Origin of the sequence: Streptomyces luteolus, from assembly GCF_029968015.1 — a bacterium.
In the GTDB taxonomy this organism is placed as follows: Bacteria; Actinomycetota; Actinomycetes; order Streptomycetales; family Streptomycetaceae; genus Streptomyces; species Streptomyces luteolus.
This window is the reverse complement of record NZ_JASCIS010000019.1, coordinates 57,672-115,342: the sequence shown is the minus strand read 5'-3', so window position 1 is coordinate 115,342 and position 57,671 is coordinate 57,672. Positions and strand designations below refer to the sequence as shown.

Annotated in this window: 46 protein-coding genes and 3 pseudogenes (2 of these 49 cut by a window edge); 33 read left to right on the top strand and 16 right to left on the bottom strand. The window is 71.9% G+C overall.

The genetic code is table 11. From position 1 onward, the window contains the following. Positions 1–4: the 5' end (the start) of an Lrp/AsnC family transcriptional regulator gene (locus tag QIT00_RS20055; RefSeq protein WP_282536694.1), read on the bottom strand. The gene continues 488 nt to the left of window position 1, outside the view; 4 of the gene's 492 nt are visible here — the first part of the coding sequence; it begins with the start codon at positions 2–4; its stop codon lies off the left edge, out of view. A gap of 230 nt (positions 5–234) precedes the next feature. Here QIT00_RS20055 and QIT00_RS20050 point away from each other — a divergent pair, with 230 nt between their 5' ends. Beyond that, positions 235–1,671: a gamma-aminobutyraldehyde dehydrogenase gene (locus QIT00_RS20050; RefSeq protein ID WP_282536693.1), complete on the top strand. Its 1,437-nt coding sequence runs from the start codon at positions 235–237 to the stop codon at positions 1,669–1,671. A gap of 89 nt (positions 1,672–1,760) precedes the next feature. Further along, positions 1,761–2,933, top strand: coding sequence for an ABC transporter substrate-binding protein (locus QIT00_RS20045; protein ID WP_282536692.1), 1,173 nt, complete (start codon positions 1,761–1,763; stop codon positions 2,931–2,933). 7 nt (positions 2,934–2,940) lie between these two features. Here the strand turns inward: QIT00_RS20045 and QIT00_RS20040 are convergent, their stop codons facing one another. Continuing rightward, positions 2,941–3,855, bottom strand: coding sequence for an ADP-ribosylglycohydrolase family protein (locus QIT00_RS20040; RefSeq protein ID WP_282536691.1), 915 nt, complete (start codon positions 3,853–3,855; stop codon positions 2,941–2,943). On the opposite strand from QIT00_RS20040, the pseudogene QIT00_RS20035 reads away from it, so the two are divergent. Further along, positions 3,767–5,092, top strand: a pseudogene (locus QIT00_RS20035) (RNA-guided endonuclease InsQ/TnpB family protein); the annotation flags it as partial. The gene QIT00_RS20040 and the pseudogene QIT00_RS20035 sit on opposite strands and share 89 nt — an antisense overlap. A 318-nt stretch (positions 5,093–5,410) precedes the next feature. On the opposite strand, the gene QIT00_RS20030 reads toward QIT00_RS20035, so the two are convergent. Together QIT00_RS20030 and QIT00_RS20025 are read right to left on the bottom strand one after the other, a co-directional pair. Further along, positions 5,411–6,103, bottom strand: coding sequence for a glycerophosphodiester phosphodiesterase (locus tag QIT00_RS20030; RefSeq protein ID WP_282536690.1), 693 nt, complete (start codon positions 6,101–6,103; stop codon positions 5,411–5,413). A 65-nt stretch (positions 6,104–6,168) separates the two neighbouring features. Continuing rightward, a pseudogene (locus QIT00_RS20025) lies at positions 6,169–7,246 on the bottom strand (adenosine deaminase). Between the two features lie 96 nt (positions 7,247–7,342). Between QIT00_RS20025 and QIT00_RS20020 the strand changes: the two are divergent. Beyond that, complete coding sequence (locus tag QIT00_RS20020; protein WP_282536688.1) at positions 7,343–8,248, top strand: DUF4190 domain-containing protein; 906 nt, start codon at positions 7,343–7,345, stop codon at positions 8,246–8,248. Positions 8,249–8,311: 63 nt separating this feature from the next. Here the strand turns inward: QIT00_RS20020 and QIT00_RS20015 are convergent, their stop codons facing one another. The 3 genes from QIT00_RS20015 to QIT00_RS20005 form a co-directional block, all read right to left on the bottom strand. After that, positions 8,312–8,437, bottom strand: coding sequence for a hypothetical protein (locus QIT00_RS20015; RefSeq protein WP_282536687.1), 126 nt, complete (start codon positions 8,435–8,437; stop codon positions 8,312–8,314). After that, complete coding sequence (locus QIT00_RS20010; RefSeq protein ID WP_282536686.1) at positions 8,434–8,694, bottom strand: type II toxin-antitoxin system Phd/YefM family antitoxin; 261 nt, start codon at positions 8,692–8,694, stop codon at positions 8,434–8,436. Before QIT00_RS20010 ends, QIT00_RS20015 begins: the two co-directional genes overlap by 4 nt. Positions 8,695–8,879: 185 nt before the next feature. Then, the gene (locus QIT00_RS20005) at positions 8,880–9,440 is read right to left on the bottom strand and encodes an NADAR family protein (RefSeq protein WP_282536685.1); all 561 of its coding nucleotides are present in this window, start codon (positions 9,438–9,440) and stop codon (positions 8,880–8,882) included. A 178-nt stretch (positions 9,441–9,618) separates the two neighbouring features. Here QIT00_RS20005 and QIT00_RS20000 point away from each other — a divergent pair, with 178 nt between their 5' ends. From QIT00_RS20000 to QIT00_RS19965, 8 genes are all read left to right on the top strand, one after another. Continuing rightward, positions 9,619–11,202 carry a gamma-aminobutyraldehyde dehydrogenase gene (locus QIT00_RS20000; protein ID WP_282536684.1) on the top strand — a complete coding sequence of 528 codons (1,584 nt, stop codon included), beginning with the start codon at positions 9,619–9,621 and terminating at the stop codon, positions 11,200–11,202. Between the two features lie 86 nt (positions 11,203–11,288). After that, a complete protein-coding gene (locus tag QIT00_RS19995) occupies positions 11,289–12,539 on the top strand; it encodes a polyamine ABC transporter substrate-binding protein (protein WP_282536683.1) in 1,251 nt (416 codons plus the stop codon). A 45-nt stretch (positions 12,540–12,584) separates the two neighbouring features. Next, positions 12,585–13,754, top strand: coding sequence for an ABC transporter ATP-binding protein (locus QIT00_RS19990; RefSeq protein ID WP_282536682.1), 1,170 nt, complete (start codon positions 12,585–12,587; stop codon positions 13,752–13,754). After that, positions 13,751–14,674 carry an ABC transporter permease gene (locus tag QIT00_RS19985; protein ID WP_282536681.1) on the top strand — a complete coding sequence of 308 codons (924 nt, stop codon included), beginning with the start codon at positions 13,751–13,753 and terminating at the stop codon, positions 14,672–14,674. Before QIT00_RS19990 ends, QIT00_RS19985 begins: the two co-directional genes overlap by 4 nt. Continuing rightward, the gene (locus QIT00_RS19980; protein ID WP_282536680.1) at positions 14,674–15,474 is read left to right on the top strand and encodes an ABC transporter permease; all 801 of its coding nucleotides are present in this window, start codon (positions 14,674–14,676) and stop codon (positions 15,472–15,474) included. The genes QIT00_RS19985 and QIT00_RS19980 overlap by 1 nt, the downstream gene beginning before the upstream one ends. Before the next feature lie 30 nt (positions 15,475–15,504). Then, positions 15,505–16,929, top strand: coding sequence for an NAD(P)/FAD-dependent oxidoreductase (locus tag QIT00_RS19975; RefSeq protein ID WP_282536679.1), 1,425 nt, complete (start codon positions 15,505–15,507; stop codon positions 16,927–16,929). A 115-nt stretch (positions 16,930–17,044) separates the two neighbouring features. Further along, positions 17,045–17,548, top strand: coding sequence for a hypothetical protein (locus tag QIT00_RS19970; RefSeq protein ID WP_282536678.1), 504 nt, complete (start codon positions 17,045–17,047; stop codon positions 17,546–17,548). Beyond that, entirely contained in the window at positions 17,548–18,069 is a 522-nt protein-coding gene (locus QIT00_RS19965) for an RNA-guided endonuclease InsQ/TnpB family protein (RefSeq protein WP_349017193.1), read from the top strand. The genes QIT00_RS19970 and QIT00_RS19965 overlap by 1 nt, the downstream gene beginning before the upstream one ends. Before the next feature lie 7 nt (positions 18,070–18,076). Here the strand turns inward: QIT00_RS19965 and QIT00_RS19960 are convergent, their stop codons facing one another. Beyond that, positions 18,077–18,688, bottom strand: coding sequence for a phosphatase PAP2 family protein (locus QIT00_RS19960; RefSeq protein ID WP_349017192.1), 612 nt, complete (start codon positions 18,686–18,688; stop codon positions 18,077–18,079). A gap of 362 nt (positions 18,689–19,050) precedes the next feature. Further along, positions 19,051–20,385 carry a 4-aminobutyrate--2-oxoglutarate transaminase gene (gene gabT / locus QIT00_RS19955; protein WP_282536676.1) on the bottom strand — a complete coding sequence of 445 codons (1,335 nt, stop codon included), beginning with the start codon at positions 20,383–20,385 and terminating at the stop codon, positions 19,051–19,053. A gap of 353 nt (positions 20,386–20,738) precedes the next feature. Here gabT and QIT00_RS19950 point away from each other — a divergent pair, with 353 nt between their 5' ends. From QIT00_RS19950 to QIT00_RS19905, 10 genes are all read left to right on the top strand, one after another. Next, complete coding sequence (locus tag QIT00_RS19950; protein WP_282536675.1) at positions 20,739–23,111, top strand: ATP/GTP-binding protein; 2,373 nt, start codon at positions 20,739–20,741, stop codon at positions 23,109–23,111. A 182-nt stretch (positions 23,112–23,293) separates the two neighbouring features. Then, positions 23,294–24,904, top strand: coding sequence for a PucR family transcriptional regulator (locus tag QIT00_RS19945; RefSeq protein WP_282536674.1), 1,611 nt, complete (start codon positions 23,294–23,296; stop codon positions 24,902–24,904). Positions 24,905–25,292: 388 nt separating this feature from the next. Continuing rightward, the gene (locus QIT00_RS19940; RefSeq protein WP_282536673.1) at positions 25,293–26,738 is read left to right on the top strand and encodes an aldehyde dehydrogenase family protein; all 1,446 of its coding nucleotides are present in this window, start codon (positions 25,293–25,295) and stop codon (positions 26,736–26,738) included. 202 nt (positions 26,739–26,940) lie between these two features. After that, on the top strand, positions 26,941–28,884 hold the full coding sequence (locus QIT00_RS19935; protein WP_282536672.1) for an acyl-CoA dehydrogenase family protein: 1,944 nt from the start codon (positions 26,941–26,943) through the stop codon (positions 28,882–28,884). A 300-nt stretch (positions 28,885–29,184) separates the two neighbouring features. Then, positions 29,185–30,444: a 1-deoxy-D-xylulose-5-phosphate reductoisomerase gene (gene dxr, locus QIT00_RS19930; protein WP_282536671.1), complete on the top strand. Its 1,260-nt coding sequence runs from the start codon at positions 29,185–29,187 to the stop codon at positions 30,442–30,444. Further along, the gene (locus QIT00_RS19925) at positions 30,441–31,742 is read left to right on the top strand and encodes a M50 family metallopeptidase (protein WP_282536670.1); all 1,302 of its coding nucleotides are present in this window, start codon (positions 30,441–30,443) and stop codon (positions 31,740–31,742) included. The genes dxr and QIT00_RS19925 overlap by 4 nt, the downstream gene beginning before the upstream one ends. 184 nt (positions 31,743–31,926) lie before the next feature. Next, complete coding sequence (gene ispG, locus QIT00_RS19920; RefSeq protein ID WP_282536669.1) at positions 31,927–33,084, top strand: flavodoxin-dependent (E)-4-hydroxy-3-methylbut-2-enyl-diphosphate synthase; 1,158 nt, start codon at positions 31,927–31,929, stop codon at positions 33,082–33,084. A 120-nt stretch (positions 33,085–33,204) separates the two neighbouring features. Then, entirely contained in the window at positions 33,205–34,056 is an 852-nt protein-coding gene (locus tag QIT00_RS19915) for a GNAT family N-acetyltransferase (RefSeq protein WP_282536668.1), read from the top strand. A gap of 40 nt (positions 34,057–34,096) precedes the next feature. After that, positions 34,097–34,636, top strand: a complete 540-nt coding sequence (locus tag QIT00_RS19910) for a GNAT family N-acetyltransferase (RefSeq protein ID WP_282536667.1) — start codon at positions 34,097–34,099, stop codon at positions 34,634–34,636. Between the two features lie 98 nt (positions 34,637–34,734). Continuing rightward, entirely contained in the window at positions 34,735–36,432 is a 1,698-nt protein-coding gene (locus tag QIT00_RS19905) for a proline--tRNA ligase (RefSeq protein ID WP_282536666.1), read from the top strand. A 164-nt stretch (positions 36,433–36,596) separates the two neighbouring features. On the opposite strand, the gene QIT00_RS19900 is transcribed toward QIT00_RS19905, so the two are convergent. From QIT00_RS19900 to QIT00_RS19890, 3 genes are read right to left on the bottom strand one after another with little or no spacing between them, the layout of a single operon-like run. Next, positions 36,597–37,502, bottom strand: a complete 906-nt coding sequence (locus QIT00_RS19900; protein WP_282536734.1) for an aminoglycoside phosphotransferase family protein — start codon at positions 37,500–37,502, stop codon at positions 36,597–36,599. Between the two features lie 56 nt (positions 37,503–37,558). After that, on the bottom strand, positions 37,559–38,029 hold the full coding sequence (locus tag QIT00_RS19895) for a ferritin-like domain-containing protein (RefSeq protein ID WP_282536665.1): 471 nt from the start codon (positions 38,027–38,029) through the stop codon (positions 37,559–37,561). Next, a complete protein-coding gene (locus QIT00_RS19890; protein ID WP_282536664.1) occupies positions 38,026–38,550 on the bottom strand; it encodes a hypothetical protein in 525 nt (174 codons plus the stop codon). Before QIT00_RS19890 ends, QIT00_RS19895 begins: the two co-directional genes overlap by 4 nt. Positions 38,551–38,739: 189 nt before the next feature. On the opposite strand from QIT00_RS19890, the gene rimP reads away from it, so the two are divergent. From rimP to QIT00_RS19835, 11 genes are all read left to right on the top strand, one after another. Further along, positions 38,740–39,264 carry a ribosome maturation factor RimP gene (rimP, locus tag QIT00_RS19885; protein WP_282536663.1) on the top strand — a complete coding sequence of 175 codons (525 nt, stop codon included), beginning with the start codon at positions 38,740–38,742 and terminating at the stop codon, positions 39,262–39,264. Positions 39,265–39,266: 2 nt separating this feature from the next. Further along, on the top strand, positions 39,267–40,262 hold the full coding sequence (gene nusA, locus QIT00_RS19880) for a transcription termination factor NusA (protein WP_282536662.1): 996 nt from the start codon (positions 39,267–39,269) through the stop codon (positions 40,260–40,262). Between the two features lie 130 nt (positions 40,263–40,392). Next, positions 40,393–40,701 (top strand): YlxR family protein, encoded by a 309-nt coding sequence (locus QIT00_RS19875; protein WP_282536661.1) that lies wholly within the window; start codon positions 40,393–40,395, stop codon positions 40,699–40,701. Between the two features lie 149 nt (positions 40,702–40,850). Then, complete coding sequence (gene infB / locus QIT00_RS19870) at positions 40,851–43,916, top strand: translation initiation factor IF-2 (RefSeq protein WP_282536660.1); 3,066 nt, start codon at positions 40,851–40,853, stop codon at positions 43,914–43,916. A 135-nt stretch (positions 43,917–44,051) separates the two neighbouring features. Beyond that, positions 44,052–44,345: a DUF503 domain-containing protein gene (locus QIT00_RS19865; protein ID WP_282514792.1), complete on the top strand. Its 294-nt coding sequence runs from the start codon at positions 44,052–44,054 to the stop codon at positions 44,343–44,345. 53 nt (positions 44,346–44,398) lie between these two features. Then, positions 44,399–44,875 carry a 30S ribosome-binding factor RbfA gene (gene rbfA / locus QIT00_RS19860; protein WP_282536659.1) on the top strand — a complete coding sequence of 159 codons (477 nt, stop codon included), beginning with the start codon at positions 44,399–44,401 and terminating at the stop codon, positions 44,873–44,875. Then, positions 44,872–45,795, top strand: a complete 924-nt coding sequence (truB, locus tag QIT00_RS19855; RefSeq protein WP_282536658.1) for a tRNA pseudouridine(55) synthase TruB — start codon at positions 44,872–44,874, stop codon at positions 45,793–45,795. Before rbfA ends, truB begins: the two co-directional genes overlap by 4 nt. A 245-nt stretch (positions 45,796–46,040) precedes the next feature. Then, positions 46,041–49,388, top strand: coding sequence for a trypsin-like peptidase domain-containing protein (locus QIT00_RS19850; RefSeq protein ID WP_282536657.1), 3,348 nt, complete (start codon positions 46,041–46,043; stop codon positions 49,386–49,388). A 297-nt stretch (positions 49,389–49,685) separates the two neighbouring features. Then, complete coding sequence (locus QIT00_RS19845) at positions 49,686–50,630, top strand: bifunctional riboflavin kinase/FAD synthetase (RefSeq protein ID WP_282536656.1); 945 nt, start codon at positions 49,686–49,688, stop codon at positions 50,628–50,630. Positions 50,631–50,780: 150 nt separating this feature from the next. Beyond that, positions 50,781–52,835, top strand: coding sequence for a hypothetical protein (locus tag QIT00_RS19840; RefSeq protein ID WP_282536655.1), 2,055 nt, complete (start codon positions 50,781–50,783; stop codon positions 52,833–52,835). Then, entirely contained in the window at positions 52,832–54,466 is a 1,635-nt protein-coding gene (locus QIT00_RS19835; protein ID WP_282536654.1) for an ABC transporter substrate-binding protein, read from the top strand. Before QIT00_RS19840 ends, QIT00_RS19835 begins: the two co-directional genes overlap by 4 nt. Here the strand turns inward: QIT00_RS19835 and QIT00_RS19830 are convergent. From QIT00_RS19830 to QIT00_RS19815, 4 genes and pseudogenes are all read right to left on the bottom strand, one after another. Continuing rightward, the gene (locus QIT00_RS19830; protein ID WP_282536653.1) at positions 54,429–55,442 is read right to left on the bottom strand and encodes an ABC transporter ATP-binding protein; all 1,014 of its coding nucleotides are present in this window, start codon (positions 55,440–55,442) and stop codon (positions 54,429–54,431) included. The two genes, QIT00_RS19835 and QIT00_RS19830, sit on opposite strands and share 38 nt — an antisense overlap. 10 nt (positions 55,443–55,452) lie before the next feature. Then, positions 55,453–56,548 (bottom strand): annotated as a pseudogene (locus QIT00_RS19825) (ABC transporter ATP-binding protein). Then, positions 56,494–57,432: an ABC transporter permease gene (locus QIT00_RS19820; RefSeq protein WP_282536651.1), complete on the bottom strand. Its 939-nt coding sequence runs from the start codon at positions 57,430–57,432 to the stop codon at positions 56,494–56,496. The pseudogene QIT00_RS19825 and the gene QIT00_RS19820 overlap by 55 nt, the downstream one beginning before the upstream one ends. Then, positions 57,429–57,671: the end of an ABC transporter permease gene (locus QIT00_RS19815; protein ID WP_282536650.1), read on the bottom strand. Its footprint extends 831 nt past the window's final position; only the last 243 of its 1,074 coding nucleotides appear in the window; its start codon lies beyond the right edge, outside the window — the gene reads right to left on this strand; its stop codon occupies positions 57,429–57,431. The genes QIT00_RS19820 and QIT00_RS19815 overlap by 4 nt, the downstream gene beginning before the upstream one ends.

The following is a 57,671-nucleotide window of genomic DNA, read 5'->3' as shown; positions in this document are numbered from 1 at the left end:
CCACGCCCTCACTGTGCACGACGGGTCGTCTGTCCCGCAAGTCCAAACCGATGAAATTCGTTGTCCTTGGACTCTCAGCCCACTGATTTCGTAGTTGTGGGGCGTTGGGTATGTCGAAAGCGGCGGTGGGGACGTTAGGGTAGGCCTGGGTGTCTCACCCACCGGACATAGGATCCGCTGGGGCCGCTCAAGTCCGAAAGATCCGCTCAAGACCAACCCTCTGAGGAGGCCGCAGTGACCACCGAGCTGCGTCGTCTGCGCAACTACATCGACGGAGAGTTCCGGGACGCCGCGGACGGGCGGACCACCGAGGTGGTCAACCCGGCTACCGGCGAGCCGTACGCCACCGCTCCGCTGTCCGGCCAGGCCGACGTCGATGCCGCCATGGCCGCCGCCGAGAAGGCCTTCCCGGCCTGGCGCGACCTCGTACCCGCCGAGCGCCAGAAGGCGCTGCTGAAGATCGCCGACGCGTTCGAGGAGCGCGCCGAGGACCTGATCGCGGCCGAGTCGGAGAACTGCGGCAAGCCCCTCGGGCTGACCCGCACCGAGGAGATCCCGGCGATGATCGACCAGATCCGGTTCTTCGCGGGCGCCGCCCGGATGCTGGAGGGCCGCTCCGCCGGTGAGTACATGGAGGGCCTGACCTCCATCATCCGCCGCGAGCCGATCGGCGTCTGCGCGCAGGTCGCGCCGTGGAACTACCCGATGATGATGGCCGTCTGGAAGTTCGCCCCGGCGCTCGCCGCGGGCAACACCGTGGTCCTCAAGCCCTCCGACACGACGCCCGCGTCCACGGCCCTGATGGCCGAGATCATCGGCTCGATCGTGCCGAAGGGCGTCTTCAACGTCGTCACCGGCGACCGTGACACCGGCCGCATGATGGTCGAGCACAACACCCCGGCGATGGCCTCCATCACCGGCTCCGTGCGGGCCGGCATGCAGGTCGCCGAGTCCGCGTCCAAGGACCTCAAGCGGGTCCACCTGGAGCTCGGCGGCAAGGCGCCCGTCGTGGTCTTCGAGGACGCCGACATCGCCGCGGCCGTCTCCGGCATCTCCGAGGCGGGCTTCTTCAACGCCGGCCAGGACTGCACCGCCGCCACCCGCGTCCTCGTCCACGAGTCCGTCCACGACGAGTTCGTGACCGCCCTCGCCAAGGCCGCCGCCGACACCAAGACCGGCATGCCCGACGACGAGGACGTCGCGTTCGGCCCGCTCAACAACCCGAACCAGCTCAAGCAGGTCGAGGGCTTCATCGACCGGCTGCCCGCGCACGCCAAGGTCGAGGCGGGCGGCCAGCGCGTCGGCGACAAGGGCTTCTTCTACGCCGCGACGGTGGTCTCCGGCCTCAAGCAGGACGACGAGATCATCCAGAACGAGGTCTTCGGCCCGGTCATCACCGTCCAGTCGTTCCGCGACGAGGACCAGGCCGTGGAGTACGCGAACGGCGTGGAGTACGCCCTCGCCTCCTCGGTGTGGACCAAGGACCACGGGCGCGCCATGCGCATGTCCAAGGTCCTCGACTTCGGCTGCGTCTGGATCAACACCCACATCCCGCTGGTCGCGGAGATGCCGCACGGCGGCTTCAAGAAGTCCGGCTACGGCAAGGACCTCTCGGCGTACGGCTTCGACGACTACACGCGCGTCAAGCACGTGATGACGTCTCTGGGCTGAGCACCGCCGACGATGTGAACCATGGATGCGGCGGGCAGTGGACAAGGTGTCCATTGCCCGCCGCGTCCGCGTCAAGTGAAGCTGTCCGCATGGCTGTTCACTCGCGTCGTACGTTGCTCAAGGGACTCGGCGGCACCGCAGCTCTCGCCGCGCTCAGCGGATGCGGGGTGCCGTCCGCCCGGATCTCCGCCGACCGGCGGGCCGCGCCCGACCGCTCCGCCCGCGACAAGGCGCTGACCTTCGCCAACTGGCCCCTCTACATCGACACCGACGACGACAACGCTTCGCGCCGGCCCACCCTGGACGCGTTCCGGGAACGCACCGGGATCTCCGTCACGTACACCGAGGAGATCAACGACAACGACGAGTTCTTCGGGAAGATCAGCCCCTCCCTGATGAACCACCAGGACACCGGCCGCGACCTCATCGTCATCAGCGACTGGATGTGCGCCCGCTTCGTACGGCTCGGCTGGGTGCAGGAGATGGACCGCTCGCGCCAGCCGAACGTCGACCGGCACCTGGACCCGCTCCTGCGCAACCCGCACTTCGACAAGGGCCGCCGTTCCACCGTGCCCTGGCAGTCCGGGATCACCGGCATCGCGTACAACCGCGAGCAACTCGGCCGTGAGATACGGCGGGTGAGCGATCTGTGGGCGGACGACCTGAAGGGGCGGGTCACCCTGCTCTCCGGGCTCGACGAGGCGTTCGCGCTGCTGATGCAGGGCGACGGCGTCGACATCACACGCTGGACGAACGACGACTTCCACCGGGTCTGCGACCGCGTGGAGAAGCTCGTGAACAGCCGGCACATCCGCCGCTTCACCGGCAACGACTACATCAAGGACCTGGCGAGCGGCGACGTCCTCGCCTGCCAGGCCTACTCCGGGGACGTCATCCAGCTCCAGGCCGACAAGCCGGAGATCGAGTTCGTCGTACCCGAGGAGGGCGCCGAGCTCTGGTCCGAGTCCCTGATGATCCCCAACCTCGCCCGGCACAAGGCCAACGCCGAGAAGCTGGTCGACTACTACTACGAGCCCGAGGTCGCCGCCGAACTCGCCGCCTGGGTCAACTACGTCTGCCCCGTCCCCGCCGCCCGCGACGTCCTCGCCTCCGCCAAGGACGAGGAGACCGCCGCACTCGCCGAGGACCCGCTGATCTTCCCGGACGACGCGATGCGCGCCCGCCTCGCGATCGCCCGCGACATCACGTCCAGGGAACGCCCGGAGCTGGCGAAGCGGTGGAACGGGGTGGCGGGGTTGTGAGCCCGTGTCACCGTCTCACCGGGGGCAGCGGTTCGCGGGCCGCGTGCCAGGTGGGCGGGAGGGCGGTGACGCCCGTGCGGGCCGCGATGACCCCACCCGCGATGGCGCAGGTGGTGTCGATGTCGCCGCGCCCGGCCACGGTGCACCACAGGCCCTCGTGCAGATCGTCGAGGTGCGTGGCCGCACACCACAGGGCGTACGGGACGGTGTCGGGCCCCGACATCCGGTAGCCGGAGCCCAGCACCTCCGCCGCGTGGCGGACCGAGGTGTGCTCCGGCATCCGGGCCGCGATCCGCAGCCCCGACCTGACGTCTCCGACGGGGAGCCGTTCGGCGACGGCCCGCAGGAAGTCGGGGCGCGCCGGGGCCGTACCGCCCCGGCTGCGGGCGGCGAGCGCCGCGGCCACGGCGACCGCCACCGCCCCGGCGACCGCTTCCGGGTGACGGTGCGAGACCGCGCTCTGCCGGGCGGCCTGCTCGGCGACGGCGTCGAGGTCACCGGCGAGCCAGGCACCGAGCGGGGCCACCCGCATGGCCGCGCCGTTGCCCCAGGAACCCTGGCCGCCGAACTGCTCCGCCACCACCTCGCGCCATGACTCGCCCGCACCGATCCGGCGGAGCACGTCGTGCATCGAGGCACCATAGCCCCGGTGCGGGTCGTCGGCGTAGGACTCGGCGAGGTGCCGGGCGAAGCGGTCCTGGTCGATGGTGCCGCCGCTCTCGGCGAGTTCCCGGATGAGCACGAGCGCCTGGGCCGTGTCGTCGCTCCACCGCCACAGCGGCTCCGGGGGCGGGATCCGCGCCTCCAGAGCCGCCGGGCCCTCGCGGCGCAGGATGCCGAACCAGCGGTCGCCGAAGGCGTCGCCGTGGGCGAGACCGGCGAGCGAATCGAGTGCGGGGGCGGGGGCGGGCGAGTCGACCATCGGAGCAGTATCACCGGGCGGTGGCGGACCCGGCACGGAGATTTCGGCCCACCGGCCCCCGTGCCGCGTGGATCAGCGGTTGAACGCCGGAAACGCGAACCGTTGGCCGAGGCTCAGGCCGCTGCCCTTCGCGTACGGGGCCGGGCCCTCGGGGAAGGAGGTGGGTCTCGGCGTTCGGCAGCCGGTATCAGAAGTACCGGTTATCGTGCGTATCGTGAAACTGGTAGCACAGGTCAAGCTGAAGCCAACGCCCATGCAGGCGGCGGCACTTGAGGCGACCTTGCGTTCCTGCAATGGGGCCGCGAACTGGGTGAGCGCGGTCGCCTTCGAGGAGGACACCAGACGTCCGTACGACCTGCGAAAGTTCACCTACGCCGAAATCCGCTCGCGGTGGGGCTTGGGTGCGCAGGCGGCCCAGCATGTCATCAAGAAGACCTGCGATGCGTACGCGGTGCTCAAGGCCAACCTGAAGGCCGGCAATCTTGGCAAGTCGGGTTCGAGGCGCTACTTGAAGGCGGTCGGTAAGCCGATCGCCTTCCGCCCTGAGAGCGCGCAGCCCTATGACGACCGGATGCTGTCCTGGCAGACAGACCAGCAGCGTGTCTCGATCTGGACCGTCCACGGGCGGATCAAGGATGTGGCGTTCACCAGCGGGGCGGAGCAGCTGGCCACCCTCGCGAAGTACCGCAAGGGCGAATCCGACCTGCTGCACCGGGACGGCATGTGGTTCCTGCAGGCCACCTGCGAAATCCCCGAACAGGCCCTCAACGCCGAGGTGGACGACTTCCTCGCCCTGGACCTGGGCATCGTCAACATCGCCACCACCTCTGACGGCGAGATCATGGCTGGGCGGCAGCTCAATAGGGCCCGCGAGCGTGAACGTGCACTGCGGACCAAGCTGCAGAGGAAGAACACTCCGTCGGCCAAGCGCCGGTTGAAGAAGCGCCGCCGCAAGGAGCAACGGCGGGCACGGGACATCAACCACAAGATCGCGAAGCATGTGGTGGCCGAGGCAGAACGCACCGGACGCGGCATCACCCTTGAGGACCTCACGGGCATCCGCGAACGGGTACGGCTGAAAAAGCCCCAACGGGCCACCCTGCACTCCTGGGCGTTCGCCCAACTGGACAACTTCATCGCATACAAGGCCCGCCGTGCAGGCGTACCGGTGGTGCACGTCGATCCGGCGTACACCCCCCGCACCTGCGCCGAATGCGGGCACATGGACAGAGCAAACCGGGTCTCCCAGGCCCGCTTTGTATGTCGGTCCTGCGGATTCGTTGATCACGCAGACCGATGGGGGCACCTCCCGCTCGAGCGAAGCCGAGAGTGGGGGAGGCTCCCGCAACATCCGTGCCAGAGCGTGCGCGATGTGGCGGCGACGCGGGGCGACGTCAACGGCCCCTGTCCCGCAACCGAGAACCGGTCGCGGGACTGGACGCAAGCGCACCGCCACAGCCAGTGGCGCCCGCTGTGCAAGCCCCTCGCCTTAGCGAGGGGTGGTGACCAACTGCCGTACGCCGAGAGGGCCAAGGCGGGAAGGCCTCCGGCGGGATCAGGCGCGGGCAGCCGGGGCGCGCAGGGCGTTCAGGACGTCCACCCGGTTCGTGGTGATCGCGTCCACGCCGAGGTCGAGCAGCCGGCGCATCGAGCGGCGGGTGTCCGGGGTCCAGGCGGAGACGAGCAGGCCGTCCATGTGGATGCGGGCGACCAGGTCCCGACTCAGCAGCCCGAAGCGGTAGTTGAGCCAGCGCGGCCGCAACTCGTAGATGACCGCCGGGCGGACCGGGGCGAGCGTGGTCCAGGTCAGCGCGATCTCCGCCTCCGCGTCGGTCTCGCGCACCCGCGCCATCGTCCACGCGCCCGCGCAGTAGGCGACGCGCTCGGCCGCGCCGCAGTCGTGGACGGTGCCGACGACCGTGCGGACCGCCTGCGCCGAGGCGCCCGGCAGGTCGAGCATCAGGCGCCGGTCGGGCGTGGCGGCGAGGGCCTCGGCGAGCGTGGGCACCCCGCCGCCGGTGAGTCCGCGCAGCTCCGCCGCGGAGAGCTGCGCGAGCGGCCGGTCGTGGCCCCAGAGGCGGTTCAGCGTCTCGTCGTGCAGCAGCACGGGCACGCCGTCGCGTGTCAGCCGTACGTCGATCTCCACGGCGTCCGCGCCCGCGGCGAACGCGCAGCGCAGTGAGGGCAGGGTGTTCTCCCGGGCCCGGTACGGGTCGCCCCGGTGGGCCACGACGGTGAGGGTCTGCATGCGCCCATTGTCACCAACCGTGATCACCGGGGCCAGCCGGGAGACGGCCCAGGAACCCGCGGGCCTTACGGCGCCAGCCAGTTCGCGGTGTACGTGTCGATCTCCGCGGCGAGCTTCGCCTTGCCGCTCTCGTCCAGGAAGGACGCGGTGACGGCGTTCTTGGCGAGCTCCGCGAGGCCCCGCTCGTCCAGGTCGAGGAGGCGGGCGGCGACCCCGTACTCGTTGTTCAGGTCCGTGCCGAACATCGGCGGGTCGTCGGAGTTGATGGTGACGGGCACCCCGGCCGCGACCATCTGCTTCACCGGGTGCTCGTCCAGGTCGAGTACCGCGCGGGTCGCGATGTTCGACGTGGGGCAGACCTCAAGCGGGATGCGGTGCTCGGCGAGGTGGCGGAGCAGTGCCGGGTCCTGGGCGGAGGTCGTACCGTGCCCGATGCGCTCGGCGCGCAGCTCGACCAGCGCGTCCCAGACGGTCTGCGGCCCGGTGGTCTCGCCCGCGTGCGGCACGCTGCGCAGGCCCGCGGCGATCGCACGGTCGAAGTACGGCTTGAACTGCGGGCGCGGTACGCCGATCTCGGGGCCGCCGAGGCCGAACGACACCAGGCCCTCGGGCCGCAGCCGGTCGTCGGTGGCGAGCCGGGTGGTCTCCTCGGCGGCTTCGAGTCCGGCCTCGCCGGGGATGTCGAAGCACCAGCGCAGGACGGTCCCGAACTCGGTCTCGGCGGCCTTGCGGGCGTCCTCGATCGCCTCCATGAACGCCCGCTCGTCGATGCCGCGCCGGGTGGAGCTGAACGGCGTGATGGTCAGCTCGGCGTACCGGATCTGCTGGCGCGCCATGTCACGGGCCACCTCGTACGTGAGCAGCCGGACGTCCTCGGGGGTGCGGATCAGGTCGACCACCGACAGGTACACGGTGATGAAGTGCGCGAAGTCCGTGAACGTGAAGTAGTCGGCGAGCGCCTCCGGGTCGGTGGGGACCTTGGAGTCGGGGTGCCGGGCGGCGAGTTCGGCGACGATGCGCGGGGAGGCGGAGCCGACGTGGTGGACGTGCAGTTCGGCCTTGGGCAGACCGGCGATGAAGGCGGGCAGATCGGACATCGGGTTTCCTCCCCGGAGCGGCGCCCTCTCAGGGGGCGCGGATGATCGGCTGATCGGTGGATCGGGGATCATCGTAAGAGGCCGCCCGCTCGGCGGGTCCTGGGCCTTAGCATGACCGAACGTACGAATGAGGGGATCGCCCATGTCCGACGAAGCACGGCAGACCCCGGGCGAGCCCGTGTCGCGCGACCCGTGGGCGCCGCCGACGGCCGAGGGGGCGCAGCCTGCGGCCGAGGGGGCGCAGCCTGCGGACGCCACGCAGCCCGCGCAACCCGCCCAGCCTGCGGATGCCGCGCCGGAAGTCTCGCTCGGCAAGCCGGAAGTGTCGCTCGGCAAGAAGGAACCCGCGCCCGAAGCAGAGGCTCGGGACCCGTGGGCGCCGCCCGCGGACGGCGCCGGGCGCGGGGGCTCGGTGCACGACCAGAACACGGTGGCGTCGATGCCGGGTGCGGGTCAGGACGGCACCCCGGTGCCCCCGACCGCACCGGCCGACCCGTGGCAGAGCCCCGCGGCTCAGCCGACCGCGCCCGGGTACGGCTACCCGGCGGGCGGTGACGCGGTGCCTCCGCCGCCGGTCTCGCCCGACGGACCGGCCGCCCAGGCCGCGTTGCCGTACGCGGCGCCCGGCGCGGGTCAGCCCGGTTACCCGGGCTATCCGGGGTACTCCGGCTCCGCCGGGTACGGCTGGTCGCAGATGCCGGTGCAGCCGAGCAACGGCATGGGCGTGACGTCCCTCGTCCTCGGCATCATCGCCGCGGCGATCTTCTGCTTCTGGCCGCTGGCGATCATCCTCGGCATCCTCGCGATCATCTTCGGCGCGATCGGCCGCGGGAAGGCGGCCCGCGGTGAGGCCACCAACCCGGGTCAGGCCCTGGCCGGTCTGATCTGCGGCATCGTCGGCGTGGTGCTCGGCGTGGTGTTCCTGGTCGTGGTGATCGTCGCGGCGGCGAACGACTCGTCCGACGATCCCTATCCGTACGACGGGATCTCGGCGTCCCAGGTGCAGGGGCAGGTGCAGGTGCTGGTGCAGGACGTGCGCGTGGGCTGAGGGTACGTCGCCAAGTTCCGTTCCGGGGGCCGGAGTTCACTCGAACTCCGGCCCCCGGTCTGTTCAGCGGGGGTCCCTGGCGAGTTGGTCCACTCCGGCAAAGACCTGACGGACGCCGTCCGGATCGTCCTTGGCGAAACGCTCGGCCTGCGCCAGTGCCTCTGGTTCCCAGATGACCTGGTACGTCATGCTCCGCCCTCGCCGAAGATCCGGCGGAGGGCTTCATCGTGCGGCACGCCGGCGGACTCGCCGCGGGCCTGGCGTTCCCGGTAGGCGGCCAGTGCTCTCATTTCCTCGAGCTCCAGAGCGTCGGCCGGGCTGACCAGTATGGCGACGGTCTGTCCATGGTCGGTGATGGCCACGGGCTGCCGGGTTGCGCTGACCTCACGCGCAATGGCCCCGAGCCTGGCGCGTGCTTCCACGATTGAGTACGCCGACTCCGTCATGCACACCAGCGTATGGAAGTGTGCACTCTTCCGCTGAGGGCAGGGGCGGCCTGAACCCCCGTTTCGGGGGCCGGGCCCCCGTTCGAGGCCGTTGTTCGGCTGCGGCGCCGTCGTGGCCGGTCGCGCCCCGCGGCGGAGCCGCAAGTGTCACAGCCCCCTGCCCCGGTCGGGGCCCACCCGCGCCCTCACCCCCGCAACCGCCCCCGCGCCTCCATCAACGCGAAGCCCAGGAGGTTGGCGCCGCGCCAGCGGGGTGGGTCCTCGGCTCGGGGGTCGTCCGCTGCCAGGCCTATGCCCCAAATGCGGTCGACCGGGCTGGCCTCCACCAGGACGCGTTCGCCCGTCCCCACGAGGAAGGCCCGCAGGTCCTCGTGGGCCGCGAACTTGTGGACGCTGCCCTCGACGACGATGCCGAACCGCTCGCGCCGCCACAGCTGTTCGTCGAAGCCGCGGACCAGGCGGCCCGCCTTCTTGGCCGCGGCGGGCGAGGTCGCCGTGATCGCCTTCCGCTCGGCCTCCGCGTCGTCGAAGAGGCGGGCCTTCGCGGCCATCATCCAGTGCTCCGCCGTCGCGTACCGCACGCCGTCCACCGTGAACGGCGCAGGCCACCACTGGCTGAGGCAACTCGCCCCGATCCGGCCGTCCTTGCGCGGTGCGTGACCCCAGAAGGTCAGGAACTTCACGCGCTCGCCGCGCGCGATCCGCTCCGTCAGTGCCGCAATCGCCTGCGTGTTCCCCTCGCTCATACATGCGAGTCTGTCAGGCGCCACTGACAATCCGTCCTTGGATTTTCGGGGCGACTCGACACCTGGTCGACCGATTCCGTCGCGTAATCAAAAGGAAACAACGGAATCCCTTGGCCAGATGACGCCTCTCTGTCAGGATCGGCAGTCAATTCGAGCTGGAGCTACGGAAGAGCGCGTGATGGGCAACAGCAGCAGCGACATCAGCAGCGACATCAACAGCGACATCAGCAACACCCGCCAGAGCGAAACCCCCTTCCCCGCGCACGACCGCTTCGCGGGCGGCGCCCAGTACATCGGCGGGCGGCTCACCCCCGGCACCTCGGGCCGCAGGCACACCGTGGTCGACCCGGCCACCGGCAAGGAGGTGTACGACTACGAGCTCGCCGGCACCGCCGACGTGGACGCCGCCGTCGCCTCGGCCGCCGCGGCCTTCCCCGGCTGGTCCGGCGCCACCCCCGGCGAGCGCTCCGACGCCCTGCACCGCTTCGCGGGCGTCCTGGCCGAGCGCGCCGAGGAGTTCGCGCGGGCCGAGTCGCTGCAGTGCGGCAAGCCGATCAAGCTCAGCCGGGAGTTTGACGTCCCCGGCACCGTGGACAACGCCGCGTTCTTCGCGGGCGCGGCCCGGCACCTGGCGGGCCAGTCCGCGGGGGAGTACTCCGCCGACCACACCTCGTACGTCCGCAGGGAAGCCATCGGCGTCGTCGGGTCCATCGCGCCCTGGAACTATCCGCTCCAGATGGCCGCCTGGAAGGTGCTCCCGGCGATCGCGGCGGGCAACACGATCGTCCTGAAGCCCGCCGAACTCACCCCGTTCACCTCGCTGCTGTTCGCCCAGGCCGCCACGGAAGCGGGCATTCCGGACGGCGTGGTGAACATCGTCAGCGGGGCCGGGCGGGACGCCGGTGAGCACCTCGTCGGGCACCCGGACGTCGCGATGACCTCCTTCACCGGGTCGACCGCCGTCGGCAAGCGCGTCGCCGAGATCGCCACCAGCACCGTCAAGCGGCTGCACCTCGAACTCGGCGGCAAGGCCCCGTTCGTGGTCTTCGACGACGCCGACCTGGAGGCCGCCGTGCACGGCGCGGTCGCCGGGGCCCTGATCAACACCGGCCAGGACTGCACCGCCGCCACCCGGGCCTACGTCCAGCGGCCGCTGTACGACGCCTTCGTGAGCGGCGTCGCCGACCTCATGGAGACCGTCCGGCTCGGCGACCCCTTCGACGAGTCCACCGACCTCGGCCCGCTGATCTCGCACGCCCAGCGCGACCGCGTCGCCGCCTTCGTCGACCGGGCCCGCGGCTACGCCCGGATCGTCACCGGCGGCGAGGCACCGAAGAATGACGGCCTGGGCGAGGGCGCGTACTACCGGCCCACCCTCATCGCCGACGCCGCGCAGGACAGCGAGGCCGTGCAGTCCGAGATCTTCGGGCCCGTCCTCGTCGTGCTGCCCTTCGACTCCGACGAGGAGGGCATCCGGCTGGCCAACGACACCCCGTACGGACTCGCCGCCTCCGCCTGGACCCGGGACGTGTTCCGGGCGGGCCTCGCGACCCGCGCCATCAAGGCGGGCTGCGTGTGGATCAACGACCACATCCCGATCCTCAGCGAGATGCCGCACGGCGGTTACAAGGCCTCCGGCTTCGGCAAGGACATGTCCGCGTACTCCTTCGAGGAGTACACGCAGATCAAGCACGTGATGTACGACAACACCGCGGTCGCCAGGAAGGACTGGCACCGGACGGTCTTCGGGGACCGCGCCTGACCACCGTCCCCCTTCCCGCGCGGCGGCCGGCATCCCCCTCCGGCCGCCGCGCCCTCCCCTCAGGCCACCGAAAGGGCACCAAGCGTATGGAGCAGTACGAGCCCGACAGCCTCTCCCCGGTGCAGCGGGCGGCGATGCCGCGCGGCATGGCGAACGGCAGGGCCGCCCTCAGCCGGCGCGGACTGCTGCGCGCCGGCGGCGGCGGTGCGCTCGCCCTCGGCGGCCTCGGCACCCTCTCCGGCTGCGGCATCCCGCCCGCCGCGCAGAGCCAGGGCGGCAGCGGGGCCGAGGACTTCTCGGACAAGGAGAAGCGCGTCAACTTCTCCAACTGGACGCAGTACATCGACGTCGCCGAGAACGACAAGAGCCGCCGCCCCACCCTGGAGGCGTTCACCAAGCGGACCGGCATCGAGGTCGAGTACGCCGAGGACGTCAACGACAACAACGAGTTCTTCGGCAAGATCAAGCCGCAGCTCGCGGCCGGCCAGGACACCGGGCGCGACCTGATCTGCGTCACCGAGTGGCTCGCCGCCCGGCTGATCCGCTTCGGCTGGGTGCAGAAGCTCGACCCGGCGAACCTTCCGCACGCGTACGCCAACCTGGCCCCGCAGTTCCGGGACGTGGAGTGGGACCCGGGCCGGGCCTACAGCTACCCGTGGGCCGGCATCGCCGTGGTCGTCGCGTACAACGTCAAGGCCACCGGAGGCCGCGAGGTCACCTCGGTCTCGCAGCTGCTCGACGACCCGAAGCTCAAGGGGAAGGTCGGCATCCTCTCCGAGATGCGCGACACCATGGGCATGACCATGCTCGACATGGGCAAGGACCCGGCGAAGTTCACCACGGACGACTTCGACGCGGCCGCCGCCCGGCTGCAGAAGGCCGTCGACAAGCGCCAGATCCGCCGCTTCACCGGCAACGACTACACCTCCGACCTGACCAAGGGCGATCTCGCCGCCTGCCTCGCCTGGGCCGGAGACATCGTCCAGCTCCAGGCCGACAACCCGGACGTCAGGTTCCACATCCCGGACAGCGGCTACATCACCAGCACCGACGTCCTCCTCGTCCCCAACAAGGCGCGGCACAAGAAGAACGCGGAACGGCTGATCGACCACTACTACCAGCCCGCGATCGCCGCGGAGCTCGCCGCGTGGATCAACTACGTCTGCCCGGTCGACGGAGTGAAGGAAGAGCTCGCCAAGATCTCCGAGGAGGCGGCGAACGACCCGCTGATCGTCCCGGACAAGGAGATGTCCGAGAAGTCGAACTCCTTCCGCGCGCTCAGCCCGAAGGAAGAGACCGCGTACGAGGCCAAGTTCGCCAAGCTCACCGGCGCGTGACCGTACCCGAGGCCCTGCAACTCTCCGACTTCTCCGGTAGGAACCATGACTGACGACACGACGCGCGGCGACGTCCGCCTCTCCGGCATCGGCAAGACCTACGGCGCGTTCACCGCCGTGCACCCGCTCGACCTGACCATCCCCGAGGGCTCGTTCTTCGCGCTCCTCGGCGCCTCCGGCTGCGGCAAGACCACAACTCTCCGCATGATCGCGGGACTTGAGGAACCGACGTCCGGCACGGTCCACCTCGGCGAGCAGGACGTCACCGCGCTGCCCCCGTACAAGCGCCCGGTGAACACCGTCTTCCAGTCGTACGCGCTCTTCCCGCACCTCGACATCCACGAGAACGTCGCCTTCGGTCTGCGCCGGCGCGGCATCAAGTCGGTGAAGAAGCAGGTCGCCGAGATGCTGGACCTGGTCCAGCTCGGCGACAAGGCGAAGCACAAGCCGCACCAGCTCTCCGGTGGCCAGCAGCAGCGCGTCGCCGTGGCCCGCGCCCTGATCAACCACCCGCGCGTGCTCCTCCTCGACGAGCCGCTCGGCGCCCTCGACCTCAAGCTGCGCCGCCAGATGCAGCTGGAGCTGAAGCGCATCCAGACCGAGGTCGGCATCACCTTCGTGCACGTCACCCACGACCAGGAGGAGGCCATGACGATGGCCGACCAGGTCGCCGTGATGAACGCGGGCCGGGTCGAGCAACTGGGCGCCCCCGCCGACCTGTACGAGAACCCGCGGACCACGTTCGTCGCCAACTTCCTCGGCAGCTCCAACCTGATCGAGGCGGAGATCGCCGCTTCGAGCGGTGACACGCTCGCCCTCAGGGCCGGGGACGGCAAGCTGTCCCTGCCGGCCGCGCGCTGTTCCGCCCCGACCGGCACGGGGGAGAAGGTCCTGGTCGGCATCCGCCCGGAGAAGATCTCGCTCGCGCACGCCGACGACGCGGGGGAGATCCCGGACGGCCGCAACCGCCTCACCGGTCGCGTGACCGCCGCGAGTTTCATCGGCGTCTCCACGCAGTACGTCATCGACTCCCCGGTCTGCGAGGGCCTGGAGGTGTACGTGCAGAACGTCGAGCGCGACGGCCGTCTCGCCCCCGGCGCCGAGGTCGTCCTGCACTGGAACCCCGAGCACACCTTCGGCCTCGACGCCGCGCAGGCCATCGACGCGGGCGTCGAGAAGGTCGAGACGGACTCCGGCGAAGGGGCGGGCGCATGACCACGCTCACCGAGGCGCCGCCCGCCGCCCCCGAACCCACGGCCACAAAGGCCCGCAGCCGCCGCAAGCTCACCCCGTACTGGCTGCTGCTCCCCGGCATCCTCTGGCTGCTCGTCTTCTTCGCGCTGCCGATGGTCTACCAGGCCTCGACCTCCGTGCAGACCGGGTCGCTTGAGGCCGGGTACAAGGTCACCTGGCACTTCGCGACGTACTGGAACGCGATCGCCGAGTACTGGCCGCAGTTCCTCACGTCGATCCTGTACGCGGGCCTCGCCACCCTCTTCTGCCTGCTGCTCGGCTATCCCCTCGCGTATCTGATCGCGTTCCGGGCGGGACGCTGGCGGGGGCTCGTGCTGATCCTGGTGATCGCGCCGTTCTTCACCAGCTTCCTGATCCGCACGCTCGCCTGGAAGACGATCCTCGCCGACGGCGGGCCGGTCGTCGGCGTCCTCAACTCGCTGCACATCCTGGACGTCACCAGCTGGCTCGGCATGACCGAGGGCGACCGGGTGCTCGCCACACCGCTCGCCGTGGTCTGCGGACTCACGTACAACTTCCTGCCGTTCATGGTCCTGCCGCTCTACACGTCGCTCGAACGGATCGACCCGCGCCTGCACGAGGCGGCCGGCGACCTGTACGCCAAGCCCGCCACCACTTTCCGGCGCGTCACGTTCCCGCTGTCCATGCCGGGCGTGGTCTCGGGCACGCTGCTCACCTTCATCCCGGCCAGCGGCGACTACGTCAACGCCCAACTCCTCGGCTCCACCAGCGAGAAGATGATCGGCAACGTCATCCAGTCGCAGTTCCTCACCGTCCTCGACTACCCGACGGCGGCCGCGCTCTCCTTCATCCTCATGGCGGCGATCCTCCTGATGGTCACCTTCTACATCCGCAAGTCCGGGACGGAGGATCTGGTCTGATGGCACTCCTGGTGTGGATACGACGCCATCTCGTCGTCCTCGCGGGCCTGTTGGCGCTCGGCTTCCTGATCCTGCCCAACCTCGTCGTCCTGGTCTTCTCCTTCAACAAGCCCAAGGGCCGCTTCAACTACGCCTGGCAGGAGTTCTCCACGCACGCCTGGCAGGACCCCTGCGGCGTCGCCGACCTGTGCGGTTCACTCGCGCTCTCGCTGCAGATCGCGCTCTGGGCGACGGTCGGCGCGACCGCGCTCGGCACGATGATCGCCTTCGCCCTGGTCCGCTACCGCTTCCGGGCGCGCGGCGCCATCAACTCGCTGATCTTCCTGCCGATGGCGATGCCCGAGGTCGTCATGGCCGCCTCGCTGCTCACGCTCTTCCTCAACATGGGCGCGCAGCTCGGCTTCTGGACCATCCTCATCGCGCACATCATGTTCTGCCTGAGCTTCGTCGTGACGGCGGTCAAGGCCCGTGTGATGTCGATGGACCCGCGCCTGGAGGAGGCCGCGCGGGACCTGTACGCGGGGCCGGTGCAGACCTTCGTACGGGTGACGCTGCCGATCGCGGCGCCCGGGATCGCGGCGGGCGGGCTGCTCGCCTTCGCGCTCTCCTTCGACGACTTCATCATCACCAACTTCAACGCCGGCTCGACCGTGACCTTCCCGATGTTCGTCTGGGGCTCGGCGCAGCGCGGCACCCCCGTGCAGATCAACGTCATCGGTACGGCGATGTTCGCCGTGGCCGTGATCTGCGTCCTGGCCGGAATGCTCATCGGCAACCGGCGCAAGAAGCAAGCTGCTTGACTCGTGTAGTTCTCAAGGGAGTTGGAAGCCATGGCCCGTAGCGCCATGAGCAGTGCAGAAGTCCTGGACACCCTCGCGGGCGTCAAGCCGGTCCCGTACTGGCTGGACGACCCCGCGAGGCCGGCCGCCGAGCCCGCCCTGACCGGCGGCGAGCGGTGCGACCTCCTCGTCGTCGGCGGCGGCTACAGCGGACTGTGGACCGCCCTCATCGCCAAGGAGCGCGACCCCGACCGCGAGGTCGTCCTGATCGAGGCCCGCGAGGTCGGCTGGGCAGCCTCCGGGCGCAACGGCGGCTTCTGTGCCGCCTCCCTCACCCACGGCTTCCCCAACGGCCTGGCCCGCTGGCCCGGCGAGCTGGCGAAGCTGGAGGAGCTCGGCGCCCGCAACCTGGACGAGATCGAGGCGGCGCTCGACCGGCACGGCATCGACTGCGACTTCGAGCGCACCGGCGAGATCGACGTCGCCACCGAGCCGCACCAGGCCGAGGAACTCGCCGAGCTGTACGGCGAGATGAGCCGCCTCGGCCTCGCGGACGGCGTCGAACTCCTCGACGAGGCGGCCGTCCGCGACCAGGTCGACTCGCCGACCTTCCGCGGCGGCCTGTACGACCGCGCGGGCGTGGCGCTCCTGAACCCGGCCAAGCTGGCCTGGGGCCTCAAGCGCGCCTGCCTCGACCTCGGCGTCCGCGTCCACGAGAACACCCCGGCCACCGAGCTTGTCCGGCACGGCGCGGGCATGGCCGTGCGCACCCCGTACGGCCGGGTCCTGGCCCACCGGGTCGCGCTCGCCACGAACGTCTTCCCGTCCCTGGTCAAGCGCATCCGCCCACTCACGGTCCCGGTCTACGACTACGCCCTGACCACCGAGCCGCTCACCCCGGACCAGCTCGACGCGATCGGCTGGAAGAACCGCCAGGGCCTCGGCGACGCGGCCAACCAGTTCCACTACTTCCGGCTCACCGCCGACCACCGCATCCTGTGGGGCGGCTACGACGCGATCTACCCGTACGGCGGGAAGCTCGACGCCGAACTCGACCACAGGCCCGAGACGTACGCCCGGCTCGCGGACCACTTCTTCGACTGCTTCCCGCAGTTGGCGGGGACCCGCTTCAGCCACGCCTGGGGCGGCGCCATTGACACGTGTTCCCGCTTCTCGGCGTTCTTCGGTACGGCGCATCAGGGGCGGGTGGCGTACGCGGCGGGCTACACCGGGCTCGGCGTGGGCGCCACGCGGTTCGGCGCTGACGTGATGCTCGACCTGCTCGCGGGCGAGCGCACGGAGCGCACGTCCCTGGAGATGGTGCGGACGAAACCGCTGCCGTTCCCGCCCGAGCCGTTCGCCTGGGCCGGGATCGGCCTCACCAAGTGGTCGCTCGCCCGCGCCGACTCGCACGGCGGCCGCCGCAACGTCTGGCTGCGCACGCTCGACCGGCTCGGGCTCGGCTTCGACAGCTGACCGCGACCGCTGTCGACAACTTTTCGAAAAACCCGCGCCAACCCGCGTAAGGGCGGCGGCGCAGCGGCCTCTCTCTCGTGACACGCATCGTGCGCAACGAGAGGGAGGCCCTGCCATGACGGGACCACGACCAGGACCAAGAGCAGGACCAGGACCAGCGGCGAAGTCGGTGGTGGAGTGGCTGGTGTCGGTGGCACCGAATCCCGAGGCGTGCCGCTGGGAGTGGGAGCGGAACCCCCTCGGGGTGGCGCTGCTCCCTGCGGGCAGGCTCTGGGACGTGCTGATCCTGCCGGGGGAGCTCGGCCATCCGACCCTCGACGTGCTGAATCGTTGCCTCGACCGCCCCGGCCCCGTGCTCGCCGACTTCGGCGACGCCCGGACGGGCTTCTTCGTGCCCGCGGGCACGGTGGGCCGCTGGATCGGCACGGGGGTACGGGGCGCGGGCGACGGCACCTGGATCGTCGTGCCGTACCCCGGCCGGGCCACCGGCGGGGTGCGCTGGCTGATCCCGCCGGACGGCTCGGGCACGCTCACCGACCCGGCCCTCCTCGAACTCGCCATGCACGAGGCGGCGGCCGAGCTGGCGAGGCAGGACGGGGATGACGGGCAGGCGTCGTGATGCTCAATTCGCCGTCCACGAGGTTGATCCGCGAGAACCAAGCGATCGCCGTGGAGGACCTGGCAGTCAAGGGACTGGCGCGCACGAGGCTGGCGAAGAGTGTGCACGATGCGGGGTGGGGGCAGTTCGTGGCCATGCTCGTCTACAAGGCTGAACGTTACGGACGCACCCTGATCAAGATCGGCCGGTTCGAGCCAACCAGTCAGACATGTTCGTACTGCGGTCATGTGGACGGGCCCAAACCCCTCCACGTCCGCGAATGGACCTGCCCCGCCTGCGGAACCCACCTGGACCGTGACGCCAATTCCGCACGCAACGTGAAAAAGGCCGCCGGACTGGCGGTGTCAGCCTGTGGAGCGCAGGTAAGACCAAAGCTGTTCTGGCGCAGCGCAATGGGGAAGGAAGCCATGGATTCCTTCCCCAAGCCACTGCCGCGTAGCGGCGCGCAGGCTTCGGGAGGGAAGGCCGGAATCCCCGGGCTGCAGTCTGAGGAGCAAGTCAAACCCGGCTCGCCGACGTGAGGCTCGGCTAATTCTCCTCGGCGGGACCTGCGCCCCACCGCCCCGCGAGCGTCATGGCGACGAGGAGCAGGCCGCCGAGGAGCCAGCTCGCGACGGCGTCGAGCGGCCAGTGGTAGCCGCGCCGCACCAGGCCGAAGCCGCACGCGGCCACCAACAGGCCGCAGCCGACGGCGAGTCCGCGGCGCGGCAGGGGCGAGCGCAGCCAGGGTCGTACGAGCAGGGCGGCGGCCCCGTACGCGACGATCGCGGTGGCCGCGTGCCCCGAGGGGTAGAAGCCGGCGGAGTCCGAGCCGGACATGCCGGGCGGCCCTGGGCGTGCGAAGAGCGCCTTGAGGGGCCCGACGAGGAGCGGGACGGCCGCCAGGGCGAGCGCGGCGCACAGCGGGCCGAGCCACCAGCGGGCCTCGGCCGCACGCCGGGCGCGCACCGCCGCGTAGAGCGCGGCCACGGCGAGGACCACGGGCGCGACCGTCAAGTTGCCGAGATCGGCGAGGAGTTCGGCCGCGCCGTCCGGGAACCCGCTGTGCCGGACGAGGCGCCCGAGCCGTTCGTCGGCCTCGCGCAGCGGTCCGTACGCGGCGACCTGCCAACTGATCAGGGCGAAGCCGAGGCCCAACACGGCCAGGACGGCGAGGAGTCGCGGGAAAGGGGTCGGCCGCCCCGGAACAGGGGGGGTGGTTCCGGGACGGCCGTGGGGACCGGTGTGCCGCACGCCCCGGGGGGTTTGGGGCGGGCGGCTGTCCGATCGGTGAGGATTTCCGGAGTCAGAACCTCCGGCGGTGTGCGCAAGGGCACGACCGGGGCGGAGCTGGGGACGCTCCGACCCGGTGTCGCCCGCAGTCTCCTGCGAGCGGGGTGTTTCTCTCATCTGCCTAGAACGTACGGCAGAGGGGAGTGGCTCCGACAGGTGGCCGGGCATCCCGCCACCCGCCTCCCACACCTTCTTCACAGCCCCTGCCGTGGCCCGTGCGTCAGGCGGTCTCAGATCTGCGCGAACGCCTGCTCGATGATGTCGAGGCCCTCGTTCAGCAGGTCCTCGCCGATGACCAGCGGCGGCAGGAAACGCAGCACGTTGCCGTAGGTGCCGCAGGTCAGGACGAGCAGGCCCTCGGCGTGGCAGGCCTTGGCGAGCGCGCCGGCGGCCTCGGGGTTCGGCTCCTTGGTCCCCTGGTCCTTCACCAGCTCGACGGCGATCATGGCGCCGCGGCCACGGATGTCGCCGATGATCTGGAACTTCTCCTGCATCGCGGCGAGGCGGCCCTTCATGACCTCCTCGATGCGCTTGGCCTTGCCGTTGAGGTCCAGCTCCTTCATCGTCTCGATGGAGCCGAGCGCGCCCGCGCAGGCGACCGGGTTGCCGCCGTAGGTGCCGCCGAGGCCGCCCGCGTGCGCGGAGTCCATGATCTCGGCGCGGCCCGTGACGGCGGCGAGCGGAAGGCCGCCGGCGATGCCCTTGGCCGTCGTGATCAGGTCGGGGACGATGCCCTCGTCCTCACAGGCGAACCACTGGCCGGTACGGCAGAAGCCGGACTGGATCTCGTCCGCGACGAAGACGATGCCGTTGTCGCCTGCGAACTTCACGATCTCGGGCAGGAAGCCCTTGGCCGGCTCGATGAAGCCGCCCTCGCCGAGCACCGGCTCGATGATGATCGCGGCGACGTTCTCGGCGCCGATCTGCTTGGTGATCTGGTCGATGGCCTGCGCGGCGGCCTCGGGGCCGCAGTTCTCCGGGCCGGTCGGCCAGCGGTAGCCGTACGCCACGGGCACGCGGTAGACCTCGGGCGCGAACGGGCCGAAGCCGTGCTTGTACGGCATGTTCTTGCTGGTCAGCGCCATGGTCAGGTTGGTGCGGCCGTGGTAGCCGTGGTCGAAGACGACGACGGCCTGGCGCTTGGTGTGCGCACGGGCGATCTTCACGGCGTTCTCGACGGCCTCGGCGCCGGAGTTGAACAGCGCGGACTTCTTGGCGTGGTCGCCCGGCGTCAGCTCGGCGAGGGCCTCGGCGACCTCGACGTACCCCTCGTACGGCGTCACCATGAAGCAGGTGTGGGTGAAGTCGGCGAGCTGCGCGGAGGCGCGGCGCACGACGGCCTCGGCGGAGGCGCCGACGGAGGTCACGGCGATGCCGGAGCCGAAGTCGATCAGGCGGTTGCCGTCGACGTCCTCGATGACGCCGCCACCCGCGCGCGCCGTGAACACCGGAAGCACGGAGCCCACGCCACCGGCGACCACGGACGTACGGCGAGCCTGCAGCTCCTGCGACTTGGGGCCGGGGATCGCGGTGACGAGGCGGCGCTCCTGCGGAATGGCGGTCATAAGGGGCTCCCGGGGCGAATGTGGGGGTGTGCGGACGCTTGCTCTTTCTGCGCAGGCTAGGCGCGGTCACCGGGAGCGGGCATGTTCCGTTCGGGAGAAGTACGCGGACGGGGTTGTCCGTGACGGATATGGCGCCCGGCCGCGTACGCGATCAGCGGCGGTCCCGCGCGGCGGTCCCGCGCGGCGGTCCCGTGCGGCGGTCCCGCGCGGCGGTCCCGCGCGGTGGCCGGAGAACGCCGAACAGGCCGCCGCTGCCACTAGATTGAGCGCGGAACGCGCCCGCCGACCGGCAGGTCAGGCGGGTCGGCGGGTTGGCAGATCGGGCAGGGCGGAAGCAGCGGGGGGCACGGTTCATGGACCGCGAGGGCACGTACGAGGCACACGACGGAAAGCAGCCGCCTGCGCCGGTGCACCCGCCCGCCGCTCCACCGATGCCCCGTCGGCCGCCCGGTGCCGGCCAGTCCCCGGTCGCCGAGTGGCTCGCCACGCCCCGGCCCCGGGCGGAGCCGGGGGTCTGGCGGTTCGGGTACCGGCCACGCGGGCCCGAGCAGGACGACAGTGAGCTCAAGCGGCGCCTCGTCCGGGGCATGGTGATCCCCACGGTGCTCGGCCTGGTGCTCTGGTCGCTGCTGCAGAACGGCAGCTTTCCCTACCTGTGGATGCCGGTGAAGGTGTTCACCCCGGCGGAGTGGTGGTACGAGGGGACGGTTTCTCCGCAGGGGTGGCAGGGGCAGCACGCGCTGATCGTCTACGGCGGGGTCGTGTTCGGCCTTCTCGTCTACGCGGTCGTCCGGCTCAGCACGTGGGGCGAGGCCGTCCGGTACTTCGTGCGGGGCCGGCCGCAGCCCTCGCGCGCCCTGATCGCCGTCGTGGCGGCCGTGGGGAGCCTCGCCCTCGTCTGGCCGGGCGTCTTCGGTCTCGGCCTGGAACCCGTGCCCGTCGTCACGCCCGTCCTCTCCCTGGTCGCCCTGATCGCGGGCCGCTCCGTGTTCACGTCCACCCCGGTGGTCGCCTACGCCGTGTACGCCCTGATCACGCTCGCCGTGCTCTGGCCCTTCGCCCGCATCGGCGGCTGGCGGCACGCCCTGCGGAAGTCACCGGCCGCACCGCCCCCGCCGCGCCCCACCTCCGCCCCCGCCCCCGCCCCGGCTCACTGGCCGCAGCTGCGCGCCGCCGGGCACGAGAAGGCCGCCGACCTGCTCGCCGCCGAACTCCTCCGCGGCCGGATGAACGACGTCGACTGCGCCCGCATCACCCGCGCCTGGGACACGGCAGGCAGCGATCCCGGCGCGCGGGCCGCGTTCGCGGACACCGTCGCCCGGCACGGCGCCGCCGCCTGGGCGCACCCGTCCGGCAGCCGCGACCTGCCCGCCCGCAGCGCCATCCACGATCTGCTCGCCGACCAGGTCAGGATCGGCCGCTTCGCCGAGGACCAGCGCAATCCGTACGCCTTCCGCGGTGTCCACGCCGCCCTCGAACCCGGGGTGCTCGGCACCTCGCTGCTCGCCGTCGGCCCGTCCGGCGCGGGCAAGACGGCCCGCCTGATGCGGCCGGTCACCGAGGCGCTGGCGCTCCAGGCGCTCACCGGCCGCGTCTCGGTCGTGGCCGTCTGCGCGGCGGGCAGCGGACTCGGCCCCGACGACGCGTACGACGTCGTGATCAGGCCCGGCGACCCGGCGTCCACGCACGGCCTCGACCTGTACGCCGACTGCGCGGACCCGGACGAGGCCGCCGCGTTCCTCGCCGAGGGGCTGGTCGGCGACCTCGATTCCGTCGACACCCGGCGGGCCGCCACCGCGCTCGCCCAGCTGCTCGGCCCCCACCGTGCCGCGCACGGCCGCTTCCCCTCCGTACGCGTGCTGCGTGCCCTCCTCGAAGGGGAGCCGTGCGCGCTGGCCGATCTCAGGGCGGGGCTCGACGCGGCGCCGGACCACGAGGCGATGCGCCGTGAACTCGACGCCCGGGTACGCCAGTCGGGCACCCCCGGCGACCCGTGCCCCGCCCTGGCCGACCGGCTCGCGCTGCTCGACCGGCCCGTGTTCGCCGGGGCGTTCGACGGTGGGGCCGTCGACGGGGAGGCCGCCGGGCGGGTGTTCTCGCTGCGCGCCGTCGCCCACCACCCGCTGCGCGTCCGCGTCGACCTGCCGGAGCACGGCCACGAGGAGGCCGCACGGCTCCTGGCCAGGCTGCTGCTCGCCCAGTTCGGCCAGGCCGTACGGACCAGGCCCGACCGCCCGCACTTCGCCTGCCTGGTCCTCGACGACGCCGCGCGCACCCTCACCGCCGGCACGGTCCGCACGGTCCAGCGGCTGCGCACCGCCAAGGCGGGCGTCGTCCTCGGGCTGCGGACGGTCGGCGAGATCCCCGAGCCGCTCCAGGGTCCGCTGTACGCGGCGGTCGGCTGCCGGATGGCGTTCTCCGGGGTGACCACCTGGGACGGCCGCTGGTTCGCCGAGTCCTGGGGCACCGAACGGGTGGAGACCAGGGAGGTCGCCCAGCACACGGTCTACGCGGACCAGCCGATGACCCGGGCCCTGCACTCCCTGCGCAGGCTCGTCACCGGCAAGGCCGTCACGACGGACGCCGTCACCGTCCGCGAGGTCGAACGCGAACGCTGGTCCGCCTCCGACCTCGCCCACGCCGTCCCGCCCGGCCACGCCGTCCTGTCCCTGACCTCGGTCCGTGGTGAGCCTGCCCCGCCGCTCCTCGTGGACCTGCGAGGCTGACCGACCCGGGCGTGCTAGTACTCCGTAACGCCACAGGCAAGGCCGCTCACCAAATCACCACGGGCCTTCCATACGGTGAGGCAGAATTGATACGAGCCGTTCATACGGAGCGGCCAAATGATCCCGTTCGATCCCGAGCGGTGCCTTACTGAGCCTTACCGACCGGAAGCCGTGAAGGTCCCATGCCGCCCACGCTCGCCTCGCTCGTCCAGCACTCCAAGCTCAAGCTCACCGTGCGCGCCGGCGAGGACCATCTCGACACCCCCGTCCGCTGGGCGCACGCCAGCGAACTCACCGACCCCGTGCCCTACATGGAGGGCGGCGAGCTCCTGCTGATCACCGCCCTCAAGCTGGACGCCGAGGACCCGCAGGCCATGCGCCGCTACGTCCAGCGGCTCGTCGGCGCGGGTGTCATCGGCCTCGGCTTCGCGGTCGGCGTGCACTACGACGAGATCCCCGAGGCCCTCGTCGAGGCCGCCAGGGCCGAGAACCTGCCGCTGCTCGAAGTGCCGCGCCGCACCCCGTTCCTGGCCATCACCAAGGAGGTCTCGGCGGCCATCGCCGCCGAACAGTACCGCTCCGTCACCGACGGCTTCGCCGCGCAGCGCGAGCTCACCCGGCAGGCGCTCAGCGGCGGCCCCGAGGGCGTCCTCACCGCACTCGCCTCCCAGGTCGACGGCTGGGCCGCGCTCTACGACGCCTCCGGCTCCGTCGTCGCCACGGCACCCGAGTGGGCCGCGCGCCGCGCCGCCCGGATCACCTCCGAGGTGGAGCGCCTGCGCGACCGCCCGGCCCCCGCGAGCGCCGTCGTCGGCGGCGCCGACGACCGCGTCGAACTGCACTCCCTGGGGGCGGGCCGCCGCCCCCGCACCGCGCTCGCCGTCGGCACCGCGGCGGCGCTCGGCACGACCGAGCGGTACGCGGTGCACTCCGCGATCGCGCTGCTCACCCTCACCACGGAGCGCTCCCGCTCTCTGCACGCCGCCGAACAGCGCCTGGGCGCCGCCGTCCTGCGCATGCTGCTCGCCGGGGAGCCCGACCACGCCCGCACGGTCGCGGGCGAGCTGTACGGCGGGCTGCTCGACGCCCCGTTCCGGCTCCTGATCGCCGAGACCGCCCCGGCCCCGCGCGGTGGCGGCGCCCCCGCGGTCGCCGGGCACGACCCGCTGGCCGACCTCGCCGATGTGGTCGAGGCCGCGGCCGCCCGCGCGGGCGAGGCTGTCCTCGTCGTCCCCGACGGCGGCGACCGGCTCGTGCTGCTCTTCGCCGACGGCGGCGCCGCGGCCACCGCCTGCCTGCAACTGGCCGCCGTCACCGACGCCGCCCGCGCCGAGGGCCGCGAGCAACAGGCCGCCGACGGCGAGCAGTTGGTCGTCGGCCTGTCCGCCCCCGCCGGACCCATCGCCGCCGCCACCGCGTACAAGCAGGCCGAACAGGCGCTCTCCGTCGCCCGGCGCCGCGGCCGCACCCTGGTCGAGCACGAGGAGCTGGCCGCGGGCTCGGTCCTGCCGCTGCTCGCCGACGACGCGGTACGGGCCTTCGCCGACGGGATGCTGCGGGCGCTGCGCGAGCACGACGCGACAGGCCGCGGCGACCTGGTCGCGTCCCTGCGGGCCTGGCTCTCGCGGCACGGGCAGTGGGACGCGGCGGCGGCGGATCTCGGCGTCCACCGGCACACGTTGCGTTACCGGATGCGGCGGGTGGAGGAGATTCTGGGGCGCTCACTGGATGATCCGGATGCGCGGATGGAGCTGTGGCTGGCCCTCAAGGCCACGTCGACGTCGACCACCTGACCCCACCGGGCTCCGCCCCCGGCCCCCGGCTCCTCAATCGCCGGAGGGGCTCGATTTCCCGCCCGTCGTTCGTCTGCCGCGCCGTCGTGGCTGGTCGCGCAGTTCCCCGCGCCCCTAAAAGCAGCCCCTGCCGGGGCTAAATCCAGCCCCGCCAAATCCAGCCCCTCCGGCGTTTGAGGAGCGGGGGTCCGGGGGCTGGCCCCCGAAGCCGTCCGCAGGACTTTCGGGAAGGGGCGGGTAGGGGAAAAACCCACGCGCACCCCCACCCCACCATTCCGGCATCCCGCCCACCCCAACCCCTCCACCCCGTACAAGAGGCGCTCCGGGCGGGCGGACCTACCGTTGGGGCGAACCCCAGACAGCACCCACCGCGGAAGGGCCGGGCACCATGACCGACACCACTGCCTTCTGGCTCGCCGGCCGCCAGGCCACCGGCGACACCACCTTCGACGTCACCTCGCCCTGGGACGGCCGCACCGTCGGCCGCGTGAGCGTCCCGACCGACGCCCAGGTCGAGGAGGCCGTCGCCGCCGCGTACGCCTCGCGCGAGGCGCTCTCCGCGACCCCCGCCCACGTCCGGGCCGCCGCGCTCGACCACGTCACCAAGCGCCTGGCCGAGCGCACCGAGGAGATCGCCCAGCTGATCTCCGCCGAGAACGGCAAGCCGATCAAGTGGGCCCGCGGCGAGGTCGGCCGGGCCGTGTCCGTGTTCCGCTTCGCGGCCGAGGAGGCCCGTCGCTTCAACGGCGGCGACGCCCAGCGCCTGGACACCGACGCGGGCGGTCAGGGCCGGCTCGCCCTGACGCGCCGCTTCCCGCGCGGCGTGGTCCTCGGCATCGCGCCGTTCAACTTCCCGCTGAACCTGTGCGCCCACAAGGTCGCCCCGGCCATCGCCGCCGGCGCCCCGATCATCCTCAAGCCCGCCCCGTCCACCCCGCTCTCCGGCCTGATCCTCGGTGAGCTGCTCGCCGAGACGGACCTGCCCGAGGGCTCCTGGTCGGTGCTTCCGGTCGCCAACGAGAAGATGCCCGCCCTGGTCCAGGACGAGCGCCTTCCCGTCATCTCCTTCACGGGCTCCGAGAAGGTCGGCTACGCGATCATGGACTCGGTGCCGCGCAAGCACATCACCCTCGAACTGGGCGGCAACGGCGCGGCCGTCATCCTCGACGACTTCTCCTCCGACGCCGACCTCGACTGGGCCGCGAGCCGCATCGCGACCTTCTCGAACTACCAGGGCGGCCAGTCCTGCATCTCCGTGCAGCGCGTGATCGCCGACGCCTCCGTCTACGACCGGCTGCTGCCCCGTATCGTCGCCGCCGTCGACGCGCAGGTCACCGGTGACCCGTCGGACCCGGCCACCGAGGTCGGCCCGCTGGTGGACGAGAACGCCGCCAAGCGCGTCGAGTCCTGGGTGGACGAGGCCGTCGCCGCGGGCGCGCGGCTCCTGGCAGGCGGCAAGCGCGAGGGCGCCTCGTACGCGCCGACCGTGCTCGCCGATGTGCCCGCCGACACCACCGTCGCCTGCGAGGAGGTCTTCGGCCCGGTCCTCACCGTGACGAAGGTGGACGGCGAGCAGGCCGCGTTCGACGCCGTCAACGACTCCAAGTACGGCCTGCAGGCGGGCGTGTTCACGCACGACGTGCAGCGCGCCTTCCGCGCCCACCGCGCCCTGGAGGTGGGCGGAGTGATCGTCGGCGACGTGCCGTCCTACCGCGCCGACCAGATGCCGTATGGCGGCGTCAAGCAGTCCGGCGTCGGCCGCGAGGGCGTCGCGCACGCCATGGCGGACTACACGTACGAGCGGGTCCTGGTCCTGACCGGCCTGGAGCTGTAAGCCCGGACGACACACGTTCGTACGTCTGCGAAAGAGGCGGCCGGGACCCTGTGCGGGGGTCCCGGCCGTCCGCGTGTTCGGGGCCCGTCCGGGTGTACGCCTGGTGGGGATCTTCGTATCCGGGTACATACGACCGAGTAGCACCGGTCGGTGGTCGTTTCCGCCGGTGAGGACCCCGATCCGCGGCGAGGTGAGTTCCCCCATGTCGGCACCGACGTCCAGGAAGCCGAAGGTCTCCGAGCAAGAGGCACGGCAGGTGGCCGAGGCGGCCAGGGAGCAGGAGTGGCGCAAGCCGAGCTTCGCGAAGGAGCTGTTCCTCGGCCGCTTCCGGCTCGACCTGATCCACCCGCACCCGATGCCCGCCGACGAGGACACGCGGCGCGGTGAGGCGTTCCTCGCCCGGCTGCGGACGTTCTGCGAGCAGGAGGTCGACGGCGCCCTGATCGAGCGCGAGGCGCGCATCCCGGACGCGGTGATCAACGGGCTCAGGGAGCTCGGCGCGCTCGGCATGAAGATCGACACGAAGTACGGCGGCCTCGGCCTCACGCAGGTCTACTACAACAAGGCCCTCGCCCTCGTCGGCTCCGCCAACCCCTCCATCGGCGCGCTGCTCTCCGCCCACCAGTCGATCGGCGCGCCCCAGCCGCTGAAGCTCTTCGGCAGCCAGGAGCAGAAGGACGAGTTCCTGCCGCGCCTCGCCTCCACCGACATCTCCGCGTTCCTGCTGACCGAGCCGGACGTCGGCTCCGACCCGGCCCGCCTCGCCACCACCGCCGTACCGGACGGCGACGGCGGTTACGTCCTGGACGGCGTGAAGCTGTGGACCACCAACGGTGTCGTCGCCGACCTGCTCGTCGTCATGGCCCGGGTGCCGAAGTCCGAGGGGCACCCCGGCGGCATCACCGCGTTCCTCGTCGAGGCCGCCGACGAGGGCGTCACCGTCGAGAACCGCAACGCCTTCATGGGCCTGCGGGGTCTGGAGAACGGCGTCACCCGCTTCCACAACGTCCGCGTGGACGCCGCGCGCCGCATCGGTCCCGAGGGTGCCGGCCTGAAGATCGCCCTCACCACCCTCAACACCGGCCGCCTCTCGCTTCCCGCGATGTGCGTCGGGGCCGGCAAGTGGTGCCTGAAGATCGCCCGCGAGTGGTCGGCGGTGCGGGAGCAGTGGGGCAAGCCGGTGGCCCTGCACGAGGCCGTCGGCAGCAAGATCTCCTTCATCGCGGCCACCACGTTCGCCCTGGAGGCGGTGCTCGACCTCTCCTCGCAGATGGCCGACGAGAACCGCAACGACATCCGTATCGAGGCCGCCCTCGCCAAGCTGTACGGCTCCGAGATGGCCTGCCTGATGGCCGACGAGCTGGTGCAGATCCGCGGCGGCCGCGGCTTCGAGACCGCCGACTCGCTCGCCGCCCGCGGTGAACGCGGCGTCCCCGCCGAGCAGTTGCTCCGCGATCTGCGCATCAACCGGATCTTCGAGGGCTCCACCGAGATCATGCATCTGCTGATCGCCCGCGAGGCCGTCGACGCCCACCTCAAGGCCGCGGGCGACCTCATCGACCCCGACAAGTCCCTCGGCGACAAGGCGAAGGCGGGCGCCCGCGCCGGCGGCTTCTACGCCCGCTGGCTGCCCAAGCTCGTCGCCGGACCCGGCCAACTCCCGGGCGCGTACGGGGACTTCAACCCCTCGGGCCACCCGGACCTCGCGGCGCATCTGCGGTACGTGGAGCGCACCTCCCGCAAGCTCGCCCGCTCCACCTTCTACGCCATGTCCCGCTGGCAGGGCCGGATGGAGACCAAGCAGGGCTTCCTCGGCCGGATCGTCGACATCGGCGCGGAGCTCTTCGCGATGAGCGCCGCCTGCGTACGCGCCGAGCTCCTGCGCACCACCGAGGACCACGGCCGCGAGGCGTACCAGCTCGCCGACGCCTTCTGCCGCCAGTCCCGGCTGCGCGTCGAGGAGCTCTTCGGCCGCCTCTGGGCCAACACCGACGACCTGGACCGCAAGGTCGTACGCGGCGTGCTGTCCGGCACGTACACCTGGCTGGAGGAGGGTGTCGTCGACCCGAGCGGCGAGGGCCCGTGGATCGCCGACGCCACCCCCGGCCCGACGCAGAAGGAGAACGTGCACCGGCCGATCCGCTGAGCCGCACCCCGCCGTAGGGCTCCGGTTTCGTCGCCGGGTGCGGCCCGTCGTGGGCCGGTCGCGCAGTTCCCCGCGCCCCTGAAGGCCTGCGGCTGCGCCGCGCCTTCCCGATGAGCGGCGGCGCAGCCGCAGCGCTCAGGGGCGCGGGGCTGTATCGATGTGCGGCTGACGCCGCGTGGGCGCGAGGACGGACCACCGGGCCGCACCCGGCGACGAAACCGCAACCCTCACGGCGGGGAAGCTCGCCGACTCAAGGGGCGCCCTGTCCGGATCCACAAGAAGCCAGGCAACAATGGGGGTATGAGCGACAGTCCAACGCCTCTCGCCGATCCGCATCTGGTCTTCGACCCGGTGACGGATGACGGCCCCCGGGACATCGTCGTCCTGGGCTCGACGGGATCCATCGGCACCCAGGCCGTCGACCTGGTCCTGCGCCATCCCGACCGCTTCCGCGTGACCGCACTGTCCGCCGCCGGCGGCCGGGTCGGGCTGCTCGCCGAGCAGGCCAGACGGCTGCGCGTGCGCACCGTCGCGGTCGCCCGCGAGGACGTGGTGCCCGCTCTGCGCGAGGCGCTCGCCGACCAGTACGGCACCGGCGAACCGATCCCCGAGATCCTCGCCGGGCCGGACGCCGCCACCCAGGTCGCGGCCTCGAACTGCCACACGGTGCTCAACGGCATCACCGGCTCCATCGGCCTCGCCCCCACCCTGGCCGCCCTGGAAGCGGGCCGCACTCTCGCCCTGGCCAACAAGGAGTCGCTGATTGTCGGCGGCCCGCTGGTCAAGGCCATCGCCAAGCCCGGCCAGATCATCCCCGTCGACTCCGAGCACGCCGCGCTCTTCCAGGCCCTGGCCTCCGGCACCCGCGCCGACGTCCGCAAGCTCGTCGTCACCGCCTCCGGCGGCCCCTTCCGCGGCCGTACGAAGGAGCAGCTCGCCGACGTCACGCCCGAGGACGCGCTCGCCCACCCGACCTGGGCGATGGGCCCGGTGATCACCGTCAACAGCTCGACGCTTGTCAACAAGGGCCTGGAGGTCATCGAGGCCCACCTCCTGTACGACATCCCCTTCGACCGCATCGAAGTCGTCGTGCACCCGCAGTCCTACGTCCACTCGATGGTCGAGTTCACCGACGGCTCCACGCTCGCCCAGGCCACCCCGCCGGACATGCGCGGCCCCATCGCCATCGGCATCGGCTGGCCCGAGCGGGTCCCGGACGCGGCCCCCGCTTTCGACTGGACCCAGGCCTCCAGCTGGGAGTTCTTCCCCTTGGACGACGAGGCCTTCCCGGCCGTGAACCTCGCCCGGCACGTCGGCGAGCTCGGCGGCACGGCCCCCGCGGTGTTCAACGCCGCCAACGAGGAGTGCGTGGACGCGTTCCTGAACGGGAAGCTGCCCTACCTCGGCATCATGGAGACCGTCACCGAGGTCGTCGCCGAGCACGGCACCCCGCGTACGGGAACCTCGCTCACCGTCGCCGACGTCCTCGAAGCGGATGCCTGGGCGCGCACCCGGGCCCGTGAACTGTCGGCCAAGGCGACCGCGGAGGCTCGTGCATGACGACCCTGATGATGATCCTCGGCATAGTGGTCTTCGTGATCGGGCTGCTCTTCTCGATCGCCTGGCACGAGCTGGGACATCTGTCGACGGCCAAGCTCTTCGGCATCCGCGTGCCGCAGTACATGGTCGGCTTCGGCCCGACGATCTTCTCGCGCAAGAAGGGCGAGACCGAGTACGGCATCAAGGCCATCCCGCTCGGCGGCTACATCCGCATGATCGGGATGTTCCCGCCGGGCCCGGACGGCCGCATGGAGGCCCGCTCCACCTCGCCCTGGCGCGGCATGATCGAGGACGCCCGCTCGGCCGCCTTCGAGGAGCTCAAGCCCGGCGACGAGAAGCGGCTCTTCTACACGCGCAAGCCGTGGAAGCGCGTCATCGTGATGTTCGCCGGTCCGTTCATGAACCTGATCCTGGCCGTCGCGATCTTCCTCGGCGTCCTGATGACCTTCGGCTGGAACGAGACCACCACCACGGTCAGCAAGGTCTCGGACTGTGTCATCGCCCAGTCCGAGAACCGCTCGACCTGTGAGAAGGGCGACAAGCCCGCCCCCGCCAAGGCCGCAGGCCTCGAACCCGGCGACACCATCGTCGCGTTCAACGGCAGGCCCGTCTCCGACTGGTCCGTCCTGCAGACCACGATCCGGGACACCACGGGCCCCGCCACGATCACCGTCGAGCGCGACGGCGTACGCAAGACCCTCAAGGCCGACCTGATCGAGAACAAGGTCAGCAAGACCGACGGCGAGGGCGGCTACGTCGACGGCGAGTACGTCACCGCCGGCTTCCTCGGCTTCACCCCGGCCTCCGGCATCGTCGAGCAGTCCTTCGGCGAGTCCGTCGTCCGGATGGGCGACATGATGGAGAACGGCGTCGAGTCCCTGATCGCCCTGCCGTCCAAGGTCCCCGACCTGTGGGACGCGGCCTTCGGCGACGGCGAGCGCAAGCAGGACTCCCCGATGGGCGTGGTCGGCGCGGCCCGTGTCGGCGGCGAGGTGTTCACCCTGGACATCCCGCCGGAGAACCAGATCGCGATGATGCTGTTCCTCGTCGCGGGCTTCAACCTCTCCCTGTTCCTGTTCAACATGCTCCCGCTGCTGCCCCTGGACGGCGGCCACATCGCGGGCGCCGTATGGGAGTCCGTGCGGCGCGGCTTCGCCAAGGTGCTCAGGCGGCCCGATCCCGGCCCGTTCGACGTCGCGAAGCTGATGCCCGTCGCCTACGTGGTGGCCGGGATCTTCGTATGCTTCACCCTCCTGGTGCTGATCGCCGACGTCGTCAACCCGGTCAGAATCTCCTGACCACACTCGGTTCACGGCGGCCGTCCACACTGCGTGGGCGGCCGCCGTGCGTGGTACGCCACGGTCGTGCGATGTGCTTACGGCGCACGGCGTGGCGTAATCTCGACAGCTGGAGCCCGCCGAGCCCGGGGCACAGACGCTCCGCCTCGGCCCACCTGATCCACACCTTGGGGTTGCACAGCAGATGACTGCTATTTCTCTGGGAATGCCGTCCGTACCGACCAAGCTCGCGGAGCGGCGCAAGTCCCGGCAGATCCAGGTCGGCACGGTCGCGGTCGGCGGCGACGCCCCGGTGTCGGTCCAGTCGATGACCACCACCCGCACGTCGGACATCGGCGCCACACTCCAGCAGATCGCCGAGCTGACCGCCTCCGGCTGCCAGATCGTCCGCGTGGCCTGCCCCACGCAGGACGACGCCGACGCCCTGCCCGTGATCGCGAAGAAGTCGCAGATCCCGGTCATCGCGGACATCCACTTCCAGCCGAAGTACGTCTTCGCCGCGATCGACGCCGGCTGCGCCGCGGTCCGCGTCAACCCCGGCAACATCAAGCAGTTCGACGACAAGGTCAAGGAGATCGCCAAGGCCGCAGGCGACGCGGGCACCCCGATCCGCATCGGCGTCAACGCCGGCTCCCTGGACCGCCGCCTGCTGCAGAAGTACGGCAAGGCCACCCCCGAGGCCCTCGTCGAGTCCGCCCTCTGGGAGGCCTCGCTCTTCGAGGAGCACGGCTTCCAGGACATCAAGATCTCGGTCAAGCACAACGACCCGGTCGTGATGGTCAACGCCTACCGCCAGCTCGCCGCCGCCTGCGACTACCCGCTGCACCTCGGCGTCACCGAGGCGGGACCCGCCTTCCAGGGCACCATCAAGTCGGCCGTCGCGTTCGGCGCGCTGCTCTCAGAAGGCATCGGCGACACCATCCGCGTGTCCCTGTCGGCCCCGCCGGTCGAGGAGGTCAAGGTCGGCAACTCGATCCTGGAGTCCCTGAACCTCAAGCCGCGCCGCCTGGAGATCGTCTCCTGCCCGTCCTGCGGCCGCGCCCAGGTCGACGTCTACAAGCTCGCCGAAGAGGTCACCGCCGGACTCGACGGCATGGAGGTCCCGCTGCGCGTCGCCGTCATGGGCTGCGTCGTCAACGGCCCGGGCGAGGCCCGCGAGGCCGACCTCGGCGTCGCCTCCGGCAACGGCAAGGGCCAGATCTTCGTCAAGGGCGAGGTCATCAAGACCGTCCCCGAGTCGAAGATCGTCGAGACCCTCATCGAAGAGGCGATGAAGATCGCCGAGCAGATGGAGAAGGACGGCGTGCTGTCGGGCGAGCCCGAGGTCTCGGTCGCCGGCTGACCCACCCGCGTACCTCCCGAGCCCTGCCCCGGTCCATCGGGGCAGGGCTCGGTGCTGCCCTGCCAGGTACAGTGCGGAGATCGGCAGACATTACGGCTTTACGGTGAGGCCCTCGCACACGTGTTGACCCAGACCACCACCAGGGTGCTCGACCCCGCAGACCTGGACGCCGCCCTGGGCGTCCTCGGGCGCGAGCCGGTCAACAACGCCTTCGTCACCTCCCGCGTCCACGTCGCCGGCCTCGACCCCTGGCGCCTCGGCGGCGAGATGTGGGGCTGGTACGCCGACGGCAGGCTCCGCTCCCTCTGCTACGCCGGGGCCAACCTCGTCCCCATCTGCGCCGGGCCCGAAGCCGTCCGCGCCTTCTCCGAGCGCGCCCGCCGCTCCGGCCGCCGCTGCTCCTCGATCGTCGGCCCCGCCGAGTCCACCGCCCGGCTCTGGCAGCTCCTCGAACCGCACTGGGGCCCGGCCCGCGAGATCCGCCGCCACCAGCCCCTCATGGTCACCGACCGGCTCCCCGGGAACGTCACCCCCGACCCGTACGTCCGCCGCATCCGCAAGGACGAGATGGACGTGATCATGCCGGCGTGCGTGGCCATGTTCACCGAGGAGGTCGGCGTCTCCCCGCTCGCCGGGGACGGCGGCCTCCTCTACCAGGCGCGGGTCGCCGAACTCGTCGGCTCCGGACGCTCGTTCGCCCGCCTCGACCCGGCCACCGGCCAGGTGATCTTCAAGGCCGAGATCGGCGCCGCCACCCCCGAGGCCTGCCAGATCCAGGGCGTCTGGGTGGCCCCCGAACACCGCGGCCGGGGCCTCTCCGTGACCGGCATGGCCGCCGTCGTCCGCTACGCCCTCGCCGACGTCGCCCCTGTGGTCAGCCTGTACGTCAACGACTTCAACACCGCCGCCCGGGCCGCGTACCGCCGCGTCGGCTTCACCGAGGTCGGCTCGTTCATGAGCGTGCTCTTCTGACCCTCTGGGGCAGCACCGCCGGGAGAAGTAGGGTTCCCGCATGACTGACGACGTCGTGATCGGGCCGCTCGACCTCGCCGCCGAGGTGGACGAGGCCCTCGCCGTGCAGGCCCTCGCCTTCGGACTCGACGACGACGAGATCGCCGTACGCCGCCAGATCGTCCTGCGCCACGCCACCTACCCCGGCGCCCTCGCCCTCGGTGCCACCACCCCCGAGGGCCGCCTCGTCGGCTTCGTCTACGGCATGCCCAACGACCGCGCCCACTGGTGGTCCAGCGTCGTCGAGCCCTATCTGCGCGCCCAGGGCATCGACTTCTGGCTCGACGACTCCTTCGTCATCACCGAGCTGCACGTCCACCCGCGCCACCAGGACCGGGGCATCGGGCGCACCCTCATCACCACGATCACCGACGCCGCCGCCCAGCCCCGCTCGATCCTCTCCGCGATCGACACGGACAGCCCGGCCCGCGCCCTCTACCGCTCCCTCGGCTACACCGACCTCGCCCGGAACGTTGCCTTCCCCAGCGCCCCCAGGCCGTACGCGGTGATGGGCGCCCCCCTTCCGCTGCGCCGCCGCTGACCCGGATTCCGGGCCCCCGAGCGAAACGGATTTCCGAACCCGTACCCGCCCCGGCTAACCTCCTGAGCATTCGACGCTTTCCCCAGCAGGAGATCACCATGGCAGCCCAGGTCCAGCGCATGTCCCGATTGATGGTCAAGACACTGCGCGACGACCCGGCGGACGCCGAGGTCCTCAGCCACAAGCTGCTCGTCCGCGGCGGCTTCGTGCGCCGCACCGCCGCCGGCGTCTGGTCCTGGCTGCCGCTCGGCAAGAAGGTCCTCGCGAACGTCGAGCGCATCGTCCGCGAGGAGATGGACGCGATCGGCGCCCAGGAGGTCCTGCTCCCCGCCCTCCTGCCCAAGGAGCCCTACGAGGCGACCGGCCGCTGGGAGGAGTACGGCGCCGAGCTGTTCCGCCTCAACGACCGCAAGGGCGGCGACTACCTCCTCGGCCCCACCCACGAGGAGATCTTCACCCTCCTCGTCAAGGACCAGTGCACGTCCTACAAGGACCTGCCGGTGATCCTCTACCAGATCCAGACCAAGTACCGCGACGAGGCCCGCCCCCGCGCCGGCATCCTGCGCGGCCGCGAGTTCACGATGAAGGACTCGTACTCCTTCGACACCGCCGACGAGGGCCTCGCCGAGTCGTACGCGCTGCACCGCGCCGCCTACCAGCGGATCTTCGAGCGCCTCGGCCTCGACTACCGCATCTGCGCCGCCACCGCGGGCGCCATGGGCGGCTCCAAGTCCGAGGAGTTCCTCGCCCCGGCCGCCGCCGGTGAGGACACCTTCGCCGACTGCCCGGCCTGCGACTACGCCGCCAACACCGAGGCCGTCTCGTTCGAGCTGAAGCCGGTCGACGGCTCCGCCGTGCCCGCCGTCGAGGAGCTGGACACCCCGGACACCCCGACCATCGAGACGCTCGCCGCGTACATGCAGGTCCCCGCCTCCGCCACGCTGAAGAACCTGCTGGTGAAGGTCGACGGCGAGATCATCGGCATCGGCGTCCCCGGCGACCGCGAGGTCGACATGGACAAGGTCGAGGCCCACTTCGCCCCGGCCGCCGTCGAGATGGTCGGCGCCGAGGACTTCGAGGAGCGCCCCGACCTGGTCAAGGGCTACGTCGGCCCGCAGGGCCTGGAGAAGGTCACGTTCCTCGCCGACCCGCGCATCGCCCCCGGCACGGCCTGGATCACCGGCGCCAACAAGGACGGCGTGCACGCGAAGAACGTCGTCGCGGGCCGTGACTTCGAGGTCGACGCGTACGTCGACGTCGTGGTCGTCCAGGAAGGCGACCCCTGCCCCAACTGCGGCACCGGCCTCAAGCTCGACCGCGCCATCGAGATCGGCCACATCTTCCAGCTCGGCCGCAAGTACGCCGACGCCTTCCAGCTCGACGTCCTCGGCCAGAACGGCAAGCCGGTCCGCGTGACCATGGGCTCGTACGGCGTCGGCGTCTCCCGCGCCGTCGCCGCACTCGCCGAGCAGCACGCCGACGACAAGGGCCTGGTCTGGCCGAAGGAGGTCGCCCCGGCCGACGTGCACGTGGTCGCCGCCGGCAAGGCCGCCCAGACGGAACTCGCCCTCTCGGTCTCCGAGCAGCTCGCCGAGGCCGGCGTGCGCGTCCTGGTCGACGACCGCGCGGGCGTCTCCCCGGGCGTGAAGTTCACCGACGCGGAACTCCTCGGCGTCCCCACGATCCTCGTCGCGGGCCGCCGCACGGCGGAGGGCGTCGTCGAACTGAAGGACCGCCGCACGGGCGAGCGCGAGGAGCTGCCGGTGGCGGAGGCGATCGCGAAGATCGTCGGCTGACACACCTGAACACGCCGGCGGGGCTGATTTATCAGCCCCTCCGGCGTTTGAGGAGCGGGGGTCCGGGGGCGGAGCCCCCGAAGCTCCGCAGGATTTCGGGAAGGGGCGGGGAGGGGAGAAAAGCCCGCCGCAGGCGCACCCCCAGCCGCAGCCGACCACGGAACCTACAACCAGGACGCGAACTCCAGCAGAACCTCCGCCTGGGACCGCCGCCCGGCCCGGAGGGCCTCCGTGCCCGAGGCCACGGCACGGAACAGCGTCCAGCCCCGGACCCGCTCCCGGTCCACCTCCAGCGAATCCGCCAGCTTCGTCACCCGCCGCCGCGCCGTGGACGCCCCCGCGCTGGCCGCCACCAGATCGTCGAGCCGGTCGAGCACAAGCCCCGCCAGGTCGTACGCGCGCTCGCCCACGACCGGATGCGGACCCACCGCGAGCCACGGCGTACGCTCGCCCGCCAGCACCTTGCCCTGCCTGAACTCGCCGTGCAGGAGCAGCAGTTCGGCCTCCGAGGCGACCAGCTCCTCCCGCGCGGCGAGCGCCGCATCGACGAGCGGGCGCATCGCGTCGTCCACCGGCCGGACCGCCGCCGCCAGCCGCGCGGACCGCTCCGCGACCGTCTCGAAGGACCGCTCGGCGGGCGGCTCCACCCACAGGCGGCGCACCGTCCCCGCCGCCTCAAGCAGCGCCTTCGCCTCCGGCAGCGACCGCAGCGACACCTCGGAGTGCAGCCGCTCCATGAGCAGTGCGCCGTCGCCCTCCGCAGGGCCGTCAAGGAGCCTGCACGCCCCCCAGCCGTCCCAGCACGCCAGGGCCGCGGCCTCCGCCTCGGGACGGGTGCCGGGCGCGGCGAGCTTCAGCAGCGCGGGCGTACCGTCGGCCTGCCGCACCAGGGCCACCAGACTGGACCGGCCACCCGGAACGAGCAGCCGCTCGACGGTCGACTCCCGCCGCCGGACGGCCTGTTCGAGCAGTTCGGGAAGGTCCGCCAGCCAAGCCCGCGCGGCGGCCGGCTCCTCGTACGTCGCCTCGCCCAGCGCCTTGACGAGACGCTGCGGCGGTTCAAAAGCCATGGGCGACATACGCGCGTGAATCCTTCCGGCCTTGCGGACTGCTGGTACGGCTCGGCTCAGGTCTGCGGGGTCGCAGCCGCCGAGGTGGGCTCATGCCGCTCGGCGAGCCCAGGGAAGGCTACGCTCCCGCCGCGCCAGCGCACCGCCCGCACCGCTGCCTCGCGCAGCGCGTCCGCCGCCGCCCGGCGCCGCTCGCCCTCCGTGGCCCGTACGACGTCCGCGTACACCCCGGCCACCCGGTCCTCCAGCTGCGCCGCGAGGCGGGCCGCCGCGGGGGAGTCCGGTACCGGGAACGGCAGGGCGTACGCCGCCTCAGCCTGCACGGGCGTGCCGCCCAAGTCCCGCACGGTGCGCCGCAGTTCGTCGCGTCGGGCGCGATGCCCGTCGTACGCCGAGCGTGCCTCGTCCCTGCGGCCCTCGCGGATACGGCCGCCGACCACGCCGTAGCCGTACACCGCCGCGTGCTCCGCGCGCAGGGCCGCCTGGTACGCCTCGACCCGCTGATCGGTGTTGTTCCCGGAACTCATCGGCCCGCCTCGCTCAGCAGATACGCGTGCACGTCCCCGGCGGCCGCCACGGAGGCGAACAGCCTGGCCTGCTCGCCGGGAACACCGGTCAGCGCGGTCCGCCGACCGTCCGCCAACTGCCGTTCGGTGCTCGCGAGTTGAGCCAGGGCGCCGCTCTCGTCGGCGGGTACCTCGGGTGCCTTCCTCGACGGCGACGGGGAACCCGAGGGGCGGGTCCCGGAGCCCCCGAAGGCCCTCGCGTGCTCGGCGACCTCGGCGCGCAGCGGGCGCAGCCGGTCGGCGAGCGCCGGGTGGGCGGCGATCACGGCGTCGTATCGATTCAGCAACTCGGCGCTGTCCTCGGCCGCCCGCGCGCGGGCCTGCTCGGCGGCGGCGGAACGCTTGCCGGACGCGTCGGAGCCGGCGTCCGAGCAGCCCGCCAGGAGCACGGCGCCGACAGCCGACACGAGCAGGGCCCTGCGCCCCGGATCAAGCGGAATCGGCCGGTCACTCCCGGCGCGCGACGGCAAGGTGAAGGGCACGGCAGACGTCCTCATGGGGCTCGTACGGCAGAAGAGAAGGTGTTCCGCGTCCAGCGGGCACGCCCGTGATCACCGTACCGTCGGACCCACCCGGTGGACGGCAACACCCTGTGCGACCGGATACGCTTTGACCGACACGCAGATCTGAACGGCAACCACAACAGCACACGCGGCCGAGGAGTCACCCGGATGAGCACCACCCAGAGCGAGAGGCTGCGGGACCTGCTTGAACCGCTCGTCACCTCCAAGGAACTGGATCTCGAAGAGATCACCGTGACTCCGGCCGGCAAGCGCCGCGTGCTGCGTGTCGTCGTGGATTCGGACACCGGGGTCTCGCTCGACACCTGCGCCGAGCTGAGCCGCGAGCTCTCCCAGAAGCTGGACGACGCCGACGCCATGGGCGACGGCGAGTACGTCCTCGAGGTGACCTCGCCCGGAGCCGACCGCCCGCTCACCCAGCACCGCCACTACGTCCGCGCCGTGGACCGCCTCGTGAAGTTCCAGCTGGCCGACGAGGCCGGCGGCGGCGAGCTGACCGCGCGGATCCTGAAGGTCGACGACGAGGGCCTCGACCTGGAGGTGCCCGGCGTGAAGGGCCGCAAGGCCACCGCCCGCCGCCTGGCCTTCGCGGACATCGCCAAGGCGCGCGTGGAGATCGAGTTCAACCGCAAGAACAAGCCCGCCGACAACACCGAGAACACAGAGGAGGCGTAGCCGTGGACATCGACATGAGTGCCCTGCGGGGTCTGGTCCGGGAGAAGGAGATCTCCTTCGACCTGCTCGTCGAGGCGATCGAGTCGGCCCTCCTCATCGCCTACCACCGCACTGAGGGAAGCCGCCGCCACGCGCGCGTGGAGCTCGACCGCCACAGCGGGCACGTGACGGTCTGGGCGAAGGAGGAGGCCGCCGAGCTCGAAGAGGGCCAGGAGGCCCGGGAGTTCGACGACACCCCGTCCGGCTTCGGCCGGATCGCGGCGACCACGGCGAAGCAGGTCATCCTGCAGCGCCTGCGGGACGCCGAGGACGACGCGACGCTCGGCGAGTACGCCGGCCGCGAGGGCGACATCGTCACCGGTGTCGTGCAGCAGGGCCGCGACCCGAAGAACGTCCTGGTCGACATCGGCAAGCTCGAGGCGATCCTGCCGGTGCAGGAGCAGGTCCCGGGCGAGACGTACGAGCACGGCATGCGCCTGCGGTCGTACGTGGTGCGTGCCGTCAAGGGCGTACGCGGTCCGTCGGTGACTCTTTCGCGTACGCATCCGAACCTCGTGAAGAAGCTGTTCTCGCTCGAGGTCCCGGAGATCGCGGACGGCTCGGTGGAGATCGCCGCCATCGCGCGCGAGGCCGGACACCGCACCAAGATCGCGGTCCGCTCGACCCGTTCCGGCCTGAACGCCAAGGGTGCCTGCATCGGTCCGATGGGCGGCCGGGTGCGCAACGTCATGGCGGAGCTGAACGGCGAGAAGATCGACATCGTCGACTGGTCCGACGACCCGGCCGACATGGTGGCCAACGCCCTGTCCCCGGCCCGGGTCAGCAAGGTCGAGATCGTGGACCTCGCCGCCCGCTCCGCGCGGGTGACCGTGCCGGACTACCAGCTGTCGCTCGCCATCGGCAAGGAGGGCCAGAACGCCCGCCTCGCCGCCCGCCTCACCGGCTGGCGCATCGACATCCGCCCGGACACCGAGCAGCCGCAGCACGACCAGGGCTGACTCCGGTCCGGAATACGTCGCGTACGCCCGGTGTTGGCGAGATCACGCCGGGTTTCGCCGAGATCAAGACGACGGCCGTTCGATTTCTCCCCCAAAGGGGTGAGGTCGGTGCGGGGAGGTAGACTTAAGCGTGTCTGGCCGGACGCATGCCGGAGCATGCCCTGAGCGAACCTGTGTGGGATGCCGGGAGCGGGCGGCCAAGACCGATCTGTTGCGGATCGTGATGGCCGCGGGCGAAGGCGCCGAGGACTCCGGAAAAGGAGTCCGCCTGGTTCCCGACCCTCGCGGTACGCTGCCCGGCCGGGGTGCGTATGTACACCCCGCCCCGGTCTGTCTGGACATGGCGGTCCGCCGCCGAGCGTTCCTCAGGTCGTACCGCGTCCGTGGTCCGCTCGACACCACGGATCTCAGCCGGTATGTCGAGCAGGCGCAACCGTAAGAACATCACCGCACGGAACCGCCGTGCAGTGCTGGTACCTCGCGAGTTGGAAGTAGGTCGAGATTGCGATGAGCACTCGATGAGTACGCGATGAGTACGCCCATGAAGTAGCGACGGTCCGGCGGTAACCCGGACCTAAAAGGAGCGAAGTGGCTAAGGTCCGGGTATACGAACTCGCCAAGGAGTTCGGGGTAGAGAGCAAGGTCGTCATGGCCAAGCTCCAAGAACTCGGTGAATTCGTCCGTTCGGCGTCTTCGACGATCGAGGCGCCCGTTGTTCGAAAGCTGACTGACGCGCTGCAGTCCGGCTCCGGCGCAGGCGGCGGCAAGTCCGCCAAGCCCGCCGCGCCGCGCAAGGCCGCACCCGCGAAGCCGTCGGCACCGTCCCCCGCGCAGGCCGCGAAGCCTGCCGCACCCAAGCCCGCGCCGGCCCCCAAGCCGGCCGCGGCCGAGAAGCCCGCGGCGCCCGCAGCGCCGAGTCCGGGTCCGCGTCCCACGCCTGGTCCGAAGCCCGCGGCGGCGCCCAAGCCCGCCCCGGCGGCCCCGGCGCAGCCCGAGTTCAGCGCGCCCCCGGCCGCTGCGCAGGGCCCCAAGCCCGGCGGTGAGCGCCAGGCTCCGCGTCCCGGCGCCCCCAAGCCCGGTGGCCGTCCGGCCCCCGGCCAGGGTGGTCAGTCCCGTCCCGGTGGCGAGCGTGCCCCGCGCCCCGGTGGCGAGCGCGCCCCGCGTCCCGGTGGTCGTGCCGCCGGCCCGCGTCCGGGCAACAACCCCTTCACCTCTGGTGGTTCCACCGGCATGGCGCGCCCCTCGGCGCCCCGTCCCGGCGGCGCCCCGCGCCCCGGCGGCCCCGGTGCCCCGGGCGGCCCGCGTCCGCAGGGTCAGGGCGGCGGCCAGGGTGGTCCCCGTCCGCAGGGTCAGGGCGGTGCCCGTCCGACTCCGGGCGGCATGCCCCGTCCGCAGGGCGGCGGCGCCGCGGGACAGGGTGGTCCGCGGCCTGGCGGCGGTAACCGTCCGAACCCGGGCATGATGCCGCAGCGTCCCGCTGCCGGCCCGCGTCCCGGTGGTGGCCCCGGCGGTGGCCGTGGTCCCGGTGGCGGCGGTCGTCCCGGCGGTGGCGGCGGCGGTCGTCCCGGCTTCGCCGGTCGTCCCGGCGGTCCCGGTGGCGGCGGCGGCGGCTTCGCCGGTCGTCCCGGTGGCGGCGGTGGCGGCGGCGGTCGTCCCGGCGGCTTCGGTGGCGGCGGTGGCCGTCCCGGCTTCGGCGGTCGTCCCGGTGGTCCGGGTGGCCGTGGTGGCACGCAGGGCGCCTTCGGCCGTCCCGGCGGTCCCGCGCGTCGCGGCCGCAAGTCGAAGCGGCAGAGGCGCCAGGAGTACGAGGCCATGCAGGCCCCGTCGGTCGGCGGTGTGATGCTGCCTCGCGGCAACGGCGAGACCGTTCGCCTGTCGCGCGGTGCCTCCCTCACCGACTTCGCCGAGAAGATCAACGCCAACCCGGCGTCGCTCGTCGCGGTGATGATGAACCTCGGCGAGATGGTCACGGCCACGCAGTCCGTCTCCGACGAGACGCTGACGCTCCTCGGCGAGGAGATGAACTACACGGTTCAGATCGTCAGCCCCGAGGAGGAGGACCGCGAGCTGCTCGAGTCCTTCGACCTGGAGTGGGGCGAGGACGAGGGCGGCGAGGCCGCTCTGGTCTCGCGTCCGCCGGTAGTGACCGTCATGGGTCACGTCGACCACGGTAAGACCCGCCTCCTCGACGCCATTCGCAAGACGAACGTCGTCGCGGGCGAGGCCGGTGGCATCACCCAGCACATCGGTGCCTACCAGGTCGCGACCGAGGTCAACGGCGACGACCGTCGCATCACCTTCATCGACACCCCGGGTCACGAGGCGTTCACCGCCATGCGTGCCCGCGGTGCCAAGTCGACCGACATCGCGATCCTCGTGGTGGCGGCCAACGACGGTGTGATGCCGCAGACGATCGAGGCGCTGAACCACGCCAAGGCGGCCGACGTGCCGATCGTGGTCGCGGTCAACAAGATCGACGTCGAGGGTGCCGACCCGACCAAGGTGCGCGGTCAGCTGACCGAGTACGGCCTGGTGGCCGAGGAGTACGGCGGCGAGACGATGTTCGTCGACATCTCCGCCAAGCAGGGCGAGAACATCGACTCCCTGCTCGAGGCCGTCGTCCTCACCGCCGACGCCTCGCTCGACCTGCGGGCCAACCCGGAGCAGGACGCGCAGGGCATCGCGATCGAGGCGCACCTGGACAAGGGCCGCGGCGCCGTCGCGACCGTCCTGGTCCAGCGCGGCACGCTGCGCGTCGGTGACACCCTCGTCGCCGGCGACGCGTACGGCCGTGTCCGCGCCATGCTCGACGACAAGGGCGAGAACGTGGAGGTGGCCGAGCCGTCGACGCCGGTCCTGGTCCTCGGTCTCACCAACGTCCCGGGCGCCGGTGACAACTTCCTGGTGGTCGACGAGGACCGTACGGCCCGTCAGATCGCCGAGAAGCGCGCCGCCCGTGAGCGCAACGCCGCGTTCGCCAAGCGCACCCGCCGGGTGTCCCTCGAGGACCTCGACAAGGTGCTCAAGGCCGGCGAGGTCGAGCAGCTCAACCTCATCATCAAGGGCGACGCGTCCGGTTCGGTCGAGGCCCTCGAGTCCTCGCTGCTGCAGCTGGACGTCGGCGAAGAGGTCGACATCCGCGTCCTGCACCGCGGTGTGGGTGCCGTCACCGAGTCGGACATCGACCTGGCGATGGGCTCCGACGCCATCGTGATCGGCTTCAACGTGCGCGCCGCCGGGCGTGCCACGCAGATGGCCGAGCGCGAGGGTGTGGACGTCCGGTACTACTCGGTCATCTACCAGGCGATCGAGGAGATCGAGGCGGCCCTCAAGGGCATGCTCAAGCCGGAGTACGAAGAGGTCGAGCTCGGCACGGCGGAGATCCGCGAGATCTTCCGCTCGTCCAAGCTGGGCAACATCGCCGGTGTCCTTGTCCGCTCCGGCGAGGTCAAGCGCAACACGAAGGCGCGTCTGCTCCGCGACGGCAAGGTGATCTCCGAGAACCTCACGATCACCGGTCTGCGCCGCTTCAAGGACGACGTCACCGAGATCCGCGAAGGCTTCGAGGGCGGTATCAACCTCGGAAACTTCAACGACATCAAGATCGACGACGTCATCGCGACGTACGAGATGCGAGAGAAGCCGCGCGGCTGATCGAGCAACGAGCCGGGGCCGGTCGACGGGAGAATTTCCGTCGATCGGCCCCGGCCGTTCCGTGTACGGTTTGGATGTCCCTGCCAAGAGTCGCAGGGCCCTCCATCCCGTACCGGCGGGTCATCCGGACAACACATGTATGTGGGGACTCTGTCCTTCGATCTGCTCCTCGGCGACGTACGGTCCCTGAAGGAGAAGCGTTCCGTGGTCCGCCCCATCGTCGCCGAGCTGCACCGGAAATTCGCCGTGAGTGTGGCGGAGGTCGGCGAGCAGGATCTCTACCGCAGGGCCGAGATCGGAGTGGCGATGGTGTCGGGGGACACGGGGCATCTGTCGGACGTACTGGACCGGTGCGAGCGGTTGATGGCCGCCAGACCCGAGGTGGAGCTGCTGTCGGTGCGTCGGCGGCTGCACGGCGACGACGACTGACGCAGACGCACCGTTGGTACGTAGGAAAAGCAAGGAAAAAGGGAGACGGACCAGTGGCCGACAACGCGCGGGCGAAGAAGCTGGCGGACCTCGTCCGAGAGGTGGTCGCCGAGAAGCTGCAGCGCGGAATCAAGGACCCGCGCCTCGGTTCGCATGTGACGATCACCGACACCCGGGTCACCGGTGACCTGCGGGAGGCGACCGTCTTCTACACGGTCTACGGCGACGACGAGGAGCGGGCGAACGCGGCCCGCGGCCTGGAGAGCGCCAAGGGCGTGCTGCGCAGCGCGGTGGGCGCGGCGGCCGGGGTGAAGTTCACCCCGACCCTGACGTTCGTCGCGGACGCGCTGCCGGAGAACGCGAAGACCATCGAGGACCTCCTCGACAAGGCACGCGCCTCCGACCAGGCGGTGCGTGACGCGTCCTCGGGCGCCGCGTATGCCGGTGGGGCCGATCCGTACCGCAAGCCGGGCGAAGACGACGCCGACAACGCGGACGACGCAGAAGAGGCGGGCGACGGCTCCGCATGAGCAAGCAGAACAACGGCGGTGGCAGTGGCACGACGCCGGACGGCCTGATCGTCGTCGACAAGCCGTCCGGTTTCACCTCGCACGACGTCGTCGCCAAGATGCGCGGCATCGCCAGGACCCGCCGGGTCGGGCACGCCGGCACGCTCGACCCGATGGCGACCGGCGTTCTCGTGCTCGGCGTGCAGCGGGCCACGAAGCTCCTCGGCCACCTCGCGCTGACCGAGAAGGAGTACCTGGGCACGGTCCGGCTCGGCCAGAACACCGTCACCGACGACGCCGAGGGCGAGATCACCTCGTCCACCGACGCGTCCCAGGTGAAGCGGGACGCCATCGACGCCGCGATCGCCAAGCTGACCGGCGACATCATGCAGGTCCCGTCGAAGGTCAGCGCCATCAAGATCGACGGCAAGCGCTCCTACAAGCGGGCCCGCGAGGGCGAGGACTTCGAGATCCCGGCACGTCCGGTGAAGGTCTCGTCGTTCGCGGTGTACGACGTGCGGGACGCGGTCGCCGAGGACGGCACGGCGGTGCTGGATCTGGTGGTCTCCGTGGTGTGCTCCTCGGGTACGTACATCCGCGCCCTTGCCCGTGACATCGGCGCGGATCTGGGCGTCGGCGGGCATCTGACGGCGCTGCGGCGTACCCGGGTCGGCCCGTACAAGCTGGACGCGGCGCGCACCATCGACCAGCTCCAGGAGGAGTTGACGGTGATGCCGGTCGCCGAGGCCGCCGCTGCCGCGTTCCCGCGCTGGGACGTCGACGCCAAGCGGGCGCGGCTGCTCCTGAACGGGGTGCGGCTCGAACTGCCCGACGAGTACGGCTCGCAGCAGCCGGTCGGTGTGTTCGATCCGGACGGGCGGTTCGTCGCGCTCGTCGAGGGGCAGGGCGGGAAGGCGAAGAGTCTGGCCGTGTTCGGCTGAGTGCTGCGTGCTCAGTGCTGAGCGATCAGGTGGGGCGGGTCCGGTTTCCGGGCCCGCCCTTTGTCGTGGCTTCGTCGTGCGTCGTGCTCTTCGTCGTGCCCGTCGTCGTGCCTGGCGGGGTCACTCCAACGAGTAGGCGCGCGGGGTGAATCCGGGGTGCGTGAGGGGCGCATCCGGTTGATCGCCTGCGCCGCTGATCACGCTCGACCTACGGTCGGAACGCGGCTCTGGGGAGGTTCGAGGCAATGGCGGGACAGGACTCCCGGTCCGGCTGTGAGCAAGGGCTGGTCCGCATCTGCGACCTGGCCGGGCGGCCCAGAGGGGCGGGGTTCGCGGCGGACGAGCTGGGGACGGTGATCACCAGCCACGAGGCGGTCGACGGGCAGGACCGGCTTGTGCTGCACGCGGTCGACGGCCGCAGCTGGGTCGTCGACGCAGGGCAGGTCGTACCGCTGCCCGAGGCGGGTCTCGCGCTCGTCCGCACGCAGGGGCTCGACGTACGCCCGCTGCCGGTGACCGTGCGGGAGACGGTCGGGACCGGGGCGTACGTGACGATCGCGGCGCACGGCTGGCGGCAGGCGCGGGTGCTCGGCAGCGGGGCGCGGGTGACGTACGCGACCCGGGACCGGCGCCATCTGCTGCCCGGCGCACTGGAGTTGGCGGTCGGCACGGAGGGCAGCGACGCGCTGCGGGCCGGCGGGGGAGCGGCCGGTGGGCCCGTCGTCGACGCGGAGACGGGAGCGGTGCTCGCGGTGCTCGGCACGGCGCTGCTGCCGGAGGCGTACGCCTTCGGGGAGTACGGCTTCGGGGGCGCGGCGGATGCCGTGATGCTCCGGGCGCCCGGGTTCGCGGTGCCGCTGCGGCGGGCGGCGGCCGCGGATCCGGGCGGTCCGCTCGCCGAGCTGCTCGCGCGCAACGCGGCGACGGTGCCCGCGTACGGGGCGGATCTCAATGTCGCCGGGGTGCTGCAGCTGACGGCCACCTCGGTCGGGTCCGACGGGCCGCGCGAGGAGGAGCGGATCGTCGAACGGCCCGATGCGGAGGCGGAGTTCACGCGGTTCCTGGCGGGGCCGGGGCCGGGGCTGGTCCCGGGGCCGTCGGTGCTCGCGCTGGTGGGGGCGCCGGGCAGCGGGCGTACGACGGAACTCGCCGCACTCGCCCGGCGGCGCGCGCGGGGCGCCGAACCTGCCCCCACGCTGTGGCTGCGCGGCGCGGGCCTGTGGGCGGACGACGCGTCGGTGGCGGACGCGGTGGCGCGGGCCCTCAAGGACGCGGGACGGATCGTGGCGGCGTCCGGGGAGGGCGTGCGGGACGGCGGCAGGTCCGGGCAGGAGCGGGAGCTCGGGGACATCTCGGCGGACCGGGTGACCCGGCTCGTACGGGACGCGGGAGTGCCCCTGCTCGTCCTGCTCGACTCCCCGGAGGAGATGCCGCCCGTCCTCGCCCACCGGCTCGCCGAGTGGACGACCGGCAGCGCGGCCTGGCTGCGCAGCACGGGCAGCCGCCTGGTCGTGGCCTGCCGCAGCGAGTACTGGGAGCAGGCGGGGTGGCTGTTTCCGGCAGGGGATTTGTACGGCGCTGGGGCGGGCGGCGCGGCTGTCGGGCGGGGCGTGGTCGGGGAGTTGGGGGCGGCGCCTTCCGGCCCGTCGGCGTTCGCGGAGCGGGCGGTGTGGGTGGATCCGTCGGGGGCGGCGCGGGCGGGCGTGCGGGGCGCGGGGCCGGTGGAGGGGCGGGGGCGTACCCGCCGCGCCGGGCAGGCGACGGGGCTGCCGCCCTGCGTGCCGCTCGGGCCGCTCGATCCGGCGCAGGCCGCACGCGCCCGGGAGGGGTACGGGATTCCGGACGGCGCCGTGTCGGACGGGGATGCCGGGCATCCGTTGGCGCTGCGCCTGCTGGCCGAGGTGCGGGCGGCCGTGGCGGGGGAGCCGGAGGGGCGGCCGGGGCGGGAGGAGATCCTCGGGGCGTATCTCGACCTGCTGTGCCTGCGGGTCGCCGTGCGGGTGGCCGCCCCCCATCGCGTACGCGGTACGGCCGTACGGCGGCTCGCCGCGCAGGTCGCCGGGCGGGTGCACGACGCGGCCCGGCGGTGCCTGGGGCCGGGGCAGGGGGAGCTGGACCGGGCGTCGTTCGAGGCGGTCTTCCCGTGGTCCAGCGGTTTTGCCTCGGCCGTGCTCACCGAAGGGCTGCTCGTGCCGGCCGGGGGCGGCTACCGGTTCGCGCACGAGGAGCTGGCCGACTGGATCCAGGGCGCGCACCTCGACCTCGACGGAGCGCTGCACTCGCTGGTGCACCGGTGGCGAGGCGGAGGGGGCGACGGGGACGGGCGGCCGCTGCCCGTGCCCCGGCACCGGATCGGGCCCGTCGTGGAGGCGCTGCTGCTGCTCGGACGGCAGCAGAGCAGTGCTCAACTCGGCGCCCGCCTGGTCGAGTTGGCGGAGGCGCTGGACGATGTCACGGACGGTACGGGGGCAGGGGCAGGGGCAGGGGTACGGGCGAGGCCGCGGTCCCTGGCCGGGGGGCGGGGTGGCGCGCGGGCCACGAGCCGGCAGCGGACCGACGCCGGCTGGTGGGCCGTGCACCTGCTGTCCGACGTACTGCTGCGGGTGCCGGACGCCCGGCCGTACCTCGGCGTGCTGCGGCTGCTCGCCGAGCGGATCGCGCGGCGCGGCACCACGGGCGAGGCGCTGTGCGACGGGTTCGAGGTGTTCGCGCCCGCGTTCTGGCGGCGGCTCGCACTGCCCGACGCGGACCGGATGGACCTGCTGCGCCGCCTCGTCGTGGCCGACCCGGAACCCGGCACCGAGGGCGGCGGCGACCGCTTCCTGGACGCCGTCGGGGAGTGGCTGCGGGACGCGCCCGGCACCGTGCAGCCGCTGCTCACGCTGTGGTTCACGGACGAGCGGGCGCTGCACGCCGCGCCGGACGCCACCGTCGCGCGCGCCGCGCAGGCGCTCCTGCACACCCACCGGCACCGCTCCCTCGACGGACTCACCGAGGCCCTCGCCGACTGCTCGCACCGGCGCGGCGACGAGCTGCTGGCCGCGCTCGCCGAGGAGGAGCCGTCGGCGGTCTGCCGGGCCGTGGACCGCTGGGCGCACGACGCGCGTGCGGACCGGCGGGTCGCGGCGGCCGCGTGCGCGCTGCGGACCGCGCCGTACGTACGGGCCGACGCCGACCGCGCCCTGCTGCGGTACGCGGCCCTCGCCCTGCTCGCCCGGCCTGCCGACTGCGCGCTGCACGGCGCGGCCCTGGCGCTGCTCGTCCGCGACCCGGAGACCCGCGACCGGCATCTGCCGCTCGCGCTGCGCCGGTTCGCGGCGGGGGATCCGCAGCTGCCGGCGAGCGCGCTGGCCGTCGCGGTCGGTACGCATCCTCAGGCCGTGCTCGGCGCGTTCCGGGAGCGGCTGCGGGAGCCGGGGCCGGTGTCTGTGGATGTACTGGGGGCGCTGGCCGAGATGCCGGATCTCGGGCTCTCGGGGCGGATCGCCGAGCTTGTGCGGGAGTTTCTGGAGGTGCGGCCGGAGGGGGTGGAGGAGGTACGGAGGGTGTTGCCGGAACTGGTCCCGCACCGTCGGATGGGCGCGCCCAGCTGAGTTTCCCCACCCCGCCCCTTCCCGAAAGTCCTGCGGACAGCCACGGGGCTCCGCCCCGGACCCCGCTCCTCAATCGCCGGAGGGGCTGAAATTCAGCCCCTCTGGGGGCACCTCCCAGCGGTAGCTGGGGGAGATTGAGGAGGCCCGTCCGGCAGGACTTTCGGGAAGGGGCGGGGCGGGGAGAAAGCCGGTTGCGTGCCCGAACAGCAGCCGATGCGAAGGCCCGCCCCGCGGCATGGCACTCTTAGACCTGCGCAATCAACAGGACGTAATCGGGTTCGGCGAGGAGCAAACACCGTGCAGCGCTGGCGAGGCTTGGAGGACATCCCCGAGGACTGGGGGCGCAGCGTCGTCACCATCGGTTCCTACGACGGGGTGCACCGCGGTCACCAGCTGATCATCGGGCGGGCCGTGGAGCGGGCCCGTGAGCTCGGCGTGCCCGCCGTCGTCGTGACCTTCGACCCGCACCCCAGCGAGGTCGTGCGCCCCGGCAGCCACCCGCCGCTGCTCGCCCCGCACCACCGCCGGGCCGAGCTGATGGCCGAGCTGGGCGTGGACGCGCTGCTCATCCTGCCGTTCACCGCCGAGTTCTCCCGGCTCGCGCCCGCCGACTTCGTCGTGAAGGTGCTCGTGGACAAGCTGCACGCGCGCGTGGTCGTAGAAGGCCCCAACTTCCGCTTCGGGCACAAGGCCGCGGGCGATGTGACGCTCCTCGCCGAGCTCGGCGGCCCGTACGACTACGAGGTCGAGCTCGTCGACCTGTTCGTCAGCGGCGAGGCCGGGGGCGGCGCGCCGTTCTCCTCCACGCTGACGCGTCGGCTCGTCGCCGAAGGCGATGTGGCCGGAGCTGCCGAGATCCTCGGCCGGCCGCACCGCGTCGAGGGCGTCGTCGTGCGCGGCGCGCAGCGCGGCCGCGAGCTGGGCTTCCCCACGGCGAACGTGGAGACGCTGCCGCACACCGCGATCCCCGCCGACGGGGTGTACGCGGGCTGGCTGCACGCCGACGGCGAGCGGATGCCCGCCGCGATCTCGGTCGGCACCAACCCGCAGTTCGACGGCACGACCCGCACCGTCGAGGCGTACGCGATCGACCGCGTCGGCCTCGACCTGTACGGGCAGCATGTCGCCGTCGACTTCCTGGCGTTCGTACGCGGCCAGCAGACCTTCGACTCCATCGACGGGCTGCTCGTGGCCATCGCCGACGACGTGAAGCGCTGCCAGGAGATCCTCGGGCGCTCCTGACGCCCCCCACGGGCCCCTCCCCGCCCCTCTGCAAGCGCTTCCGCAGGACCGCTCGAACGGTTCGAACGGTTCGAACGCAATTCCCGAACTGCGTTTCTCCGTACGGGAATTGAGGCATCCTAAGCGCACAGCGGCGGGGGAGGGGGAGCTGTGGCGCAGGATGCGTGGGCGGGGACGTCGCAGCGGGACGTCCTGGTGGCCCGGTGGGTGCAGGAGCGGCTCGCCACGCAGGACCGCGACGCACCCGAGGCCCGCCATCCGCTGCTGCTGCTCGGCGGCCGCGGCTCCGGCAAGAGCACTCTGCTCGCCCATCTGAAGTGGCTCGGCCAGCACACCCACACCGCGCACCTCGACCTGGCGCAGCTCGACGACGGGCAGCGCGGCACCGCCGACGTCCTCACCGAGGTCGCCTTCCAGCTCAGCGCCGCGACGCCCAGCTTTCCGGGCCTTCGGCTGCCCGCGTCCGGGGTGCTCGCGCTCGCCCTGGCCGTCGAGACCGACCCGGGCAACCGGGCGCGCGCCGTGCAGCAGATCCGTACGGCGCTCGACGAGGGGCGGGCCGAGGAGGAGTCCGGGGCGCTGCTGCTCTCGCTCCTGGAGGCGGCCGCGACGGTCGCCGGGCTGCCGCCGCTCGCCATGGCCGCGCTGCCGCTCGTGCGCGGCGGCCGCAAGGTGTGGGGCATGACGCTCGCCAAGCACCGGCTGCGGCGCGCCGTCAACGGCCTCGGCGGCGGCCCGCCCGCCTCGCCCGAGGAGTTCCTCGTCAGCCTCAACCACGGCTTCCGGCACGGCACTTCGGCCCAGCGCGCCGAGGCCGAGGACGTGCTGACGCGGGCCTTCCTCGCCGACCTGGAGCGGGCGTACGCCGACGGCGAGGCCGGCGAGCGGACCCTGCGCTGCCTCGTCCTGCTCGACGACGCGGACAACACCCTCGGCGACACTTTCCTCGAAGCTCTCGACGCCGCCCGGCAGGCCCGCCGCGCCCCGGACCCGCTGGTCGTCGTCGCCGCCGCGCGGTCCCGGCCGCAGGTCCTGGAGAACCGCGAGCCCGGCCTCGTACCGCACGGCGCCTACCTGGAGTGCTGGCGCGGCGCCGACGACCCCGAGGGGGCCGCGTTCGTGCCCCGGCGGATCGGCGGGCGGCTCGACGTCGCGCAGCTGCGGCCGCTCGACCGGGACGAGGTCGGCGAGTTCGCGCAGCGCGTTGTGAGGACGCTGCCCCGGGCCGCCGTGCACGGCATCTCGCGGCCCGGCGCCTGGCTCGGCCGTGTGCTCTACGAGCTGACCGGCGGCCAACCCCTCGCCACCGCCGCCGCGTTGACGTCCCTCGCCACCACCTTCGAGCCCGACGAGCCGGTGCTCCACCGTCTCCGGCAGGTCTTCGCCGCAGACGGGCGGCACGCCGTCGCGGGACCGGTGCTCGGCCGGCTCCTCGGCGAGCCCTCCGCCGCCGACCGGCGGGCCCTGCCGCGCGCCGCCGCCTCGGTGTCCCCGGGCCAGGCCGTCGCCGCCGACGTCCTGTGGGGCAGCAGCACCAACCTGCGCGAGCGGGTGGCCGAGGCGGCCCGGGACGACCTGCGCACCGAGACCGCCCTCGTCGACGGCGAGCACGTCGCCGTCCTGCCCCGGGTCGTCCGCCGCCTCCTCCTGCACGAACTCGCCCGCGAGGAGGGCGACGAACGCGCCCGCACCTGGCCCTGGACCTACCAGGCCCTGCGCCTGGCCGCCGCCGGGCCCGAGGGCACGGGCGCGCTCCGCGACCTCGCGTACTGCCGCCTCGCCGAGGGCGACGTCCCCGGCGCGACCCGGCTCCTGCACGAGGCGTTCCAGGAGGTGCGGGCCGGCACCCGCGAGGCCGAGGACTGGTGCCGCGCCCTGTCCTGGGTCCAGCGGGCCCCGCGCCGCCGCCTGCACACCGCCGACGACGCCGGTTCCGAGTACGAGCGGCGCTGCGCCGAGGTCGAGCCCGGACTGCCCGAGGAGCAGCACCCCGTCGCCCGCCTCCTCATCGCCGGACAGCTCACCCTGCACCCCACGGCCGACCCGTACGCCGAGCTCTGGTCCGACCCGCTCGGCGATCCGCTGGCTGAGCTGCACGGCGTGATCGTGGAGCAACTGGAGCGGCTGCGCGGGCAGTTGAGGGCCTTCCGGCAGTGGCAGACGCTCGACGACCGGATGCGCCTCTACCGAAAGGAGCCGTGGTGACGGATCCGCAGGCCTCCCCGCCGATGCCGCCCTGGACGCCGCCGAGCGCCGCCCGGCCGAGGAGCTGGTACGTCAAGTGGGCCCTGCTCGCCGCGGCGTTGCTCGCGTACGGCGTGTACTTCTTCGCCGGTGACACCTGGGGCACGCGCGCGTACGCCTTCGACCGGTGTGCCGACGGCGTGTGGGAGGAGGGGCCCGACGACGAGTGCGTGGGGGTGACCGACGGGACGTTCTCGTTCGACGACTCCCTCGACCACATCACCGAGGACATCCGCGAGGCCAACCAGAACGTCGAGAAGTCCGGCAAGCGCTGGGTGACCGTGGCGTACGTCCACCCGCTCACCATCGGCTCCGCCGACGACAAGGACGACAACGCGGCGCTGCAGGAGCTGGAGGGCGCCTACGCCGCGCAGGACGAGCTCAACAACCGGCAGGGCACCGTGCCCCGCATCAAGGTGGCGATCGCCAACACCGGTTCGGGCGGCAAGCAGTGGGAGGCGGTGGCGGAACGGCTCTTGGAGCTGAAGGAGGACCGCGAGCATCCGCTTGTCGCGGTCACCGGCTTCGGACCGTCGTACGAGACCACGAAGAGCCTCGTCGACCGCCTGCGGGAGGCGGAGCTGCCGATGGTCGGCGCGACCTCCACCGCGGACGAGCTGGCCGACGCGAAAGAGCCCGGCTTCTTCCGCGTCACCAACCCCAACAAGAAGCAGGCCTCCGCGATCGTGCGGCACCTCGTCGAGGAGCAGCGGCGGAAGGGCTCCTACCGAGTGGCGATGATCAAGGACCGCAACACGGGTGAGGCGTACAGCAGATCGCTCAGCGAGGGCTTCGAGGAGCAGGCGAGGAAGCAGGGCCTGCGCCTCGAACCGCTCGGGCTTTCCTACGAGGCGGGCGCGCCCGCCCTCGCCAACGCCTTCGGCTCCATCGCGGACCGGGTCTGCCGGCACGAGCCGGACGCCGTGTACTTCGCGGGCCGCGGCCGTGAGCTGCGGCAGTTCATCAAGGCCATGAGCGTCACCGGCCGGCAGTGCGGGGTCACCGTGTTCACCGGCGACGACGCGGTGAGCATCTACGCCGACGGGATGGAGAGCAAGGAGAAGTTGGCGGAGCTCACCGAGGACTGGCGGCGCAGCGCCGTCAAGGTCCGCTTCACCGGGCTCGCCCACCCCGGCATGTGGCGCGAGGACGCCGACGGCAAGGGCTATCCGCAGGGCAAGGACCCGTTCCCCGCGTTCGCCGCGCGCTACGAGAAGCTGACCGGACGGGACCGCGCCAAGCTGGACGACGGGCAGGTCATCGCCGTGTACGACGCGATGCTCGTCGCCGGGAAGGCCATCCAGGACGTGTGGACCCACGAGCCGTCCGATTCCTCTTCCGGTGGAAAGGACGACGGCAAGGGCGGCTCGGGCGCCGATCTGCCGTGGCCGCCGAAGGAGCCGCCCCACCTCGCCGTCCGCCAGATGCTGCTGCAGATCAAGAAGGGCAACGAGGCGGCGGGGCTGAGCGGACTCATCCACTTCGCGGACGACGGCAACCCGGTGCAGAAGCCCCTGCCGCTCGTGGAGCTCCTCCCGACCGGGGAGTTCCGCTTCACGGAGCGGGAGACGCCTCCGGGCCCTGCGGGGTGACGGCTCTGGCCGCCCAGTGACACGCGGCCTGCGTCCGGTGCTCGGCCGACAGCACCGGCAGGTCCTTCGTACGGCAGGCGTCCGCGACGCCCGCGCGCTCCGCCTCGCCCGAGGCGAGGACCTGGCAGCGCGCGTGGAAGCGGCAGCCGCCGGGGATGCGCGTCGGGTCCGGCGGCTCGCCGGTCAGCACGACCGGCTCCCCGGGCGCCTCCGGCAGCACCGACAACAGGGCCTGGGTGTACGGGTGTTGAGGAGAAGTGAGCACTTCCTCGACGGTGCCCGTCTCCACCACCCGGCCCAGATACATCACCGCCACCCGGTCCCCGATGTTCCAGGCGAGGCCCAGGTCATGCGTCACGACGAGGGCCGACAGGCCGAGCTCCTCGCGCAGCGAGAGCAGCAGTGCGAGGATCTCGCCGCGCACCGACGCGTCAAGGGACGCCACCGGCTCGTCCGCGACGATCAGTTCGGGGTCGAGGACGAGCGCCCCGGCGATCACGACGCGCTGGCGCTGGCCGCCGGACAGCTCGTGCGGGTAGCGCTGGAAGAACCGCTCCGGGGGCCGCAGCCCGGCCCGCGCCAGGGCCTCGGCGACCTTCGCCTGCTCGTCGCCCGCGTACCCGTGCACCCGCAGTCCCTCGGCCACGGCCTCGTACACCGTGTGCCTCGGGTTGAGGGAGCCGCTGGGGTCCTGGAGGACGAGCTGCACGCGGTTGCGGTACGCCTTCAGGGAGCGGGAGTCGTACGACAAGGGGGCGCCGTCGAAGGTGATGTGGCCTGCGGTCGGCTTCTCCAGGCCCAGGAGGGTGCGGGCCAGGGTGGTCTTTCCGCAGCCGGACTCGCCTACCAGGGCTACGATTTCGCCCTTTCCGAGGGCCAGGTGGACGCCGTCGACGGCTCGGGCGCTTCCGCTGCCGCGTCGGCCGGGGAAGGTGACGTGCACGTCGGCTGCGCTGAGCAAGGTTGACTCGGTCATTGTCCGTCCTTCAGTTGCCCGGCACCGGGGTGCTGTGCCCACCCGTTCCGCCCCTGGCGGACCAGCTGCCCACAGCGGGGGAGGGGAAAGTCCTGCCACAACGGTCAGACATGCAGGCACGCCGCCTGCCAGTCCCGCTCGCCCCTCAACTCCTGGTCCTCCACCGAGCAAGCCTCGATCGCCACCGGGCACCGTGGGTGGAACGTGCAGCCGGACGGCAGGTCCGAGGGGTCCGGTGGGTCGCCCGCCAGGCCGCGGGGGGCGTGCCGGGAGGACGGGTCGCCGATGCGGGGGAACGCGGCCGAGAGCGCCTTCCCGTACGGGTGGCGGGCCGCGGCGTAGACCTCGGAGGCCGGGCCCTGCTCCACGACGCGGCCCGCGTACATCACCGCGAGCCGGTCGCAGGTGTCGGCGAGGACCGCGAGGTCATGGCTGATCATGATCAGGCCGACGTCCTGCTCGGCCACCAACTGCTCGATCAGGCGCAGGATCTGGGCCTGGATCATCACGTCGAGCGCGGTCGTCGGCTCGTCCGCGACGATCAGCTTCGGGTCGCAGGCAAGGGCCATCGCGATCATCACGCGCTGCCGCTGCCCGCCGGAGAGCTCATGCGGGTACGCGTCCGCGCGGGACGCGGGCAGGCCCACGTGTTCCAGGAGTCCGGTGACCTTCTTGCGTACGCCCGAAGCAGGCACCGTCCCGTGGATCAGCATGGGCTCGGCGATCTGGTCGCCGACGCGGTGCACCGCGTTCAGGGAGTGCATCGCGCCCTGGAACACGATGGAGGCGCCCGCCCAGCGCACCGCGCGAAGGCGGCCCCACTTCATGGTGAGGACGTCCTCGCCGTCGAGCAGCACCTCCCCGGTGAGCTTCGCGCCCGCGGGCAGCAGCCGCAGCAGTGCCAGGGCGAGCGTGGACTTGCCGCAGCCGGACTCGCCCGCGATGCCGAGCTTCTGGCCCGCCTCCAGGGTGAGGTCCACTCCGCGCACGGCGGCGGCCCCGGAGTCGTACGTGACCGTCAGGTCCTTGATGTCCAGGAGTGGTGCGGTGGTCAACGGGACGCCCCCAGCCTCGGGTTGAGCACGGACTCGACGGCGCGGCCGCAGAGCGTGAAGGACAGGGCCACCAGGGCGATGGCGATACCGGGCGGCATCACGTACCACCACTTCGTCGTCGCACCCGAGTCGCGCGCGTCCTGCAGCAGACCGCCCCACGACGTGACCGTCGGGTCGCCGAGGCCGAGGAACGCGAGCGTGGCCTCCGTCAGCACCGCCGAGGAGATGACCAGGGTGGTCTGGGCGAGGACCAGCGGCATCACGTTCGGCAGCACGTGCCGGGTCATGATGTGGCTGTGCCCGCCGCCGAGCGCCTTCGCGCGTTCGATGTACGGGCGGGACTCCACGGCGAGGGTCTGCGCCCGTACGAGCCGGGCCGTGGTGGGCCAGGTGGTGACGCCGATGGCGAGGATGATCGTCCAGATCGACCGGGACAGCACACTGGCCAGGGCGATCGCCAGGACCAGCGTCGGCATCACCAGGAACCAGTCGGTGACGCGCATGATCACCGTCGAGTACCAGCCCTTGTAGTGCCCGGCCGTGATGCCGATCAGGGTGCCGATCGCGACGGACAGCGCCGCGGCGAGGAAGCCCACCGTGAGCGAGAAGCGCGCACCCCAGATCAGCAGCCCGAGCATCGAGCGCCCGTCCTTGTCGGTGCCGAGCAGGAACTCCCCGCTGGGAGCTTCGAGGGGCTTGCCCGGCGCCTTCGTCACGCTCTGCACGTCCGCGCCGACGAGCAGCGGGGCGAGCAGCGCGAGCAGGACGAACAGGGCGAGCGCGGCGAGCCCGAACAGGCCCGCGCGGTGCGTGCGGTACTGCCGCCAGAAGCGGGCCACCGAGCGGCGGCGGCGCTCGCGGGCGAGCGTGCGGGGGCTCTTCGCGGCCGCGTCTTTCGCGGGGGCGTCCTTCGTGGACGCGTCGGTCGTGGTCATCGGCCCACCCGGGGGTCGAGCAGCGGATAGATCAGGTCGGCCAGGGTGTTCATCAGGATCACACCGGCCGCGAAGACGAAGAACAGGCCCTGGAGCAGCGGGAGATCGGGGATCGAGAGGGCCTCGTAGAAGAGTCCGCCGAGGCCCGGCCAGGAGAACACCGTCTCGACCAGGATCTGCCCCGCCACCACATGCCCGAGGTTCACGAACATCAGCGTCACCGTGGGAAGCAGCGCGTT

Bases quoted from the DNA above. Each gene is read 5' to 3' on its own strand.
- QIT00_RS20045 (WP_282536692.1), top strand. From the start codon at position 1,761: ATGGCTGTTCACTCGCGTCGTACGTTGCTCAAGGGACTCGGCGGCACC.
- QIT00_RS20040 (WP_282536691.1), bottom strand. From the start codon at position 3,855: ATGGTCGACTCGCCCGCCCCCGCCCCCGCACTCGATTCGCTCGCCGGT.
- QIT00_RS20030 (WP_282536690.1), bottom strand. From the start codon at position 6,103: ATGCAGACCCTCACCGTCGTGGCCCACCGGGGCGACCCGTACCGGGCC.
- QIT00_RS20020 (WP_282536688.1), top strand. From the start codon at position 7,343: ATGTCCGACGAAGCACGGCAGACCCCGGGCGAGCCCGTGTCGCGCGAC.
- QIT00_RS20015 (WP_282536687.1), bottom strand. From the start codon at position 8,437: ATGACGTACCAGGTCATCTGGGAACCAGAGGCACTGGCGCAGGCCGAG.
- QIT00_RS20010 (WP_282536686.1), bottom strand. From the start codon at position 8,694: ATGACGGAGTCGGCGTACTCAATCGTGGAAGCACGCGCCAGGCTCGGG.
- QIT00_RS20005 (WP_282536685.1), bottom strand. From the start codon at position 9,440: ATGAGCGAGGGGAACACGCAGGCGATTGCGGCACTGACGGAGCGGATC.
- QIT00_RS20000 (WP_282536684.1), top strand. From the start codon at position 9,619: ATGGGCAACAGCAGCAGCGACATCAGCAGCGACATCAACAGCGACATC.
- QIT00_RS19995 (WP_282536683.1), top strand. From the start codon at position 11,289: ATGGAGCAGTACGAGCCCGACAGCCTCTCCCCGGTGCAGCGGGCGGCG.
- QIT00_RS19990 (WP_282536682.1), top strand. From the start codon at position 12,585: ATGACTGACGACACGACGCGCGGCGACGTCCGCCTCTCCGGCATCGGC.
- QIT00_RS19985 (WP_282536681.1), top strand. From the start codon at position 13,751: ATGACCACGCTCACCGAGGCGCCGCCCGCCGCCCCCGAACCCACGGCC.
- QIT00_RS19980 (WP_282536680.1), top strand. From the start codon at position 14,674: ATGGCACTCCTGGTGTGGATACGACGCCATCTCGTCGTCCTCGCGGGC.
- QIT00_RS19975 (WP_282536679.1), top strand. From the start codon at position 15,505: ATGGCCCGTAGCGCCATGAGCAGTGCAGAAGTCCTGGACACCCTCGCG.
- QIT00_RS19970 (WP_282536678.1), top strand. From the start codon at position 17,045: ATGACGGGACCACGACCAGGACCAAGAGCAGGACCAGGACCAGCGGCG.
- QIT00_RS19965 (WP_349017193.1), top strand. From the start codon at position 17,548: ATGCTCAATTCGCCGTCCACGAGGTTGATCCGCGAGAACCAAGCGATC.
- gabT (WP_282536676.1), bottom strand. From the start codon at position 20,385: ATGACCGCCATTCCGCAGGAGCGCCGCCTCGTCACCGCGATCCCCGGC.
- QIT00_RS19950 (WP_282536675.1), top strand. From the start codon at position 20,739: ATGGACCGCGAGGGCACGTACGAGGCACACGACGGAAAGCAGCCGCCT.
- QIT00_RS19945 (WP_282536674.1), top strand. From the start codon at position 23,294: ATGCCGCCCACGCTCGCCTCGCTCGTCCAGCACTCCAAGCTCAAGCTC.
- QIT00_RS19940 (WP_282536673.1), top strand. From the start codon at position 25,293: ATGACCGACACCACTGCCTTCTGGCTCGCCGGCCGCCAGGCCACCGGC.
- QIT00_RS19935 (WP_282536672.1), top strand. From the start codon at position 26,941: ATGTCGGCACCGACGTCCAGGAAGCCGAAGGTCTCCGAGCAAGAGGCA.
- dxr (WP_282536671.1), top strand. From the start codon at position 29,185: ATGAGCGACAGTCCAACGCCTCTCGCCGATCCGCATCTGGTCTTCGAC.
- QIT00_RS19925 (WP_282536670.1), top strand. From the start codon at position 30,441: ATGACGACCCTGATGATGATCCTCGGCATAGTGGTCTTCGTGATCGGG.
- ispG (WP_282536669.1), top strand. From the start codon at position 31,927: ATGACTGCTATTTCTCTGGGAATGCCGTCCGTACCGACCAAGCTCGCG.
- QIT00_RS19910 (WP_282536667.1), top strand. From the start codon at position 34,097: ATGACTGACGACGTCGTGATCGGGCCGCTCGACCTCGCCGCCGAGGTG.
- QIT00_RS19905 (WP_282536666.1), top strand. From the start codon at position 34,735: ATGGCAGCCCAGGTCCAGCGCATGTCCCGATTGATGGTCAAGACACTG.
- QIT00_RS19900 (WP_282536734.1), bottom strand. From the start codon at position 37,502: ATGGCTTTTGAACCGCCGCAGCGTCTCGTCAAGGCGCTGGGCGAGGCG.
- QIT00_RS19895 (WP_282536665.1), bottom strand. From the start codon at position 38,029: ATGAGTTCCGGGAACAACACCGATCAGCGGGTCGAGGCGTACCAGGCG.
- rimP (WP_282536663.1), top strand. From the start codon at position 38,740: ATGAGCACCACCCAGAGCGAGAGGCTGCGGGACCTGCTTGAACCGCTC.
- QIT00_RS19865 (WP_282514792.1), top strand. From the start codon at position 44,052: ATGTATGTGGGGACTCTGTCCTTCGATCTGCTCCTCGGCGACGTACGG.
- truB (WP_282536658.1), top strand. From the start codon at position 44,872: ATGAGCAAGCAGAACAACGGCGGTGGCAGTGGCACGACGCCGGACGGC.
- QIT00_RS19850 (WP_282536657.1), top strand. From the start codon at position 46,041: ATGGCGGGACAGGACTCCCGGTCCGGCTGTGAGCAAGGGCTGGTCCGC.
- QIT00_RS19830 (WP_282536653.1), bottom strand. From the start codon at position 55,442: ATGACCGAGTCAACCTTGCTCAGCGCAGCCGACGTGCACGTCACCTTC.
- QIT00_RS19820 (WP_282536651.1), bottom strand. From the start codon at position 57,432: ATGACCACGACCGACGCGTCCACGAAGGACGCCCCCGCGAAAGACGCG.